Here is a 57671-nt window from a genome sequence, read left to right as displayed (position 1 = left end):
TCCTTTGCCATGCAGCATGGTATTGTGAATCAAAAAGCAATGTTTGAAGATGTATTAAAAGAAACAATTCAATTTTTAAGAGAAAACCCTCAAGAAACAATTTTAATGCGCTTAAAAGAGGAAACTGATCCAGAGAACGGCTCACAGTCATTCGAGGAGATATTTAAAAATTATAAAGCCCGTAATGTGTCCTATTTTTGGGAACCAAATTCTGTGCCATTTTCAGAAAGAAATAACCCTAAGTTAGGAGATATCCGTGGAAAAATTGTAATACTACAAAACTTCGCAGCATCTGAAGAATACGGAATTAATTATGAATCATTAAATATCCAAGATAATTTTGAAGTTAGCGCTGGACCGGATGGAATGTATGAGAAATGGAATGCAGTAAAAAACCAGCTTCTAAAGGCAAATAACGACTCTAACAATAATCATATCTATCTCAACCATTTTAGTGGTACAGGTGGCGCTACAGCATTATGGAATAATTATTATCCTTGGTTTGTTGCAAGTGGAAAGGAAAATCGAGATACTGGTAGTAACCCACAGTTAATTCAAAAAAACACAACAAATGAATGGAAAGACTTCCCTCGTGATACAAATGGTCAAGTATTTTATGGTGGAATGAATATAATGGGGACAGATTTCATACTACAAGGTGGGATCAGACATTCTGGTATTATTGCAGCTGATTTTCCAGGTCCAGGTTTAATAGATAGTATCATTAAATTAAATGGGATTAACGTTAATGAAAAAGAGATATTAATTTCCCAAATTTCTTCTGACTCTAAGCCATTGCTTGGAGAAAAGAACCGATCCAGCCAAAACTTTAGTATAAATAATTTACCCCCAGGGACAATGGGTTTAAAATGGATTATTGAACCTACCCAGGGAGAGACTTCTGACAGTATCTCTTTCAATATTATGGTCGATGTTTCTCTGGGTCTAGATCGTGTTAGTTGGAGCAATATTTCAAATGAGTCCAGGACTGCAGCAGATACAAATTCTAAATACTATATCGCAAATCCAAGTGGTGTGAATCACCCATTTACAGTAAAAATATATGCTATCACTAATTAAATTTTTAAAGGGTTTCTTTATCCCTCCATCGGCTTAAGAAGTTCAATTACCTTATGTATCAAAAGAGCATTCTCTCCAGGTATGCTATATTAAAGGCAACAATAAAAAAGAATCTAGAAATGCCACTAGATTCTTTTTTATTTTTAGAAACAATTCATATTAAGATAAAAATGCTTTTATTCTATATAAAATAGTCGAAATAAAAATTAATAAACCGCTGACTGACCTAAAAGTTAAAGTACTATAACTAAAATTTCATTCCATTTTGGTAATTGATTCATTTCACCTCTATTCGCGGGAACACCTTGTATAGAAAACAACACTTCTTGATCTCGTATCCCGTTATTTTCATATCAGTACATAATCATATCACCTTTCTATATATAATTTATTTATAGCAAAGGCGTTCCTTCTTGATTTTAAATAACTACTTATGACCAATGAACAGTAATTATCGCATCTTAATGATACTTATAGCATAGAAAAACTGACAGTAAAACACATTCTGTTTTCCAGAAATAACGATGTAAAATCAATAAGTAATGGTTAATTCTCCTATCCTTTCTCACAACTAAAAGACTGTTATAATAATCATTACAATAAATACCCATAAACTCCATATATACTACAGATTATGTTTGTATGATACCTATATCAATAGAAAGGGATGATATAGGTTGCTGACACTTTATATAATATATCTGTTTTTATCAATTGCTATCATGCTATTCTTATTTACAAGTACAATCGGTTAATTTTATTGATTATATCAAGCTCGCTTCTTTTCATACAAGAGAACGTCTATTTCTTCACTAAATTAAAGAGAAAATCCTATTACTATCAAGTCGAAATTAGAGAGATTCAGTTTAAGAGAAAGCGTTCTTCTTTTTCTATAAAGCTAAATCATTACCTTAAAGAAGATATAGATATCTTTCGGTTCCCTCCTACATATAAAGCAATTTACCCTGCTTCCTAACACCTACTGATTTGTTACACAAAATTGAATTCCATAAAAATTTAAATTTCAAAACACCCAGGAATACAATGAATATAGTATATACCTTATTTTTAGAAAGAAGGATTGAACATGAAAACCAAAGTAGCTAAATCAATTCAAAATTTGCAATTAAAATCATTTGAAATGATGACAAATTCTGTTTCTTTTAAATCTATTTTGCATGGAACTGGTATGACTTTTGTAATTATTTTTGGATCATCTTTGATTAACGATTCTTCTTTATTTTCATTAAATTCTTTGATGGTGATATTGGGTTTCTTTTTAATCTTTACGCCATATATGTTTAATATTGCTGAGAAGTCTAATATATGACTTAATTTCCGACGTTTAATCATTGACTTAAAAATTTTAAGCACCCAAAACAAGAAATTCACACACTTTTAATTAAAAGGTGTGAATTTTTTTGTTTGGGTCTATTTCCTCTTAAATTTATAGTTAAGTGATACTACTTCAATTAATTAATTTTTATTTCTAGTTTAAAATTATGCAAATGAGTTGCCTATATTTTCTCTACAGTACAATCCCCCCTATTTAACTATTTATATTGTATAGATTACCTAATCCCCCATACAAAACTCTAAGAGTATCTTCAATTTTTTTATTATATTTATATAGAATTGGCTCTTTCTTGAAAACATACTATACTATAAAATAAAATTAACAAATATTATTTAATGGAGGTTCATAATGAATAAAACAGAACTAATTAACCAAGTATCTGAGAAAACATCACTTACTAAAAAAGATGCTACCGCATCTGTACAAGCTATCCTAGATCAAATTACACAATCTCTTCAAAAAGAGGAATCCGTACAGTTAATTGGATTTGGTACATTTGAAGTACGTGAGCGTTCTGCACGTACTGGGCGCAATCCCCAAACGGGCGAAGAAATGCATATTCCAGGAGGAAAAGTACCTGCATTTAAAGCTGGGAAAGCTTTAAAAGAGGCTGTTAAATAAGGATTAAATTATCTATCTAAAAAGGAATGGAGATTTTTATCTCCATTCCTTTTTAAATTAATCATATATTTTTTCGGAAAATAATTAACTAGTTTTTTATCATTTTCACGATTTCCATACCCTGCAAACTCTTCTAATCATAGAATTTGTTTTTTAGATGCTAGATGTATCTTTTACTGCTAATTTTTTCTTACTTAAATAAACAGCTCGATCTGATTTTTTTGCAACTTCTTGTGAATGTGTCACAACAATTACACATTTATTTTCTTGATGAGCGAGCTCCTGGAACAAATTAATGATATCATTTGCTGTTTCTTCATCAAGGTTTCCTGTCGGCTCATCCGCAATTAGTAAATCAACATTACAAGATAGTGCTCGAGCAATTGCTACACGTTGTTGTTGTCCCCCGCTTAGTTGCAAGACATTTCGTTTCGCTTCTATTTCTGTGAGTCCTACCTTCTCTAATAATTCTAATGCCCTTGCTTTTTTATTTTTTACCTTCACACCTGTAATTTCCATTGCCGTTAATACATTCTGAAGAGCAGTCATATAGGTAATCAAATTATAAGATTGGAAAATTACAGATACATTTTGATTACGGTATCGATCCAAACCAATTTTTCGAATATCCTTGCCATTATACAGTACATAACCATTTTTAGGTATATCCAGCCCACAACCTAAGCTAAGAGTTGTAGTTTTACCAGATCCAGATGGCCCTAAAATCGTGTAGAAATGCCCTTTTTGAAAAGAAAAGTTAACATTATCTAGTATCGTTACTTTTTTTCCGTTACTTTCATAATAATAATCTAAGTTTTTAAATTGTAAAATTGTCTCCATATCGATCCTCCTTATTCATCTTTTAAAAGAATTTGTTTTGGATTTAAGCGTAGAATAGATAATGCCGGAAGAAGCGTTGCTAATATAGCAATAGCTAGTCCAATCCCCCCCATTTTCCCTACGTCTTCTCCTGTTACACTTACATTAATTTTATCAATTGGATCCTCTTTTTGATTTTGTACAGTACCACCTGGTCCAGCCACCATTACAGTTCCATTTTGAGAGGTGTCTGTTTCTTCGTCTGCTGTAGCAATTTCACTTGAAAGTAAATTATCCCCTATATATTGAGAAACTTTAGTTCCTGTTGTTATGGATAATCCAAATGCTAAAATAGCGATACATACTACTTCTACTACGAACTGCGCCATCAGCTTCCACTTTTTCTCTCCAATGGACAATAGAATCCCCATTTCCTTACGACGTGTTTTAATCGATAACATAATAATTAAACCTAATATAATCGCACCTGCAATTGATACAATATAAATAATCATTTGAGAAGTAGATGAAATATTTTCGATAGGGCCAATCATTTGTTTGTACAACGAATCATTTGCGTCTAACTTAAAATAATTAAAATCAATATCAAATTTCTTTGCTTCTTTTTTAAACGCATCAATGTTTTGTGGATCGTTCAAGAAATACACGATTTGAATACCACTACCCATACCTTCATCAGTTTCTAATTTTTTCAAGGCAGAATAAGGCATATATAGCTTATTAGCTGGGTCCATCATAGGAGGGGCATGTTCCCCCATTGGCTTCTCATTCGTTTCATAAATACCAATAATTTCAAATTCAAGAGTTTTCTTCTTATCACCTGATTGAATTTTTACCTTATCTCCTACTTTTAAATTGTTTTGTTCCGCTAATCGTTTTTCCATTAAAGTAACATTTTGATCTTTTACCTGTTCTGTAATTGGTTTTCCATCAATGATTTTACTTTTTCTATTTTTAAAACTTTCGTGTAATGCAGTTTTGCGAACTCCTTCCATGATAAGAGAAGAATTCATATCTATTTCTGTACCCGAACCTGATCCACCCGCTACTGCCACCATTCCTGCTTTACCTTTTCCTTCTTCACCTTCTGAAGCACCTACTAGTTTAAATCCATCCGAAATTCCGAAAGTATTGGTTATGTAATTATAGTCTTTTACATACTTGGACTTTGCTAATTGATCTGCTTCTTTTGTGTTGAGCTTTGGTGGTTTAGGCATCTCTCCCGTTTCCCTAGCTTGTTGACCTAATTTATCAAAATCAAGACCTAAAGTGACATCTGCACCTAGTTTTTTTCTTGCTGCATCCGCAGCTTTTTTTGATGCATTTTGAATTGTGAATCCTGCCAATACTAAATTTGTAACAATCAGAAAGACCGCCATCAAAATTAATGATGTTCCTATCCTTTTTTTCATACTGAGAATTGCGCGTTTTATAAAATTCATTTTTCCTAACCTCCTTGATAGTTGTTATTCTAAATACACTATCTGGAGTTTATATGAAGATATTCAGTAGATTATCTAAAGATATTAGGGTTTATCTGGAGTGCATATGTAGTGATTTGTTAATATAGTCAAGAAAAGCTGGAACACAAATTAAAATATGTAATCGATTTTGAACATTGGTAAAGAGTCAGTCCGTTTAATGTGGAATGAGGACAAACGGACTAATAATAATATTAATAGGTATAAAATATTAGTCACCAACCAATTAACTTGAGGAAGGAATACAAACACGGGATAACTCCCTTTATTTATGACCCATACAGCACAAGATGAGATACTATCGCTAGAAAAATTAGCCTCCTACACGGAATAACAATGTGGGCATTCTTTTTGCCTCATGACATCTACCATCTCTGATATATCTAGTACCCACACGAAAAATACATATAAAAAAACCACCGAAAGGTGGCTATAGTTTTAACGAATTTCCGGAAAGAATTCTCCTTCCTCAAGCGTGTGAAGGGCGTAGCCCAACGGTAGGTGGGAGATGAATTTCGGTTTGGCGTAGCCAAAAGGTTTTCCTTTTTATTTTGCCTCTGATATAATCAGTCTTATAAATTATAAAGGCTGGTATATAAATGAAATTAGATAGTAATAACCATTCAGTATTCTTGTTGTATTATCACCTTGTGTTGGTCGTGAAATACAGAAGAAATGTGTTTGATAATGATATGTCAGACTATGCAAAAGATATGTTTGTTCGACTATCTGAAAACTATAACATCACATTAGTTGAATGGAATCATGATGTAGACCACGTTCATATTTTGTTCAAGGCACACCCTAATACAGAAATGACAAAATTCATCAATGCTTATAAAAGTGCAAGTTCTCGACTTATTAAAAGAGACTTTCCACAAGTGAAAAAGAAACTTTGGAAAGAGATGTTTTGGTCAAGAAGTTTTTGCTTGCTAACTACTGGTGGTTCGCCAATAGACGTAGTAAAAACATATATTGAAAATCAAAGTGAAAAGTGAGGTGAAATGATATGACAAAGCAGAATAAAGCATATAAATTCCGTTTGTATCCAACAGAAGACCAAGCACATCTTATGCGTAAAACCTTCGGTTGTGTACGTTTCGTGTATAACAGAATGTTAGCTGAACGGAAAGAAGCGTATCAAAAACATAAAGATGATAAGGATCAACTAAAGAAACAAAAGCTTCCCACTCCCGCAAAATACAAAGCAGAATTTGAGTGGTTAAAAGAAGTTGATTCATTAGCTTTGGCAAATACTCAACTAAACTTGCAAACTGCCTATAAAAATTTCTTTAGTGGTCAAAATGACTTCCCAACATTCAAAAGCAAAAAAGACAGAAAGTCTTATACAACGAATGTAGTGAACGGAAATATTATGTTGCTTAACGGTCATATCAAATTGCCAAAACTGAAAATGGTACGTATCAAACAGCATAGAGAAATACCACAAGGCCATATAATCAAGTCATGTACGATTTCTATGACACCTACTGGTAAATACTATGTGTCCATTTTGACTGAATACGAAAAAGAGATCGTACAAAAAGAAGTAGAAACAGTTGTTGGATTAGACTTTGCGATGGATCAATTATACGTCAGTTCTGAGGATGAGAGAGCCAATTATCCTAAGTTCTATCGTGAAATGTTAGACCGATTAGCAAAGGCGCAACGAGTATTATCAAGACGTACAAAAGGTTCAAGGCGTTGGAATAAACAACGTATCCGTGTAGCTAAGCTGCATGAAAAAGTAGCAAACCAACGTAAGAACTTCCTTCATCATAAGTCTAAAGAGTTAGCTACTCATTTTGATGTTGTAGCTATTGAAAATCTAAATATGAAGGGAATATCGCAAGCACTTCATTTTGGAAAAAGCGTCGCTGATAATGCTTGGGGTATGTTCACTTCTTTCTTAGCTTATAAACTAAATGAACAAGGCAAACAGCTTGTGAAAATAGACAAATGGTTTCCTTCCACAAAAACATGTAACAGTTGTGGAAATGTGAAAAATATGTCATTGTCTGAGCGAGTCTATTCTTGTATATGCGGTGTAAATCTCGATAGAGATTATAACGCAGCTATCAATATCAAAAATGAAGCAATACGCCTATTGGCGTTAGCATAGATAGCAATAAAATAACCCTTGGAACAAGGGAGTTAGCTCGGCTGTCTTAGGACGAATTCGTTAGCTACCAAAAAGTAACGACTAACCGAGAAGCCCCCACTTCAAACAGTCCGTTAGGACGTTAAGTGGCGGGTAGTTCACGCGGCACTTGTTTAATCTGCTAATTTCACGTTTTTTATTAGTTTTTCACCATTTCGATAAACTGTTACTTTAATTGTATCCCCCAACTTTTTCTTTTCATATAAATATTTTCGGAATTGAACGACATTTTCTATTTTTTGTCCATCTAATGCAATCACAACATCATATTGTTGCAATCCACCTTTTTCTGCTGGTGATTGGTATGAGATATTCCGCAATACTGCACCATTTGATATCTCTTTTGGTAATTTTAATTGATTGCGTGCAGAATCTGTCATTTTCTCCACATCTAATAACTGTACACCCATCATCGGACGTTTAACTGTTCCATCTTTCTCAAGAGACTCTAGGATCGTTTTGGCTATATGAATCGGAATTGCAAATCCAATTCCTTCAACAGCTTGTTGTGCAATTTTACTCGAATTAATTCCAATGACTTCACCCTGTTCATTAAACAAAGCTCCTCCACTATTCCCAGGATTAATAGCTGCATCTGTTTGAATTACCTGTGCTTGCCAATCAACTTGTTGATCTCCAAGAGTACTAACAGGTATTTCTCGTTCCTTACTACTAATAATCCCCTTTGTTACACTACCTTCTAACCCCAATGGATTCCCAATAGCTATTACCGTTTCCCCTGTACGAATTTTTTCTGAGTCTCCAAGTGTTGCGACTCTTTTTACATCTGCCCCATCAATTTCTAATACTGCTAAATCTAATAATGGATCTGTCCCTACTACTTTAGCGGGAACTTTTTTACCATTATTCAATTTCACTTCTACTTTATTCGCACCATCTATCACATGATTATTTGTAACAATGAAAGCCTTATTGCCGTTTTTTTTATATATGACCCCTGATCCCGAACCAGCTTCTTCTGATTGAACTTGCGCATTAAATGAATCTGCATTTTGTTTATAGTTAATGACACCTACGACAACTTCTTTTGCAGATTCAATCATATTTTGAGGATTGCTCACATCTTCTGGTTTGTAAGAGATCGGCGTAGCCTGATTTACTTCGTTATGCTTAGGAGATTGACCTGCACTTCCTTTGATTTCATTTATATAAGGAGTGGTCAATCCAATGGTAATTGCACCAATCACTGCACCAATTATTCCTGTGAAAAAATACCCTGTTTTTTTATAGACTTTATTCCTATTGCTTTCTGTTTGATTTGTATCATAGTGTCCCATTGTGAACATCCCTTTCTCCTTTAATTTACAATTGAATGTTTTTATCTTAATATTCGAAATACGATGTATGAATGTAATATTTAAGAATCACCATTTCAAAAACATTTTACCTTTAGGCATGGTTTAAACATAAATCAACTGTTTTTTCGTAAGGGTAACATTATATTTGAAATTTCCTATGAATATATGTATGACTATATTCAAACCCACTTCGAGCTTGTCTCTAAAAAAAGAGCCTATTCGGCTCTCAACAAATAGAGTATTCAATGTACAAAGTAGGATACGTGTTTATACAGGTGTTTTGCAAAAAGTGGAAACAAGGGACAATAAACATCCATTAGCCTATTTATTCTTTTGTTATAAACTTAGATTCTAGCATTCTCGTGAGAATGGATGGTAATAGGTTTGTGTGTAAATAAGAAGGAAGGGATAAAATTTGATAGATTGTGTAAGTCTTCAACATCATGTATCATTCCTTTCTATTTGGTACATGTATCATACAAACTTAATCTGTACTCTATATGGAGTTAATCTAGAGTTATAGTAAAGATTTTCAGTACCTAATTATGGAATACAAAAATAGAGAGAATCAATTTGATCCTCCCTATTTTTGTTCACTAGACTTATATAGCTTTCTTTTATTTACACTTGTGTATTTGTTTAAGCACGGTGCTGGTTTCAATTTTTGTTTTTTCTCTTTTATGCGTCTATTATTCGAATGAAGGGCTATCCACAGTTGTACATCTAATAAAGAAAGAATGATGTTTGCTTCTAGTGACATCTTAATTACCTCCCTCTGTCTTGTTATGTATATAACCTATCTCATGCATCTGGAGCTAATTTGAAATACATGTAGTTTTCTTGTGAAGTTTTTATAGTGTTTCTAATACGTCTCCACATCAACTCCAAATTGGAAGGTTATAATGACTACAAGAGGTGATATTATGAAGAACTATCACATTCTGGTGGTAGAGGATGATCAAGAAATACAAGAATTAATCAAACAATTTTTAATGACACAACAGTATAAAGTTATAGTTGCATCAGATGGATTAGAGGGCATGAAACAGTTTAATAAGCAGTCCTTCGATTTAATTCTTCTAGATGTGATGATGCCAAACCTGAATGGATTTGAAGTTGCCAAAATGATTCGAAGTCAGTCAAATATACCAATTATTATGCTAACTGCGCTAGAAGAAGAACAAGATCAAATGAAAGGATTTGATCTTGGAATCGATGATTATATTACGAAACCTTTTTCTTTTCATGTTTTGATGAGACGAGTCGAAGCAGTACTGAGAAGAAGTAATAATCAAAGTACGGATAATCATTTTGTATTTAGAAAACTACATGTCGATGGCGATGCATATAAAGTATATGTAAATAAAGTTGAAGTTCCCCTAACGACAAAAGAATTTGAAATTTTGCAACTACTACTTCAAAATGAAAAAAAGGTACTCACAAGAGAAAATATCGTAGAAAAAATTTGGGGATATGAGTATGCCGGAGACACACGAATGATTGATACGCATATGAAAAACATACGAAAAAAATTAGATATACCCTATATTAAAACAGTAAAGGGCATTGGTTATAAAATCGATGAATAAGATTGTAAAAATCATGAAGATGAAGAGAATTACCTATAAACTCTTTATGACTACATCCCTCATTTTGTTAGCCTTTGCAACCTTAATTTATGTAACTTTATACTTCTTTCTCCCTAAATTTTATGAGAAATACAAAACAGATCAGCTTCAAACGGGAATCGAAGAAATAATTGATAAATCTAAAGATCTTACGCTTCAAAATGCAACACCACTTGTTGATGAATACGCACAAAAAAATAATGCAATGATATATCTTCAAGATAATGAGGGAAGGCTTATTTATTCTCCTTTTCTTCAAAGTACTATTCAAGAGGGTACCGTTCGGAGGGGTACTGTTCAGGGGAGTACTCCAGCAAAAGGTTTTGTTACTACAGTACCAATAAAGGGTTTGGCTCAATCTCGTAATTCATATGAAGCTACCAAGCCAATACAATTCCAAGATGTTAACTTAACGCTTGTGGTGTTCGCAACATTTCAACCAATCGATGAAGCTTCACAGGTCTTGGTACGTTTTCTACCCTATATTAGTATCATTGTACTGGTTATTGGTTTAGGAAGTGCTTATCTCTATTCAAGGTTTATTACTAAACCACTTATTTATATTAATAAAGGTGCACAAAAGATGGCAAACTTGGATTTCTCCGAAAAAATTGAGGTTCGTTCTATGGATGAATTAGGGGAATTGTCCAATAGCTTGAATGATATGTCCATAAATTTACAACAGGCAATTTTTGATTTACAAAAAGCGAATCAGCAATTAAAAAGTGATATTGAAAAAGAAAGAGAAATAGAAACAAAGCGAAGGGAATTCTTTGCTATTGTAGCACATGAATTAAAAACCCCTCTTACTGTTATGAAAGGATACTTAGAAGGGATGATATATAATATCGGCCCTTATCAAAATCGTGACCAATATTTAAAGAAAAATTATCAAATAATTGAAAGTCTGGAACAACTGGTTCGTGAAATTTTAAGCATGTCAAAATTAGAACAACATACCTTTAAACTTCAAGTGGAAGAAGTAAATCTTTCGAAATCAATAGATACAATCACAAAAAACCTCGAATTTTTTGCTTCTCAAAAAGGCATTCAAATAATAAAAGAAGTCGATTCTGACATTTTTGTTTATACGGATTATGTTCTTTTAGAAAAAGCTTGTAAAAACATCATTCATAATGCGATTATGTATTCACCGTATAACGACAAAGTCTATATAAAGTTAACAAAGGATTCTAAACAAAACAACATCCAAATGCGAGTTATCAATACAGGTGTCAAAATAAAAGAAGAAGATATACAACATATTTTCAAACCATTTTATCGAATCGAAAAGTCAAGAAATCGAAATACGGGAGGGAGTGGCTTAGGGTTATATATTGTAAAACAAATTTTTGAATCCCTTTTTATCACATATTCTATAAATAATACTAAACAAGGCGTAGAATTTTTAGTTACCATTCCATTATCCAGCAAATAAACAACAAAAGAGTCTCAATCTCATTTCATCCTATAAAAATGAGATTGAGATTTTTCATATTATGTTGGGTATGGCAACCCAAACATAATATGGGGTACAGAGATATTAAAGTTGTTTAAATTACATTAAAATTCTTTAAAAAATAATATGAATCCTACAAGCCTAGTCATATCAGTGAAAAAGTAACTAATATGCATTTAATACACAATTTATTTGTATAAAAACATTTCTGTTAATATAGAAATGTTTTTATTCTTTAGGAAGTTGATGTTAAAAAAACAGAATAAATAGTGTATTCTTTATTATAAGAATTATTTTTCCGTTAGAATAAGGTCGCAATTCGATTCACTTATAAATCACTTGAAGAAAGCTTATAAGTAAAGGGGTAAGGGAATGAGCCAGTTAATCAATTCTTTGAACTCCCCCCACTTTCACTTCGTTTAGAAGTGAGGGGTTCCTAAGTAAAGAGTTCTATCGAACTCTAATTGATAAGGCTACCCCCGCAGTCCTTGCGGTTAGAAGCCTTATCGCTTCATTCTTTAGATTGATACTTGCGTTAATATCCCTATCATGGTGTGTACGATAAGAAGAACAGTCCCATTCATGTAGGTTTAGATTTTTAACGTCTTTATTTTGATATCCACAACAAGAACATAATTGGCTGGAAGCAAATGTTTTCGATACGACAATGACTTGTTTGCCATACCATTTTGCTTTGTATTCTAACATGGATCGAAATTGCAACCAAGATACCTCACTAATTGCTTTTGCTAACTTATGATTCTTTAACATATTCGATACTTGCAAATCCTCTATACCGATAACATCGTGGTTTTTGATGATTTCAGTTGAAATTTTGTCCAAGTAATTTTTTCTAGTATTTGATATGTATTCATGAATTCTAGCTACCTTTACTCGTTGTTTATTCCAGCGAGAAGATTCTTTCATTCTTCTAGAAAGAACACGCTGTGCTTTCGCCAACTTATCTTCTAATGATCGGAAAAATTTCGGATTTTCATAGTGTGTTCCATCTGACAAAATAGCGAAATCTTGGCTAAAATGATAAATAAAACATTATATTTTATAAAGGGGCCTATATGATGGGAATTATTGTGATTTGTAATTGCTGTAATAGAAAAAAGGGCACTCACCCTTTTACATTTTTACCCTATGAGGAAACTGATTACTATTGTGAGAACTGTTATAATGATCTGGTTCTTATACAAATGCATGAAGAAAATTCAGATAAAAACATTATGCATTTGACACATAAAGATCAAAAATAATACACTTGCCAGTGTATTAACGGAAGAGAATTTATGAAACAAAAAAGTATTCATAGTGGTTGTAATATAAGTATGATCCCTGAATTGTATATTAATGAACCATTTGTAGACGGAATAGAAATATTTTTTGTTACACAAACTGGCCGACTGTACTTTTTTCACTACAAACTGATAACTTAACAGCTGGGTAGAAAGTGATGAGTATACTGGACCAGATATGACTGATTTCGGATTTCACATTTTTTGTTAGTATTTCCTTTCATCATGTCTAAAACAGATTTATATGCTTAGTGACAAGGTCAATCAAACTATATAAGCAGATGATCCATTCTACTCATTCGCCATATTATGCATAATAATCTATAAAATACGTATCTATAAATTAAAAATCTAAAAAAGAAAAAATCTGAAGATCCTTCTGACGTAAGGAGTTTCAGATTTTTTTATTTTAGTAATACCCTTTGCAACAAGTTGCCATTAGGATAGTGTATCAGCAACTTGTAGCTATTACTATGAATGCTAGATTCCTCAAAATTATTCCATATTTTTTCATTTTATTTATATTATTCTATGCTTTGTTCTAAATTATAATTCCATATTTATGGACAAAAGTTTAAATTTATGGAATTTTGTACAAGCTATTTATACGCTATTTTTAATTAGGAGGGATTCTTTATGTTTGGTCTAGGAAAAAAAAGAACTCCATTTGGGGAGTATTTAGATCACAGAGGAATCAAACAACAATGGCTTGTACAAAGAACTGGATTAAGTAAATCTCTGATAAGTGATTTAGCAAATAAAAAGGATCGTATTCCCACTTTAACATCTGCAACTAAAATCATTAGAATACTAAAAAAATTTGATAAGCATATTGATTATCAAGATTTTTGGAATATTGATATTTAATACCTCTAAAGTGTAATGCACATCTAATTGTCTCTAATCCAATCGTGTAGATTACTAAAAACATAGATTTTTCCCTTTATAACTATTGATTATTTAACACTTATAATACAAAAATTCCTTTTATTAAAAAAGATATAAATTTCATTGTTTTTTTATCCAGAAGCCTAAATATACATTTGATATTATTCTAAAGTTTATAGCGCACTATTCGAACATTTTGTGAAAATCAGCAAAAAACATCACAAACTACTAGTAGTAGGTATTAATTTCCTAGTGTTTGTTCCAAGCACTGTGTTAAACTGAGAGAGTTTAACAGATCTACTCTAATAACATTAATGAAATGGGGTATTTACTTGAACTTTCCACAATTAAAAATCGGTCATATGATGCCAAAGGTCCCAATTATGCAGGGAGGAATGGGCGTAGGCATTTCATTAAGTAAACTTGCATCTGCAGTTGCAAATGCTGGAGGAATTGGGATTATATCAGGAACTGGTATTTCCATAGATGAAATGAGAATGCATATTAGGAAGGCAAAAGAAAAGATCCGGAATACTGGTTATATTGGAGTAAATGTCCTTTTTGCTATGAATGATTTTGCTGAAAAAATGAAAGCAGCCATTGAGGAAAAAGTTGATTTCATCATATCTGGTGCTGGCATTTCACGAGATATGTATACTTGGGGAAAAAATGCCGACATACCAGTTATTTCAATAGTATCCTCAGCCAAACTCGCTAGATTATCTGAACGCTTGGGTGCGGCCGCTGTTGTAGTAGAGGGTCATGAAGCAGGAGGACATCTGGGTACCGATCGACCTTTATTCGATATATTACCGGAAGTAGTTGCAGCAGTCGAAATTCCCGTAATTGCTGCTGGAGGAATTATGACTGGAAAAGATATTGCGCATGCCTTAAAAATGGGTGCATCTGGTGTGCAAATGGGTACAAGATTCGTTGCAAGTAATGAGTGTGACGCACCACTATCCTTTAAGGAAAAATATATAAATGCTCGATTAGAAGATACTATATTAGTCAAAACAACTGTCGGTCTCCAAGGTCGTGCGGTTAAAAATAACTTTACTAAATTAATAGCTGATAATAATAAAAAGATAAAAATAAAAAAGTGTATAAATTGCTTAAAAAACTGTTCTTATCGTTTCTGCACGCTAGATTCTTTGATAACCTCTATGGATGGTGATTGTGAAAATGGTCTTGTTTTCGCAGGTGCACGAGTAAATGAAGTCAAAGAGATTTTGCCCGTCCAAACAATTATTAACAATATTATGATGGAATATAGAGCATGTATTTAAGGTAGAATCCATGTATAGTTCTTAAAAAAATATTTAATGTTGTAAATTCTTATTTTCCTGACGATACATCAACTAATAATTATACTCCGGACATTATTGGTCATAAAAAAGAACACCTACAAATGCTGTAGGTGTTCTTTTTTATTTATAATTGGATAATTTCTCTTATTTCTTCTATAGGTAACTTCGTAAATTTCGCAATATCCTCTACAGACATTCCGTTTTTATACATACCACATACCAATTGTATACGTTCGGCTTTTTTGCCTTCTTCAATACCCTTTTCAATACCTTTTTTGATTCCTTGCTCCTCTGCGTGAGCAAACTTTGCAGCTTCATCCATTAGGTTTTTTTCCCTCGCTTCATAGGCTTGTCGGAATGTCGAATCTTGACTCATTCGCTCCCACTTATTCATTGCTTTTTGTAAAATCGGATCTTGATTCATCGCAATGTCCTCCAATGTTTGAGTTAAGTGTTCATCTTCATTTGCCGGAAGTAATAACAGCCAACGAACAAATGAATCTTCCCACGGATTAACTTTCTCTTCCCGCCATTGTTCCATTAGTTTAGGAAGCTCTATAACATGAATCTCTATATCATCACTAAACTGCTTTTGCTGTTGTACATTCCATAGCTTTCCCGTTGTATGAAATTCCTCATATTCGGGAAAAAGTACGAAGTTTAACAAATTAATAGTAATTGTTTTACTAAGAGAGCTGTAAGGCATCCCTTTTTGTAACTGTGAAGTATATAATTTACCCCAGTAATACAAACTTCGTTTAATCATGTCGTGATTATTATTCAGCTGAATTTCTACGTTTACTTTAGTACCTGTGTCTAATGTGGCTGAGACATCTAAAATTGATAATTTATCATCCTCGTGTTCTCGATGTAAATGTGGATCCTCTAATTGTAGTGACATAATAGGTGATTCTAATGAATTCTTTAGCATGGCATTTAAAAATGTGATAAGAATATCCTCACTACCACTTGTCCCAAATAATTGCTTAAAAGCAAAATCAATTCGTAAATTTACTAATGACTTGGTCATGACTTTCCTCTTCCTGTCTAAGAAACTCTCTTTTCTTTATTGTACATAAAAATTAGGTAATCATGCAAATAGGAACATTTACAAAAGATAGCGCTATCATTCTTTTCAAAAATATATATTCACTAGAAGATAGAGGTAAAATTAATAGTTAATTTGGTGAATTATAACATATATTATCTTTAAATAATACCCATTTGAAAAAACAATGGATTATTTGTGACATAATTGTTAAATTTAGGGATATAAAAAGGCTTTCTATATAAAAAATAGAAAGGTGATGGTGTACGGATAAAATATAAGGGGGATTTATATTATGTTTTCAAAAAAACAAAAATTAGTAACAGTGGTTACCACTCTGACGCTAGGATGTGGATTAGTTTTCGGATTAACTCCTACTTCCGCAGATTCTATAAGTAATCCTACTCCTATTAAGGAAGAACAAGTAAGAATACAAATACCTTTTACTGGATATGTTATTTCAGCAGATGATAATTATTTAGTTGTAGCTGACACTAATACAAAAGAGGAGGCACTTTCTTATCAAAATAATTGGTGGGAATTAGCTTCTCAGAATAAAATTTTACGTGTTCCTATTACTAGCAAGGATAACTATAGCGTAGGTGAAAAACTAAATATATTTTCCGTAGGATGGACTCACTCTATTCCACCAATCGCTGTTATGCCTGTTATCGAAAAAATAATTGAATAAATTATATATTTTTTACAAAAGAAGATAGCCATTACAAATGGCTATCTTCTTTTAAACTCATTTATTCTAAATTGGACTAAAGAATTCTTGTTTGTAACTATCTTTATAAATTTATGCTATAACAACACTTGTGCACTTTTTTATTTACTGAACCATGCCTTGTTCTTCCTTCTTCATAGCTCTAATGGATTGAGCTACTTTAACCATCATAGAACATTCTATTCTCTTGCGGAAGATTTTACAGCTGAACTCATGTGTTCCCTTAAGGGAACCCGTTGCATGTATTGTATTAGCTGGGCAACCGCCGCTACAGTAAAGCTGTGCCCAACATTCCTGACATTCCGTTTTTGAATAGCAATTACTCTTCTTAAATTGAGACTGTATCTCTGTTTTTGTAATGCCATCCCAGATATTCCCCATACTATATTCTTCTTCCCCAACAAACTGATGACAAGGAAATATCTCCCCCCATGGGGTAATAGCAAGGTATTCAGTCCCAGAACCACAACCAGAAATTCTTTTTTGAACGCATGGACCTTCTGAAAGGTCAAGCATGTAATGATAGAAAGTAAAACCGCTTCCTTTTTCCTCACGGTTTAGCATTTCCTTCGAGAGAATTTCATATTGATTGTAAATTTCCAAAAGATCTTCTTCACCGAGCGCATATGGTTCTCTTGGATTACAGATAACTGGTTCCATTGATATCTTATTAAAACCTAGATCAGCGATGTGATAAATATCATTGGTAAAATCGACATTATTTTGGGTATAGGTTCCACGTACATAATATTCTTTATCTCCACGCTTCTCAACAAATTCCTGAAACTTTGGAACAATATGATTGTAGCTACCCTTCCCATTGACAGTTTTACGTAGATAATCATGAACTTTTTTTCTTCCATCAAGGCTTAATACAACATTGTGCATTTCCTGATTCAAGAAGTCAGTAATTTCATCATTAAGCAGCATACCATTTGTAGTAAAGGTAAAACGAAAAGTTTTTTTGTACTCTTTTTCTTTATTTCTTGCATAGGCGACAATCTGTTTGACAGTCTTCCACGCCATGAGTGGCTCCCCACCAAAAAAATCAACATCGAGATTTCGATGATTACCTGAGTTTTCTAATAAAAAATCGATGGCTCTTTTTCCAACTTCATAACTCATGATGGCCCTATTTCCATTGTATTTTCCTTGGCTAGCAAAGCAGTATTCACACGACAGATTACATGTATGCGCAACATTAAGGCAAAGAGCCTTCACATAAGTGGGACGATTTATCAAATCAATTGAAAGGTCCTTATAATCATCATCGGTAAAAAGCTTCCCATCTCTTTTTAGTTCTTCAATATCTGCAATTGTTTCTCGAATTTCCTTCTCGGAAACGTGGAAATCATATTTATACTTTTCCTGCATCATTGACAGGATTTCTACCATAGGAGTATTCTCATATAGCATAATTATTTCATAAGCAAGATCGTCAACAGCATGTACCGAACCGCTATAAGTATCTAATACGATATTGTATCCATTTAATTTATATTGATGAATCATACTGGATAATCAAACTCCTTTTTCATAAAGATTGCCGCCCATATAAAATATAACTGCGTACAATACTACTTGTTTCCTATCTATTTATTGTATTTTCACACTTTTGATTTGCAACTCCACATGAAGTTTTACAAGCGGATTGACAAGATGTCTGACATGCACCACATCCACCATGTTTTATAGTATCTTGCAGTTTACAAGTGCTCAGTGTTATAATTCTTTTCATTCCCCATAACCTCCTTTTGAAATAATTTTGAAGAACTACGGTATATGTTTGTGAAATGAATCACAAACATATACCGTAGTTCTTCAATTTCCCACCAATTATCACTAATATCTTGATATATTAACAAGCTACTTTTATTTTCCTTTCTTTTAACCTTAATTTGAAATATCACGAGAAGGCCAAATATTATCTATTTAACAGTTCCATACCATAAAAGCTACATATAGACTACTGTTTACTGTAATTATTTATACATAAATACGGTACGTGAAATTAAAGTATTTATCCTATAAAAAATATGGACATTTATAACTTGTTGCCACAGTCTATAAAAGGTCAATCCCATTGGAATTGACCTTTTATAGACTGTGGCAACAGAAGGATGTCATAAAACTAGGATTTGATATTGTAGTATTTCACTTGTGAAAAGTATAACATGATTAAACAAGAATAGATGTGTCAATCCTTGGAACATTGGTTATAAGTTAATTTTCCAAGTATATATAATAGTTAATGGGCCGATAGAATTCATCATACATCACTATCAATAATTAACGCTTTTTTATTAATAATCCCGTAGGAGTAACTTGATATGTTTTTTTATTACCCACAAATTCCTGTTTACTATTCTCAAGATTAGTAAGTGTGGCACGTGTCTTTTCCTTTTGTGCTTCTCCCTCTATATGAGTAAACTCAATATAATCTCCTACTTTGACGGGAACGGTTTGGCTTTCAGCAGCTTGTTGTCTATTTCCTACAATTTCTTTATTGTACAAAATATTGCCCGATGAATTTTGAACTTTAATGCTTGCATACGTACTAGTAAAATAGGAATGAGGTATACCCGTTTCTATTTTAATCTGCATTTTTTCTGTTGCTTTGTTATACTCTACTTTTGCGATTTCTCGATCATTATATCCCTTTAATGACCAGTTAAATTGATTTCCATCTAAAACTGTTGTTTCTGGCATTTTTTCTACTTTCTTCAGGCCTTCTTTTGTAACTTGATATCTTGCTGTCTTTCCAATGGTTTCATTTTTGTTATTTTCAAGGTTAATTAAAGTCGCTCGCGTCTTTTCCTTTGTTGCTTCCCCTTCTATATGAGTAAGTTCAATGTAATCACCTATTTTAACGGGCACAGTTTGGCTTTCAGCATTTTGTTGTTTATTTCCCACGATTTCCTTATTGTACAGAACGTTGCCAGAAGCATTCTGGACCTTAATACTCGCATACGTACTAGTAAAGTAGGAATGGGGTACACCTGCTTCTAGTTTTACCTTCATCTCTTCTACTGTTTTATCATAATTTACTTTTGCAATTTCTCTATCACTATATCCTTTTAATGACCATGCAAATTGATTTCCATCTAAAATTGTTGCTTCTGGCATTTTTTCTACTTTCTTTAGACCTTCTTTTGTAACTTCGTATATGGCTTTTTTTCCAAAGCTCTCTTGTTTACTATTATCTACATTTGTGAGAGTAGCTCTATGCACACCTTCTAGATGTGTTAACTCTATATAGTCTCCTACCTTGACCGAAACTTTTTGCGATTCAGCATTTTGTTGTTTGTTTCCATAAATCTCTTTGTTATAGACCACTTTACCTGATGTGTTTTGCACTTTAATACTTGCATATGTACTATCAAAGTAGTTATGTGGTACACCTGCTTTTAGATCAATTTGCATTTCTTCTGTTGATTTATTTAAATTTACTTTTGCGAATTCAAAATCTCCAATCCCTTTCAGCGACCATGCAAACTGGTTTCCTTCTAAAATATTATTTACATTAGGCATATCTGGTTTAATAGGATTAGAATCCGTCCCCTTCCAAATCTCTGCTGTTAAAATTGGATACCCTAATGCAGCTACTTTTTGAATGGTATCGTTATTTGGACGTAATCCCCACTTCTCAAAGAAAGGAATCAAATTTTGTTTGGCTACTTTTGATGTTGAAATCATAAATAATTGTTTTTTATTTTCATCAGTTTGTGGAAGTTCATTTGAAGGCATGTCTCTATACAATTGATGCAATTTAGGATAGAAATCCTCTCCATACGCTAACTGTAGTTGCCAAAGCATAACAAGCTTTACAAAAACATCGCTAATTTCATCATAATTTTTATTCACTTGTTCTAGATATTGAAATGCTTTTGGATAAATTCCACTTTTCTCTAAGTTGGATGGTTGGTTAAATGCTTTTTCTACAGAAAGGCTGTATATATTATTTTGTACTTCTGTCATATTATAAAACTTCCAGGGTGATTGTTGTCTCAAATGTCCTGCCTCATGCCAAGGACCCCATCCATCTTTTACAAATTTATTAATATCTAATACATATTGAATTGCATCTCCTACATATGCAGTTCGATAAGAAGTTGCATACATATAATAATCAGGAGAATGATTTTCTTCTACGTAATGAACATAATGTTTATCTACTTGTTCTTCGGATAATCCAGCTACTTTGTCTTGAATTCGAGTAGCTTCATCCATCTTTTTCAATAGTTGTACAGGATCTGTATTAGAACCCAACAAATATTTCTTAACACGTGCAGGGCTGGCCGTAATTAATACACGTTCTCCTTTTAACTCCACTGCATGTGCATTAGGATATTGGTCCAGCATGTTTATTAAATCTTGTTTCGTATGCTTTCCTAATTCAAAGAAAGGTGTAGTCGTTCCACCTGTTGTGATTGTTGTTCGAATGGTACCACCTTGTTGTTTATTATAAAAATAAATCATCCCCCCATTTGGAGATTGGATTGTGTTTATACCAGGTTTTAATGTGAATGATTTTATCTTAGAATCTTCTCTCCAAGAAGCATCATACGAATACGTCCCAATATATACCTGAATATCTTGATTACCTTCCACATTAATCGTTATTTGTTCATTTGGCTTTGCATATAAACCAGTTGGTTCATATGGACTAAATGCCATACTTTTTCTTTCCTGTTGTTTCAGTACCTCAACATCCCCTTTTCCTGGGACTGTAAATGTTCTATTTTCTGATTTAACTGATTTTTCACTTTGCAGTGATGTCGATAAATTTTTTTGCTGCTGCGTTTCCTCTGCAAAGACATCTGATGAAGAAGCCATTCCAGAAGCAATTATAGTTAATGTTGCAGTAGCTACTAGTATTCTTTTGGTTTTATACTTTGATTTATTCCCCATAGTATCTCCCTCTCATTTCCTTGATCAATTTAATAGTTTTGGTTTCTTTAGCATGTACTTACGTGCAAAAACAGTTCATGACCTTGTATTTATTACTTTTTTACATAGTCCTCCCTTATTCTATTTATAATTATATTTTGATATTATTTTATGACACATATTAATACAACTTTATAAAGTATCAATCAATAATGAGCTTTTATGTTTTGATTTGGTATTCCTAACTACCTTATAAATCAAATAAATTACATAAAGGTATTCGTTTTGTGTGAATAATACCTTAAATCAAATTATTTTCAGATTAATAATTCACAAAAAATTAATATTATGTAAAATTCTATCAAGGAAATAAATACAAACTGATTCGTCATGTATACATTGAAATCACTCAGGCATTTACTATCATCCGAATACTTCATTCATTTTTTCTATTTTAAGTTTAAGTTTTTAAGTTTTTAAGTTATTAGGAGATGAAAAAGCGAATCTATTTTGAAAATAGACTCGCTTTTTTTACGTATAACATAAACTTTCAAGTTTTTTTGATTGAATTTTTTATAAAAAGAAAAGGTACATCCCAAAAGAGAAGAATCCTACTTATTCAAACATGTAGATTGTGATAACCTTTGTCTCTGATATATCTCATTTATAGTTTGTTTAATTGACTATGTCTTTTAGAATACATAAAATATACTATTATCCCTATAAATAACCAAATACCGAAATAAACCCAAGTTTTTAAAGGTAGATTGACCATTAAGAATAAGCAACATGTTATTGAAATAATCGGTAAGATTGGTACCAGTGGTACCATGAAACCACGTTTTAAATTTGGGTGTGTTTTACGAAGAATAATAACTGACACACCAACCATCGCAAATGTTAATAACGCTCCAATATTCGCTAAATTCGATAATTCTTTTAAATCGATAAATCCAGCAATTAAAGCACTACCAATACCTGTTAACCAAGTTGAGAATACTGGTGCTTCTGTCTTCTTATTAATTTTCGCAAACGATTTTGGTAATAAACCGTCACGACTCATCGCAAAGAATACACGTGTTGTTGCATAAATGTAAGCGAAAATTACAGCCATAATACCAATTACAGCTCCAATTGCGATTATACCCGCTACTTTATCCTGTCCTACAACCTCTAATACGTAGGCCATTGCTTCTGGTACATCTAATTCCTTATAAGAAACCATACCAGTCATAACAAGGCAAACTATAACATAAATAATTGTACAAATAACTAACGAAGCAATAATACCAATCGGTAAATCACGTTGTGGATTTTTTACTTCTTCAGCAGACGTTGCTAACGCATCAAATCCTAAAAAAGCAAAAAATACTGCAGCTCCTCCGGCAAAGATTCCGCTTATACCATAAGGTGCAAACGGAATCCAGTTTTCTGGTTTTACGTAAAATATACCAACTGAAATGAATAAAACAACTATACCAATTTTTATTAATACCATTGCGTTATTCACTCGCTTACTTTCTTTCGTGCCTTTTGATAATAACCAAGTTAATAACAAAGTAATGATTACTGCTGGTAAGTTAACGATTCCACCTTGTGTTGGAATTGTTAAAAGTGATCTTGGTATCTCAATCCCAAACCCGCTTAATAAGTTGTGAAAATAGCCTGTCCATCCACCCGCTACTGCGGCAGTTGTAACTATATATACAGACAATAAAGTCCATCCCATTAAGTGGGCTACAAACTCACCAATCGTAGCATATGAATAGGTGTATACACTACCCGAAACTGGAAGAGCAGATGCGATTTCCGCATAACATAGGGCTGCAAATCCACAAACAATTGCGGCAATCATAAATGAAAAAATAACTGCAGGACCCGCATCTCTTGCGGCTACTAATCCAGTTAATACAAGTACTCCTGTACCAATTATTGCACCTATCCCTAGCATGGTAAGGTCAAATGCGCCCAACGTTTTTGTCAAAGTCTTACTTTTACTATCTTCCAACAATTTACTTACTGATTTTTTCCTAAATAAGTTGGCCATAACACACGCCTCCTTTTATTTAAAAAGGAGCTAAGATATCGTCTCCTAGCTCCCCTTAAGTAAAATAATTTTATTTTATAAGATTATTGAATCGTTATTTTACCTCATTGGCAACAAAGAAATGCTCACATACAGTTGAAATACGTTTTAAATCCACATTGCCACCTGAAATAACTGCTACTACTTTTTTACCCTTTACATATTTATCAACTTTGCCTGCAAGAAGAGCGGCTGTGGCTAATGCTCCCGCACCTTCTACGACAGCTTTTCCGCGTTGCAATAAGTCTTTCATCGCTACTTCTAATTCTTCTTCTGATACAGTTACAATTTCATCTACTAGGTCTTTTACAATTTCAAAGGTTAAATTTCCAGGTATTTTAACTGCACAGCCATCCGCTATTGTTGGTGCTTTATAATGTGATACAATTTCTCCAGCATCATAAGAAGCTTTCATTCCATGAACATTATCTGCTTGAACCCCAATAATATTAATGGAAGGATTAAATGATTTCAGTGCTACAGCAATTCCTGAAATAATTCCTCCTCCACCAATAGGTACAATAACAGTATCAACATCCCACATATCATCCAGAATATCTAACCCAATTGTCCCTTGGCCAGCCATTACTTCTACATCATCATATGGATGTAGGTATGTTTCGCCGGTTTCTTTTATAATCTCTTCACACTTCGCTTTTGCATCATCAAATGTATCACCGTATAAAATAACTTCAGAACCATATCCTCTCGTCGCATCCACTTTAGCTTGCGGTGCAGAGGTTGGCATCACAATTTTACTTTTGATTCCTAGTAAATGGGAAGATAATGCAACACCTTGTGCATGATTTCCAGCTGAACAAGCGATTACACCACGTTCTTTTTCTTCATTTGTTAGTTGGGAAATTTTATTAAATGCACCACGAAATTTGAATGAACCCGTTAACTGCATGTTTTCCAGCTTTAAATAAATTTCTCCACCCGTTTTACTAGTTAAATAGAAAGATTTAACCAAAGGTGTTTTTCGTGCATTTACATCAAGAATTTCTTTGGCTTTTTTAATGTCAGTGATATCTAACAATACGTTTTTGGTAATCATACTAACACTTCTTTCAATTCTTTAAAGTCCAAACCTAGCGTCATACCTAAATTTTCGTAGGTAATAATACCTTTATATACATTTACCCCAGATGCTAATGATGATTTATTTTGAATTGCAATTTCTAATCCATCTTTAGAAATTGCTAATAAATACTCAATATTTCCATTTGCCAACGCCATAGTTGAAGTACGTGGGGTGGCACCAGGCATATTTGGTACTGCATAATGAATTACGTCATGTTTAATAAATACAGGATTATCATGAGTTGTATAATGATCAATAGTTTCTACTGTACCACCTTGATCTATTGCGATATCCACAATGACACTTCCTGGCTTCATAGATTGAACCATATACTCTTTAACAATTTTAGGAGGGCGAGATCCTGGTATTAAAATTGTTGAAATAAATAAATCTGCTTCTTTAATCGTTCGCTCTAGATTTTCAGTATTAGATTCAATTATATTTACTTCTTCTGTTGCGTATTGCTTTCTTAAATATGCAATTCTTTCTTGATTAACCTCTAGGATTGTAACACTACATCCAATTCCAATTGCCATATCACAGGCATTAGTTGCAGCATTCCCTCCACCTAGGATTACAACTTTTCCGGCTGGGATTCCCTCAATACCTGATAATAAAATCCCCTCTCCTTGATGTTGTTTTTCTAAATAATAAGCTCCCATAAATACCGCACGTCTTCCAGCAATTGCACTCATAGGTTTTAATAATGCTAAATTTCCATCCTCACTAATAGTTTCACCAGCAATCGCAGTAGTACCAGCATTTCTCATTGCTTCTACACACTCTTTCGACGCAGCCAGATGTAAAAAGCCCCAAACAATTAGATCCTTTTTAAAGTAATGGTATTCTGCAGGTAGTGGTTCTTTTACCTTTACTACAATATCAACATCCCATGCCTGGCCTTGATTTACTATGCTTGCTCCTGCATTTATATATTCATCATTTGTATAACCAGAACCTAATCCAGCATCTTTTTGTACTAAAACTTCATTTCCAGCTGAAACTAATTTTTGAACATTTTCTGGAGTCATCCCTACACGAGCTTCCCCTTTTTTTATCTCTTTCACTACACCAATTTTCATATCTACACATCCTTTTTTAGAGTGAGTTATAAATTAAATTAATTATTGTCAGATAAATATAAGATTCTAAATATTCATCCTTACAATATTTTTCAAATATAATTTAATTTATAACATTGGATTGCACCTACAAGATACCATTAGTAAAAATAAGAGGTCAACAATTTTGTGAAACATTTCACAAAATGTTTTATTTAGTTGATTTTCTATATTTTATATCAAAAATATGATTGAATCCCTCAATACTTTGTGATATTCTTCACAAGAATATATCTTCTCTTTTGAATTTTGATTTATCATTTACTATATTACGATATTAAAATACCTCATTTATTCTTATTATTCATATAAAAGAAATCTTGTTTTTAACTTCATGTTTCGGGTTAAATTAAAGAATTTCTTTTAATGTATAATTCATGGAATTTTACTCGCCTCAAATCATGTGAAAATTTTCACATGATTTGAGGCGAAATTAAACTTTCTTTACTTATACGTTTAATTTCTTTTTTATTTAGTATCTGAAATGTATTCAAATTCTCTAGCTGGTAAGGATGAGGGGCGGCTATTTGTATGGATACAGGATATACTATCAAATAATTTAACAAACAGGATAAAGAATTCATAAGAGAATTTATATATTTTTCTAATTGGGAGTGATTATTTTGTCACAACAACAACTAAAAAAGGATATTGGTTTCTTTGCAGCATTAACCACAGTTATTGGTACCGTTATCGGCGCCGGAGTATTTTTCAAGCCCACTGCATTATATGGAGTAACAGGAACAGCTAGCCTAGGATTACTTGCATGGGTAATTGGTGGTATCTTGACCGTTTGCGCAGGACTAACTGCTGCTGAACTATCTGCCGCTATTCCTGAAACGGGGGGAATGATGGCATATTTAAAGAGGACTTATGGAAACTTAACTGCTTTCTTGCTTGGCTGGGCACAAACTGTCATATACTTCCCTGCAAATATTGCAGCTCTTGCTATTATTTTCGGGACACAAACGGTTAGTTTATTTGGCCTAAATGTTAATGAACACAAAATGCTAATTATCGCAATTGCAATTATCACAGCAACATTTGTAACTCTTATGAACTTTTTAGGAGCTAAAGCAGCTGGTGGAATCCAAATGGCTTCGACTATATGCAAATTGGTTCCATTAGCATTGATTATTATTTTTGGATTACTACACAAAAGTGACGTTACTTTTCAGCTTTTTCCAATTGAGGCAGGGCCGAACAAATCTATGATATCTGCCCTTGGATCTGGTTTACTCGCAACAATGTTCGCCTATGATGGATGGATTCATGTAGGGAATATTGCTGGAGAAATGAAAAACCCTAAAAAAGACTTGCCTAAAGCAATCGTATTAGGATTATCAACAGTAATGGTTGTTTATTTATTAATTAATGTCGCGTTTCTAATGGTCATGTCTGCAACATCCCTCGCAGGTACTGATACACCCGCTTCTCAAGTAGCTACAATTCTTTTTGGAGCTATGGGAGGAAAACTAGTTACCATTGGCATTTTAATTTCCGTATTTGGAACGATTAATGGTTATATTATGACAGGAATGCGAATTCCTTATGCCATGGCTATTGAGAACAAACTACCATTTAGTAAATGGTTTGCTACATTATCTAAAAATAGTCGGGTCCCTTATAATTCTGGTCTATTTATGCTATTTATTTCAATTATTATGATGGCCGTCGGCGGATTCAATACTCTTACTGATATGTTGGTATTTGTAATATGGATATTCTACACAATGACATTCCTTGCTGTATTCATCTTACGAAAAAGGGAACCCGAACTTGTGCGACCTTATAAAGTTCCATTGTATCCTTTTATACCATTAGTTGCTATTATTGGCGGATTGTTCATTGTTATTAATACCTTATTCACTCAACCTCTGCTAGCTTTATGTGGAATAGGTCTAACTGCACTCGGCCTCCCTATTTATTACACTATGCGTAAAAAGGGACAATTTGGTTTAGAAAATCATAACGAGTAGACCAGTCTTTCTTAAAGATGTGATACAAAATTTTATGATTAGATTGCAATTAATAAATAGTCTATTTTACTTCTTTATCCTTCTAAAGGATACATTAGTCTAACAAATAATAAACAAGGAGAACCCTTTTTGGGTTCTCCTTGTTTATTATTTGCCAGTGTTCTGGTTCTTTACCCTAAGTTAATTTACGCTTTATCCATGTTGCATTTCTACCTTTAGAAACTAATTTAATGTATCCCTGTGAATTTAAAGCGTGTAATGTTTTATTTATAGTACTTTCACTTATGTCTGGATACATGTTTCGAACATTTTCTTTAGTAAAAGGATTATCTTGTCTGTCTATATATTTTTCAATTCTTTTTCTTTTAGTATGAGTGCTAATACAATTTTTTATTACACAATTTAATTCTTTATATGCAGCTAAAACAATATCTAAAAAAATTTTCATCCAGAAAACTACATTATGATCGCCTTGATACCAGTGAGCTGCAGATTTATACAGAGCATCATAATAATCTGATTCATATTCTTTGAAATATTTATCTATACATGTATATTTTACAAATGTAAATCCACTTTCAATTAATAACCATTGAATTAATATTTTTGCTAACTTGCCATTCCCTTTATTAAATGGATAAATACATAGGAAATTTAAGATAAATTGAGGAATTAGTAGGAGCGGATGAAAATTCCCTTTAGCCCTTAATGCATTATATTGTTCGCATAGATCATACAAATATTGCGGAACCATATCATATAAAACAACTGTACGTAATTTAAATTGATCTTTTAACTTTGGAATAGAAGATAATACAAGTTCGCTTTTTCTCCAATTACCACTTTCAGAAGTTGAATAATTCATTAATTGGAAGTGTAATTCTTGAATTGTTTGCGGTTTAATAGGTAATTTGTGGTTTTCTTTTTGCACAAGTTCTAATGTTTTGCAATAACAAAATAAAGCGTCCTCTTCCAATGTCTGAGGGCTAGCATGATGATCAACTAATTTTTTTAACTGTTTATTTGAGAATGTAAACTTTTCATATATATTAGGAAAAGTTTTAATATATTGCAGTGATATACTCTTTTCCAAAAGATTAAATATCTCTGGTTTTTGAGTTTGATATGCTGATATTGCTCCTTTATATTCACTGATTTTACTTATAATATTTATTAGTTCTCTTTTAAATTCTAAATTTGTATATTTTTCTTCAAAGAAATTTCTCATCTCGTTCCCTCCTTTCCCTAAGGTTTATTACCAACTTTGTATGCTCCATTATCTCCCAAATTTTCACATTTCCTACTGTATGCTCGTTGTTTTATAAACGTCCAATAAGAATGTAATTAAACGATAGCCAGATGCACATAGAAATCACTCTCTTCCATAAATGTATGTAATTTAATAGATTTCTAATGTTTATTAACAAATAAAAAGGCACTTCCTTAAACTTCTAAAAAAGTGCTTTTTATTTAATCAAATATATCTGTCTTTAGTGACTTAAAGGAAACTATGCACAAAAGGTATCAACCTTTTGTGCAAATCATAACATATTTAGCTATAAATAATTATGTCGCTTCTAAAAACGTTCATTCTTGATATGTTATGAACTAATGTCGTACAGAATCTTAATTTCTTAATAATGTTTATAAAATGATTCTTTACAAGATGAAAGTACTTTATTTCTATTTAAACAAACATTTTTTCTATACTATTTGCTTTCAGAGTATATTAGATTAGGTACCTTTAAACTGTTGCTAAGAATTTATATATTCGACATAACGTTATACGATAAATTCATCTTATAGTATTGGTGACATGGTATCTTTTAATGTATGTACAGAATGATTAAAGTTAAACTTTTCTTCCGCATTTAACTCAATTTCTATAATTTCTCGAATACCTTCGCGATTAATAACAGCAGGAACTCCTATATATACATCATTATGACCATATTCATTTTCAAGGTATGCAGATACTGTTAACACACTATTTTCATTATGTAGAATTGCCTTTGTTATACGTAATAGAGACATTCCAATTCCATAACAGGTCGCTCCCTTACGTTCAATAATATGATAGGCCGCATCACGTGAACGAACAAAAATTTCGTCTAAGTCACTTTGATTATACTGACTTTTATTTTCTAAAATGGTTTGTAGCTTTTGAACGCCAACTGACACATGACTCCAAACCGGAAGCTCCGTATCACCATGTTCACCAATTATATAAGCATGAACATTATGAGGATCGATTTCAAAATATTCTCCTAACATGTAACGGAAACGTGCAGAATCAAGTGTTGTACCTGAACCAATTACGCGTTCTTTCGGCAACCCAGATTCTTTCCAAGTTACATATGTTAAAATGTCCACTGGATTTGTTGCAATTAAGAAAATACCATCGAATCCGCTTGACATGACATTACGTATAATTTCTTTAAAAATCTTAGTATTTTTTTCAACTAAGTCTAAACGTGTTTCACCTGGTCTCTGTGGCAATCCGGCTGTTATTACAACAATTTGCGCATCTTTACATTCCTCACAGCTACCCTTCCATACTTTTGTTGGTGATGGTGAAAAAGGAATTGCGTGACTTAAATCCATTGCTTCTCCTTCTGCTCTTGCTTCATTTACATCCACAAGAACGAATTCTTCTGCCAGGCCCTGATTAATCATACAATATGCATAACTACATCCTACGGACCCTGTACCAATTAAAACTACACGATTAATATTTTTATTCATTTATAGATCCCTCACTATTTATGTTATGTTTTTGTGCATTGTTGTTATCCTAATAAAAAGAGATTTAATTGATTTTGAATAAACAAATAATGAACTCGAAATACATTAATGTTCAATACCAAATAGTTAAACTTAAATTCCTTTTCATATGTATTTCCAGCAAATATTGCTCCAACTTTATTTTTTATTTAACTCAAAAAATATTATGTATAGCTCCACTAGATAAGATAATTTTTCTTTATCTACATTTCAAAGATTCATTGATATTCTGTGAAAAATCTAGTTTATACATCTAGTTAAATAAAATTGTTAACGCTTACATTTTGTTGAGATTCACTAACTGATTATTACTTTTCATAATGACATTCATGCTTAGATTATCTTCATGCAAATCTAATTACTGCAAATTTTAATTTTGTATATCGAAGGTTATTTCACCTATTTTAGCAATAACCCCCTCAAAGCACTTCTATACCAAACAAACTTTTTCAAAATTCATTTTCTAGTAAACCTCCCACTAATTTTTTAGAGTTTTCTGTAATAAATTCGACATGTGATCTTGCATTTTATATTAACAAATTTAGGTCACATAAGTTGTGAATGTTTTTTGTATATTTCCCTTCCCTTATATGTCTAACAAAAACAAATAATATATTTTATAAAAGAAAAAAATATATTTAAAAGAATTATTAAAACGGTATTTTCGGCTAATTAGGTCAACTGCTATAAAAATAACATTCAAAATAATTATGTTATTTTTATACGAAAATGATTATATTAGTAGCTTAAATTTTTATTTGTGTTTGTAATGGGATGTTTTCCTCACATTGAGATTCAACTAAATCGCCCTTCTCTTCAGCGGTAGGGTTATTTTGGGTTATATAATGATATACCATGCCAACAAATACAGATCCACCAATAATATTTCCAATTGTAACCGGAATTAAATTATAAATAGCCCCACTAAAAGAAATTGTATTGGGATGTGGCGATACCAGGGAGATTGCAAATAGCGATAAATTTGCAATGCTATGTTCATATCCAGATAAAAAAAATGTAAAAACCAATAACATCATAACAATTATTTTTGCTGTATCCCCTTTTACTTGAGAAGGAAGGAAGCATGCTAGACAAACAAGCCAATTACATAAAATAGCTTTGAAAAATAGCTGTATTGTCGGAGTATTCATTTTTACTTCAACAACATTACTTATCAAATGTTCATATTCAATTTGATTAAAAATACCAGTACCATAAAATAATAACGCAAAAAATATTGCACCTACCAGATTACCTAAAAAACAAGCACCCCAGTTACGACAAGTATCTAAGACCGTTGTTTTTTTTCGTAAGGTCGAAATTGTAAAATACATTGTATTCCCAGTAAATAATTCCGCTCCACCATATATTATTAATATAAGTGCAATTCCAAAAAATAAAGAAGCACTTAAATATGTTGCAGGTGAATTTACAACATGAAAAAAATCCCCTAATTTAAAACATAATACGATAATAAATCCAATATAGATGCCGGCTAGTACCGCTCGTACAAAATATTGTATTGGGTTTATATCTAATATTTGTTTCTTCTTTTGTGCAAGTTTTATAGCATCAGCTATCCCTTTTTCTAACATAAAATTATACACTCCTTTAGTTCCTATTTATTATAAATTATCCTAAGAATAAACTACATGTTTCAATATTCACTTTCAAGATTTTGTTCAACTTTTCACAAAATAAACACACTCACTTTACGAAATAATTCAAATGATGTGCAATCTGCTATATTTACTAAATCCTAGAAGGTGCATAATCCACGAATATACCCATTCAATATAGATTAAAAAATAATTAATCTGGTATAACAAGTTTTAATTTATCATGTTTAAGAAAAGCACTTCATCTTAATTTTTACTTACTTGTATAGTGACGCATCAGGAAATTCATTATATTTATACAAAAAACTTTAATTTTAGGTACAGTGTGTTTATATGCTTTACTCTTTAAAAATTGAAGAAATACTACTATCAGCAAACATATTCAATATTTTCTATCTGAAATATCTTAGTAAAATGTTAAAAATTCGGCTCTAACCTATGAATTTAATGGGATCCAATTTGTATCTCATTACCCGAATAAAGATAATTTGTGACATATTTTAAAATAAACTACATATCAAGCACTCTGTTTTTAAAATTGATATAATATGAACAGACATCATTGCTCAACACTTCACAATCAAAAGGAGAAATTGATATGAGGAAACGAAAACGCTTAGTAATCATCGGTAATAGTATATCTAGTTTACGCTGTATTGAACAAATTTTAATACAAAACCCTAATATGTATAACATTTCTATTTTCAGTGATGAACTCTATCCTCTCTACAATCAGATAAACACTATTTCATTAAAATTAAATATAAAAAATAGAATGCTAAAGAAATATAATTGGTACAAACAACATAATATTAAGCTTTTCACAAACGAAAAGGTAATAGAAATTGATCGTGAGGACGAGGTCATTGTTACAGATAAACGACGTATTGTTTTCTACGATAAACTCATCATTGCAACAGGCTCTACTGCTTTTATTTTTCCCGTTAAAGGACTGCAATTATTTGGAGTAAATAAACTTAAAACAACTGAAGAAATCCAATTTCTATTAAATACTAAGAAGCATTCAAAAAAAGCTATTATTATTGGCAATGGTATGCTCGGTCTAAAAATTGCACAAAAATTATTTAATTTAGGAATAGACGTCCACGTTGTTCATTTCATTTCACACTTAATGGCAAAACAAGATATCCTGGATTGTTCATTACTACGTAACAAGCTAAAAGCAAAAGGGATTCAATTTTTCATGGAAAAAAACACGGTTAAAATCCTAGGTACAGAATACGCAGAGGGAATTCAATTCGAAGATGGCACTATTATAAAATACGATTTAATTGTAATACCTATTGGTAGGCGACCTAATACACATTTAGCAGAAAAGGCTGGTTTACATGTTAACCGTGGCATAGTTGTTAATAAGTATATGCAAACAAATGATAAATTAATTTATGCAGTTGGTGAATGCACTGAACACAATGGTATTACATTAGGATTTCGAGCCCCCCTCCATACACAAGCTACTGTATTAGCCGAGCATATAACAAATGCACAGACAAATACTCTTTTTGCGTAATTTCTTAGTTAATTAAAACAAATTCATTATAACTTTTATCTATAAAAAAACTCTTCTTAATAATTGTTTAAGAAGAGTTTTAATCCCTTGAAAACGTATTAAAGGGAAAACTTCAATATTGACATGTTTGCAATCCTATTGCGTACTAAATTAAAATATCAATTTAAATAAGGAGACATACTAAAATGCAACGACACAAAAATATATATTTTTTAATCATTTTCTGCATCGTATTATGTATAATAACTCTAGTCCATAAAGATGAAAATAATAGCGCTAAAAATAAAACATATGGGATGGATAAACTTGTTAAACTCGATAAAAAAAATTCATATTCTAAAGAGAATAATCCTTTAGAAGTCCCTTTAATTCTACAAAATCCAGAATTAGAACGTGGATGCGAAGTTACAAGTTTAGCAATGCTTTTAAATTTTAATGGTCTATCCGTTGATAAATTAGAATTAGCTAAAAATATTAAATATGTCCCTTTTCAAAACAATGGATTAATGGGAAATATGGACGAAGGATTTGTTGGAGATATGTATGACATAGATATGCCTGGTTTAGGTGTGCATATTAAGCCGATTTTAGAGTTAGCTAAATTATACATACCAGAGAATTGTATTATAGATTTAACTGGAAGTAATCCCCAAAATTTATATAAAGCAATTGATAAAGGACACCCTGTTTGGATTTTAACAAACGCAAGCTTCCGCAAACTACCTGATTATGAGTTTCGTACTTGGAAAACAAATTCGGGTGAGGGGCGGGTTACATACCGTCAACATAGTGTTTTATTAACTGGATATACCGGTCAATATGTATACATTAATGACCCATTAGATATGGAAAAAAACAAAAGAATTGATAAGAAAGATTTTGAGGAAGCATGGGTTCAATTAGGCAGCCAAGCCCTAACTATCATTCCTTAAAAACACAAAGCTATAAGTTGAGATAAATTTAAAATCACTAATTTTCTATTATATAATTATTATATAATAATACTTGGTTTACACGAGAATTAATAACATTATAATTGTAATATTAAAGGACACACCTATACCATTGGAGTGGTACGTAAGGTGTGTCCTTCCCATAAATCAAAAATATAAGATAAAATAATTTAAAATTTATTATTTAAGTTTGATTATAAGGTATGTAGTATTTTGCGGCTCAAAAAATCCATATCTTATCAATTAAACCGGTTGGTAACACATATTCCTTTTTTTGTGATTTCCTCATATATAATGATTTTAAGAATTTACACAATTAAAATACTTACTATTTTGTAATAACTCCTCTTTTATATTCTTAGAAAGGAGTCTTTTGTCAGAAACTGATAAGTCTTCTAATAGCTAACTGATTTTTTATTATTATTTTCTTATTTCCAACAGAGGCCATGAGTCCTAAACTTTCAAACTTATTCAATTTACGACTAATAGTCTCTCTTGTTACCCCCGCATAATTTGCCAATTCCTCTCGTGTCAATGGCAAGTTAATAAGTATTCCATCCTCAGTACTTTTGCCATATTTATCACAAAACTCCAATAGTATGTGAGCAATTCTAACTTCAGGATTGTTTGTCGCTAAATTTTGCACTAAATTCTCTATCTTAGCTAAACGTTTTGTGACAACTTTTAACAGCTTTAATGCAATACTTGGATTTCGTTCCATTATATAATCCATATTTTCTTTTTTTAGCATACAGATATGAGTATCTTCTATAGCATACGCACTAAAATTACTTTTTTCATCATAATTAAATATATTTAATTCACAAAAGGATTCACCACTTGTTAGTATATGCAATATTTGCTCTTTCCCTTGAAGAGTTAATGTACATAGCTTTACTTGTCCACTATTAATAATAAATAATGTATCTGATTTATCTCCCTCAAGAATTAATGGCTGACCCTTTTTAAACTTCCTATGTTTTGTCATTGAAGCTATATTACTAATTTCCTCTTCGGAAAGGGTCTTAAAAATTAGTACTTTTCTTGGGCAAAGCTCTCTTGATTTTTTATGATTATCGTCCATACTTTCTCACCTTACTTTAACTATAGAATTAAAAATATACTGATATCCAAGGTTATTATAGACATTTTTATCAAATATTGCAGTGACCCAAATCACAACTATATGTTTATGAAGACAGTGATATACACTATCTTCATAAACATATTTTGATATGGCATAGAAAAATATGGCCCTGAGGAGAAAGGGTGGCGCCAGGGCCATATAGAGTGTACCGAGAATGGCTGAATCGGTATAAGTATCTGCTACATAATTATTATAGAATTTTTTAAAGAATATTTCTGTGACCAGAATCACATTCAAAAATATAAAAAACAATGAGAATACTGTGCAGTATTCTCATTGTTTTTTCCTTCTTATTCATCTAGTGGTGCAAAATGATTTTTATCTTCTCCGCACACAGGACAAACCCAGTCCTCTGGTAAATCTTCGAAACTTGTTCCTGGTTCTATATCCTCATCTGGATCCCCTACCTCTGGGTTATATATATATCCACATGGTAAACAAATGTATTTTTTCATGATTTCCTCTCCTTTTTGTACAGATTTATATTTTTTCTTTTAACTTGTTCATTATTTCACTTATGTTTGTATTTAATAAATCTATTCCTTCTAACGACACATGCTTTTCAATCACAGATTTGTAAGAAATAGATGCAGCAACTCCTTCTAATGAAATCACACCGACTATTTTATTATCCTTAATAAATAACCTTGTATACTTCTCCTTACCGTCTTCTTCAACAATTGTTGTATCACATTGCTCTTCATTAACAACTCCAATTGAAAATAAAGATACATTGAATGCGTTAAAAATAGTGGTTGGAATTTCTTTTTTATAAATGGCAGTTTTAGAGACCATATTACTACCTGCTACTCTTCCTTGTTCCAAGGCAGTCCCCCATAAGCCTTCAATTTCATTATTTACTTCTGCAACATCTCCCGCAGCGTATACGGAGTCTATATTTGTTCTCATCTTCTCATCCACAACAATACCTCTATTTAATTTAATAGCAGTATCATGTACAAGTTTAGTGTTCGGAGTAACGCCAATTGAGTAAACAATACTATCACAATTAATTTGAGAATTGTCGTTCATCTTTATGCCAGTTACGGATTCTTTCCCGAGAATAGAATCAATAGAAGTATTTAAATACACCTTTACTCCTTCCTTTTCAATTTTTCGTTTTAAGAGCAGCGAAGATTTTATATCTAATTGTCTTCTCATTAATAAAGGAGCTACTTCTACAATAGATACCTTTTTACCATCTTTCAGAATAGACCATGCTGTTTCTAAACCTTGTACACCCCCACCAATGGTCACAACACTTTCTTTGTCCTCTAAATGTCCTTTAAGCTCATCTGCTTCTTTCATGTCCCTAATAGTAAAAATATTTTTTTTATTAATTCCATTTATCTCTAATCTTCTATTATTCGCTCCTGTACAAATTAATAGTTTATGATAAGAAAATACCGCTTCATTGGATGTAACAATAAATTGCTCATCTGTATTAATTTTTACCACCTTTGTATTTATAAAAACTGATATGTGATTATCTTGATACCACTTTTTCTTTTTAATTAACACTTTTTCACTGTGTAAATCTGAATACAGATCCTTTGATAATTTAATTCTTTTATAAGGTAGTGATGGCTCTTCACCAAAAATAAATATATTTGATCCTTTATCATACTCTCTAATAGTTTTAGCGGCATTTACAGCGGCTACACCACTCCCAATAATAACAAAATTCTTTTCCATGTTTTCACCTCCATTTTTCGATTAAATAGAACTCAATAATAAATCTGTAACAAATGTTGTTGCATGTTGGATTTTCTTTACTTTCCCCTCATCTTTTGGAGAGAATCTAATCCGAATAGGAAATTCAACATGAGTCATACCTGTAGATTTGATAACTTTTGATGTACTTTGTACATTCATATTTGTTTCATTGAGGTAATCTTGTATCACTTCAATTGCCTCTCCACTCCAACCATATGAACCGAATGAAGCTGCAATTTTCCCTTCTAGATTCATTTCTGTCATTTCTTTTAAAATTTCTTCTAAATTACCAATCATATCTGCATATCTAGTTGAAGATCCTATGAAGACTGCATCTGCTTCTTGGATACTCTTTAAAACCTCTAATTTTTTTGATTTATCAGCGTTAAATACTGTTACATGAATATTATCTGCTTCTAAAGTTTCTTTAATAATATTTGCTACTTTTTTTGTATTATGTTTAATTGTTGTATATACAATTGTTACTTTCTTATCTTGATTCGTATCTCTACTCATATCCGCATATAATTTAATATACTTCTGTATATCCTGACGTAAAATGTAGCCATGAGATGGTGCAATCATTTGTACATCCAATTCTTTTAGAGCTTCTATTAATGTTCTTACATATCTTCTATGTGGATGGATAATGGCATTATAATAGCCGATAAAATCTTCCGTAATATCTACATTCGCTTTATCACTGAAAATCTCGTCATTTGCTATATGAGTACTAAAAATATCACAAGGAAATAAAATTTTATCCTCTACACAGTAGGTAATCATTGTTTCTTCAGTATGAAGATATGGCGTTTCTTTAAATTTCAATGTTTTTCCACCAATATCTAATGTATCACCGTCTTTTACTACTAAAAACTTTCGATTATGCAGTTTATACATCTCTTGTATTTCTGGTACTGCAATTTCTGTACATACAATCGTTGCATTAGTAGCTCTTGATGCTAATGCTGCCAATCCCCCTGAATGGTCGGGTTCTGTATGATTCACTACAATATACTGAATTTCTTGTGGATCAATTAATTTACTTAATGATTCTACAAATTCTCTTCCAAACTCTATATCAACTGTATCAATCACTGTTGGTTTTTCCGTTTTTAGCAAGTACGCGTTATAAGTTGTTCCTTTTGCTAAGATTAAACGATGAAATGGAACTTCTCTATTATCAACTTTTCCTACCCAATATATATCTTTAGTTAACTGAATTTCTTTGCCCATATAACTCAATTCCTCCTCAATCAGATTCGATTTACCACTGAATTATATAAACTTTTTTATAATTAAAAGAGGACTAGAATCACATTTTAAAAAAATTAATAAAAAAACACCTGAGTAACAGCTTTCTACTCAGGTGTTTTTAAAATTTATTTTGTTGCTACAATTACTAATGCCGGACCATCAAGTGAATATATTTTTTTATCAAAATTAGCGTAAGTTTCTACTGACTCAAATCCACAATCTATTAATATGGGAAGTAATTGTTTTTTTGTAATTGGATATAACTCTATACTATTTGAGAATTCTTCACCACTTGTATTTAATGTTACAGTAAATAGCACCTTTGTTCTCTCTATTGCATAATCTCGTTTGAATGAGAAATGTTCTTTCTTAATTACTGGAAATATGAAATTTTTTTGATTTAATACTTTTTCATAGTTTACAATTTGAACTATGAACTTTCCATTTTTCTTAAGTTTTTTAAAAGAGCTTTGAATAAAATCAGTAATTTCCTGTACATTGTCTAAATGAACCAACGTATTTCCAATACAATAAATACCATCAAATATCCCAGGTACATCGTCTATTTGCTGCATTCTAAGTGTATTTACAAAAAGTCTTCCCCTATGGGTTATAGCCTTCTCAGAAATTTTATCAGCCATTTTCTTCTCTGGTTCCATCGCAGTTACAATCATTCCTTTTTCAACTAATGCATTAGCCACATTCCCTGTTGCCGCACCTACATCAATTACGGAGTCCCCCTCTTGTAAATAAGAAGCAATAAAATTCACTTGTTTTTCATTTTCCGGAAAAATTTCATCATAATACGGCATTAATTTTTGGTAAAAAGTCATTATTTATACACTCCTTTCTACATACAGTATTGAAGAAAACATTAATACAATATTAAATATAAATATAATATAAACAATATGAATCATTATTAGTCTTTACGAGATAAAATATTTAAATACTATTATTGTTGTAATAAAAACGTAAATAGCATTTATACTCTCTAAAATCCCCACCTTTAAGATTGAAATATTCCTTCCATACAGTACTATAGACCGTATCAAACTTGGGATAAAAATAATGGTAATCGTTGGTGATAAAATAAGCGTAACAATCACAAGTAATAAATGGTACCACCATGATAGAATGCGATACGTTGGATTCTTTTTTTCACGTATCATTGTTTTTACATAAAACGTACTTCCTATAAAATATAAAAATGTTATAGTCGCTATTATCAATATATTTTTATCGACTGTTTTCATTGTGAAGTAATAACTTATAATGCCCCCTATACAAAACAAAAGAATTGCACATACATCATTTAATAAGGCTCGTTCATTTTTTTTGCTAGAAAAATAAATGTTTATACAAAAAAACGGGAGCATAATAATAGAAAAGTAAACTATACGCCATTCATAACTAAGAGCAATAGCTGTACATATACAAGCCTCACCAAAGTAAAGAAAAAAATAATACAAATAATACTTCTTTCGCGGCTGTTTTACATACATTAATAAGGGATATGTAGCTAAATACACAAAAAACCACGCTAAAAAAAGAGGTATATGATACCATGTCCATTTACCAGTTAAAATACCTAAAACAAATGGAATAAGCAGCATTCCCCAGGCTCCATGCTGCTTTGGAATAATTAACTTCATTCTTCCACACCTCACATTTAATTTTTTATCAAAATGTTACGTAAGAATGATAATAAGTAGCATATATATCATTAAATTTATAGATAAAAAACTTTACCAGTGAGAGAATCCCCCACTGGTAATCATACTCCACCAATTTAGGGAATACCCATCCCAAATAGTAAAATATAATGAATTTCTCATACTCACTCTTCCCTTATAAGATAAACTATGTTTTTAAAAAATACTGTGAGTGAAATCACTGCATTCTATTTTTATACCTTTTATTTTATAAAATTAAACACTCTTCATTGTGTTTTTACTCTCTATTGATAACCTCACTCTTTGAACCTAAAACAAAAGAATTTTTATCTATAAATAATTGAATCATTCTATATCTTTTCATTTTTTATGAGCAAGATAATACGATAAACTTCTAGATTTAATCTCTTCTAAATAGAAAAAATCACATACTTCATATATTAGTACCATTGCAGAAACAAACTATATATAGTATCATTTACCGATATTGAGTACCACATATTGAAAAGGAGTGAATTTCATGAACACCTCAGACAATTTAAAACAGCAAAAAAATACTTTATGGACAACTTTTCATAAAATTATAAAAAGTAACGATCAAGACTTAATGCAAGAAAATGCAAATGTTGATGGTCGATCTCCAATGGGAATGATGGGAACATTTGCATCAGAGAGCGCAAAACTTTATGTAAGGGAACATTTGCTTTCTAAACAAGTAAAAGAAGCTATCAATCAAAACATTTTATATCCACACGATTTAGATTTTTATGCAACAGGAACAACCACGTGTTCACAAATCCCTTTAGCACAATTGCTGAAAAAAGGGTTCCACACTGGACATGGCCATATGAGACAACCACAAGATATTAAAAGTGCATTAGCACTCTCGTCTATTATTCTTCAAGCTAATCAAAATATGCAGCATGGTGGGCAATCTCTTGCCATGTTTGATATAGATTTAGCACCATATGTGAGGAAAACATTTGAAAAAAATAAGAAAAAGTTAATAGACTATCCGCTAACAAAGGAACAAATCGAAGTGTTTGCATGGAAAGAAACAGAAAACGATACATATCAAGCATGTGAAGCATTCATTCATAATTCCAATAGTATGCATAGCCGTGGTGGTGGACAAGTTCCGTTTATTTCAATTAATTATGGAACGGACACATCAAGGGAAGGAAGGCTATTAATTAAACAATTACTACAGGCAACACAAGCGGGTTTAGGAAAAAGCGAAACGCCTATTTTCCCCATTCAAATTTTCAAGTTAAAAAAAGGTGTGAATTTTGAAGAAAAAGATCCAAATTATGATTTATTTGAACTTGCATTAGAAACAACAGCAAAGCGATTGTTCCCTAACTTTTCATTTTTAGATGCGCCATTTAATGCAGCGTATTATAATGGGCACCCAGAAAGTGAAGTATGTTATATGGGTTGTCGTACTCGTGTGATGTCTAATATTCATGGTGAGGAGACAGCAATTGGCAGGGGAAATCTATCATTTACCTCTATTAATCTAGTAAAATTGGCTTTAATAAATGATTCAAAAGAGGGATTTTTCAAATCGTTAAATCATTATATCAAACTTGGCATTCGTCAATTGCTAGAAAGATATTCATATCAATGTACAAAAAAGGCAAGAGATTTTCAATTCCTATATTCACAAGGGATTTGGCGCAATGGAGAAAAACTACAACCAGAAGATTCAGTTTCTGAGATTTTACAGCAAGGAACATTGAGCCTTGGTTTTATTGGACTTGCGGAATGCTTGGTTGCCTTAACAGGAAAACACCATGGGGAAGATAAAGATTCATGGCAACTTGGAAAAGAAATTGTTACCTTTATGAGAAAAAAGATGGACCAAGCAACAAAAGAACATTGCTTGAATTTCACTTTAATTGCAACTCCTGCCGAGGGACTATCAGGGAAGTTTATCAAAAAGGATCGTGCTGAATTTGGAACTATTACAGGTGTAACCAATCATGATTACTATACAAATTCATTTCATATTCCAGTTTATTACCCTATTCAAGCAATTAATAAAATACGTTTAGAAGGACCGTTTCATGCTCTTTGCAACGGTGGTCATATTACGTATATTGAACTAGATGGGGCGGCAGCACATAATCTAATGGCTTTAAAACAGATTGTTCAAGCAATGGCACAGTATGAAGTAGGATATGGTTCAATTAATCATCCGGTGGATCGTTGTAAATGTTGTGACTATAATGGAGTTATTGAAAATGAATGCCCCAGCTGTGGAAATATAGAAGACCATCATATTGAAAGAATTCGCCGTATTACTGGATATCTTGTCGGGGACATGTCAAAATGGAACAATGCAAAGCGTAGTGAAGAAGCAGATCGTGTGAAACATAAATGAAGGTAATGAATATTATTCATGATAGTGTAGTAGATGGTGAAGGGTTACGGACAGTTGTATTTTTTGCCGGTTGTCCGCATCATTGTTTAGGTTGCCATAATCCCAAATCATGGAATCTTCATAATGGTACCGAGATGAGTGTGAAAGAAATTATAAAAGAAATTTCCACAAATCCTCTAACTGATGTAACATTTTCAGGTGGTGACCCATTTTTTCAAGCTATCGAGGTCAAAGAAGTTGCAAAGGCTGTAAAAAGTTTAAACAAAAATCTTTGGATTTACACTGGTTATACACTAGAAGAGATACAAAACTCACAAAACAAAGATATGATTGAGCTGTTACATTATGGAGATGTTTTAGTTGATGGAAGATTTGAAATCGAAAAAAGAGATTTGACACTTCCATTTCGCGGAAGCTCAAATCAACGTATTATACGCCTAAAATAAATATAATTTCCTTGCTCTTTTTCGATTATTAGTCATCACTAATCCAATATTTATGAGCAGAAAGCATCTGCTCATAAATATTGGAAATATACAATAAAAAATTTATAAAAACGGGTTATAAAAAGGGACATGCTCAATTCTTACACTTTTTTTTGCAATGCTTTTGGAACATATACACAAAAAGGTTCGCTTTCCATGTAATCCCCCGTCATCGCAAATGCCCTAGAACGAGATCCCCCACAAACATATCGAAACTCACAAACACCGCATTTTCCTTTATAATTGTCTGGATTACGAAGACTTTGAAAAACAGGAGAGTTTCGATAAATTTCAGCTATCGGTGTTGATTTAATATTTCCGGTTTTAATCGGCAATAGCCCACTTGGGTATACATCTCCAATATGAGAAATAAATACAACTCCATTTCCATCATTTACTCCTTTTGGAGCGCGTCCAAATTCATTAACTCCGTCCGTCATCCCTTCCATCAGTACATCTCTATATTGAATAATTTGATCTATCTTTTTAATTCCCTTCATTTTTTCTTGAAGAACAACGCGTCTATAGTGCTGAGCAGCTGTGGTTTTTATATCAAAAGAAACAGTTTTACTAAGCTGATATAGCCAGCGGAACACTCTTTCATGTTGAATTGGTGAAATCATATCTTTCTCTTTACCACGTCCTGTTGGGACTAAGAAAAATACACTCCACAACACACAACCTAATGCTTCTACTAAATTTGCCATATCTTTAAGTACACTCAAATTATAATTAGAAACAACTGTATTAATTTGAATAGGGATTTTTAATTCATTTAAATGATGAATTGCATCCATTGTTAATTTAAATGACCCCTCTGTTCCTCTAAAATGATCGTGTACTTCAGCTGTTGGTCCATCTATACTAAATGCCCATCTAGCAATCCCAACATCTTTTGCTTTTTTAATCGCTTCTTTAGTAACCTTTGGAGTAGCACTGGGTGTCATGGAAACCCGAATACCTTTCTTCACCGCGTATTCAGCAATATCATATATATCCGAACGCATTAATGGATCCCCACCAGTAAAAACCAGCATCGGATTATCCATTTCATATATATCATCAATTAGTTTTTTTCCTTCTTCTAATGTTAACTCAAAAGGATCGCGATAATGCTGAGCTTCAGCACGACAATGTAGACATTTTAATTCGCATGCTCTTGTTAACTCCCATATTACAATAAACGGGTTTTTAATATAATCACGATTTGTCAAAAAGAAAGCCTCCCATCAACTTACATACTATATTGTAAAATTATATGTTCATTTATGTTGTGAGATTTATCACGCATAAGTTTTTAGCAATTAAAACCCCCTCACCAAAATAGATGAAATTAAGATAAAAAAGCACTCACCTATAAGTAGGAGAGCGCTTTTTATTTTAAAAATATCTTTAAAATTTATATTTTATATTTTTTTTATATAAATTTTATTTATTTATTATTTCTATTAGATTTCATCAAATCATCTAGTAATAAATCTAATTCTCTACTATAACAAATTACCTTTTCATGAGTGAATCCATACTGCTTAACAAGCGATATTAATTCCTCTTTTTTTTCAATTACTTGATTTAACTTCTTATAATTAGACATAGCTTTTGTACACTCCCATCTTACCTACATACAGGTCATCTAGGTAGCATTTTTATTAGATGTTCCATTTAAAGCACAGCTGTTTATAATATATATTTCCCCTTAACACCCATATACAATACATTTACAAATATCAAATACAAAATCTATGAACTTAAAAAGTTATACCTACTTAACTTATTACACACCTTTATATGCTTGCTTATATACTTCTTTTAATTCTGAAATCAATGGAAGTTTCGGATTTGCTGGTGTACATTGATCTTCAAATGCTCTTTCCGATAAGACATCCACAACATTTTCAAATGCTTCTTGTTTTACTCCTTGTCCTGCAATACTCATATTAATATTCAATTCTTTTCCAAGGCTGATAATTGCTTGCACAAGAGATTCTACCCCTTCTTCCACTGTACTTGCTGGCAGCCCCAATGTTCTTGCAATATATGCATAACGTTCATCTGCCACAAAATGCTCATATTTTGGGAACAATGCATGTTTTCTCGGCTTAATAGCATTATAGCGGATTACATGCGGCATTAAGATTGCGTTAGCGCGTCCATGTGGAATGTGAAATTCTGGTCCAAGCTTATGCGCCAAACTATGATTAATACCAAGAAATGCATTTGCAAAAGCCATACCTGCAATTGCAGAAGCATTATGCATTTTCTCACGTGCTTCTTCATCATTTCCATTTTTATATGCTCTCGGTAAATATTTAAATACTAGATCAATGGCTTTTAAGGCCAATCCATCTGTATAGTCATTTGCCATAATAGACACGTATGCTTCAATTGCATGTGTTAACACATCCATTCCAGTGTCTGCTGTTACATGAGGTGGCACTGTCATTACAAACTGTGGATCAATAATCGCTACATCTGGTGTTAATTCATAATCAGCAAGTGGATATTTTATATTATTTTTTTTATCTGTAATAACCGCGAATGGTGTCACTTCTGAACCTGTTCCTGATGTTGTTGGAATCGCAACAAATTGTGCTTTTTGCCCTAGTGTTGGAAATTTACATGTGCGTTTTCTAATATCTAAAAACTTTTGTTTGATTCCAAAGAATTTCGTTTCTGGATATTCATAAAATAGCCACATTCCTTTTGCTGCATCCATTGCTGAACCTCCGCCCAATGCAATAATTACATCAGGTTTGAAGCTTCTCATCATCTCAGCACCCTTGAATACTGTTTCATCTGATGGATCTGGTTCTACCTCTGAGAAAACACCTACTTTTACATCATTTAAATGCTGTTGTAAGTAATGTGTAACTGTGTCCACATATCCCAGGTCTACCATTCCTGGATCCGTTACAATGAATGCTCGTGAAATGTTTGGCATCTTAGCTAAATATTGTGTCGCATGTTTTTCAAAAAAAACCTTAGGTGGTAATTTGAACCATTGCATATTATTTTTTCTATTCGCCAAACGCTTTACATTTATTAAATGTGTAGCTGTTACGTTTTGAGAAACAGAATTTTTACCGTATGAACCACAACCTAATGTTAAAGATGGAATAAATGCGTTATATATATCACCAATCCCACCTTGTGCTGATGGTGAATTTACAATAAGGCGACAAGCTTTCATTCTTAAACCAAATTGTTTTTGTACTTCTTTATTTGTAGAATGAATAACCGCTGAATGCCCTAAGCCACCTAAATTTAACATTTCTTCACAATATTTAAATCCTTCTTCTTGTGAATTTGCTTTGATACAAGCTAATACTGGGCTCAATTTTTCACGTGATAGTGGATATTCTGCACCCACTCCCTTAATTTCAGCTACAAGTATTTTTGTATCTTCTGGTACCTTAATGCCTACTAATGATGCAATATAATGTGCTGATTTCCCAACGATATCACTATTTACTGCACATGTATTTTCATTAATAACAAGCTTCTCTAGTTTTATTCTCTCTTCTTCGGTAACAAAATAACAATTGTTGTCTTGCATTTCTTTTTTTACACTATTATAGATTTCTTTATCTACAATGATTGCTTGTTCAGAAGCACAAATCATACCATTATCAAATGTTTTTGATAAAATTAAATCATTTACAGCTCGTTTTACATGTGCTGATTTCTCTAAATAACAAGGTACATTCCCAGGTCCTACCCCTAAGGCCGGTTTCCCTGTAGAATATGCTGATTTCACCATTCCAGCACCCCCGGTTGCAAGAACAAGTGCAACCCCCTCATGGTTCATTAATCTTTTTGTTGCCTCAACAGAAGGTTTTTCAATCCATTGAATGCAATTCTCCGGTGCCCCTGCCTTAATTGCAGCATCTCTTAAAATTTTAGCCGCTGCAACAGAGCATTGCTGAGCAGATGGATGAAAAGCGAAAATAATTGGATTTCGTGTTTTCATTGCAATAATTGCTTTAAACATAGTTGTTGAAGTAGGATTCGTTACTGGTGTCACACCAGCAACTACACCTACTGGTTCGGCAATTTCGATGACTTCTTCATGTGAATCTTCATGAATAATTCCTACAGTCTTATCTTTTTTTATGCTATGCCAAATATATTCAGTCGCAAATATGTTCTTTGTACATTTATCCTCATACACACCTCGACCAGTTTCCTCAACCGCCATTTTTGCTAATGGCATATGTTGATCTAATCCAGATAGTGCCATTTCATGAACAATATGATCTACTTGCTCTTGCGTATAAGATTCCATTGCTTTTAGTGCTTCTTTTCCATTTTCAACTAAAGTATTAACAACTTCTTGTACATCATTTTCATCTTTAATTACTACGTTGACCATTGCTTGTACTTCTTTTTCATCTGTCTTGTTTGTCATATTAAAGCCTCCAGATCACTATAAAAATAGATTTAAAATGTTGGAACTTATTGTTTTCATCTTGCCTATTAAGTAAAGTCTTAAAACATGTGAAGTATTTCACAAATAATAATATGAAATTTTCAACTACTCCCACTATACATGAAATGACTATTTTTTATTGTGTATTTTTTGTGAAGTATTTCACAAATATTTATAATAATTCTAATCAATAATTACTTATTTACACCATCAATATATACAATTACATTCTCAGTTGTATTATTTCTCAATTCAATGTACACCTCAGCATTAAAATACAATATTTGTTGATGCCTTAATATCTCAATTTCATTATCAATTATAACCATTGTTTCACCGAAAACTGCATACATACAAATATCCTTGTTCAAATATTTTGGTATGACAACATTACCTGACGGATTAATGAAAAAAAATGATGGAAATGTATTTTCAGTTTTATTAATAATTGTTTTGAATACCTCATCATTTAATCCCATAGGTGTTACATTTTTTAGTTGCATAAATATCACTCCTATTCATGTATAAAAAATTTAATAAAGTATAATAAATTTATACTCTATTTTTACAAACTTATAGCGAGGATCTCGACTTTGCCTATAAGTTTATAACTATTAATTTCCTAAAGCAACAGTAATTCATCTTCTTGTAAAGGACTATTAATTTGTTATAGTATGTAAATCTCTTTGTTGTGATAACTCTACTAAAGAAGACACTTAACACTTATATGTAATTTATCTAGTAGTATTTTATGTGTATAGTAGTTAGAACTTTTTATTAATAAATTTTGAAAACATTAGTATATATAATATAAATTATTTTTTTATTTAAAAATATTTTGTTTGTCCCCATCCTCTCTAAAATATTCCCCCTTTTCTTAAAATCTTATATAAATATATATCTTATATATATTAAAAATATAAAGATAAAACTTTTATAGGTTCATAAAATATAGAATAAAGCCTGCTATGACAATGTTTTTAACATGCCCTACTGTAAAAAATCATAAATGGTATGTAATGGGAGTGTGAAAATAGACTTTGTTGTATCATCCTTTCTACATAAAATCATAAAATAGTACCACTATACCTACATAAAAAATGAAGAAAAATAATTCAGTAATGAGTATATTTATTCATTCGTAAATAAGAAGACATTCTCGATATTTGTCCCCAATTTGTAGTCATTTGTACACAATCTATACACAATGATCATTATTTAATCCACTTAATTCAGTTATTCATATTTAATCACATAAAACTTGATGAATTTTAGTAGATTTACTTATAGAACCCTTATATAGCAACAATAGTATGATATTTTTATTCACAAATGATACTTTTTATAAACATATCCACTAAAAATTTAATTTTTCTTATGATTTTATGTAGAGTAAAATCTCTATTCATATAGGTATTGGATGCCTTTTCAAGTTACTATTGTGGAAATTAACAATGATGAATAACTTTTATTGTATAGAAGTGCATAAAAAAAGATTCTATTTTCAATAGAATCTTTTAGAAAAGTATATAAATGGATCTAATAGAAAGACTTTGAATGATAGAGCCAACACGAATAGCCCTCTACTTTGATTTTTTTCAAATATAGAGAGCTGAAAATGATTACATTTCTTCCATTACTTTTAATACCTGTTCAGTTGATGTTACTTGAATTCCAGCACGTATCAGCTGTTCCAAGGCACGTATAAAGGTAATTAAATTTATGCTACCAGGTACTTCAATTACCCTTAGCTTTTCTTTTGGTAATTTATCTATCTTTTCAATGAACAATTCACGTACATCACTAGGAATAAAGCGTTCTTTATGTCCTTTTATTTTTAGAAGTTCACGCATTTCTATTTCTAAAGCCATATAAGCATTTAGATTTGCACCTTGTTCATAAGCGTATTTTCTAAATAATGTTTCTTCTTGATATCTTAGATAATTACGATGGTAAGATTCCTCTGTAACAGGTACGGCAAATTTGTTCTTTAATAACTCAAATGTTTTACGGAACAGCTTCTTGATGCTTCGGCGAGAGTACATAGAGAAATGCAATCCGAAATCAAATATAGCTTGTTCTTTTTGTTTTGCTGGTACGTGCTGTGTAATAAGAGGATAAACCCCTTCTTTAGCTGCGGTATCAAGAATATGATACTGTGATGTTTGATTCAATAATTTTTTCAGTGTATATACTAACTTACTTGGATATTTTTCAGTGCGATCAATCATGTCACGCAAACTATGTATTACACTACGGATTTGTCGATGACAGGTATTTTTAAGTACATGAATAAATTTATTCATGTCTCGTGTAAATTCCCCAATATGCATTTCTTGTAGTGTAGATTCAATAAATCGGGCTTTACGGGCATACGTAACCTTTGGAGTAAAAGGATCACGATACTGTAGTTCGCCTGATTCTTTTCCACATAAGAAGTCTGAATGAATAGATAAAAATAAAGTCGTGTATTTTTTCTTGTTTTGAACCCCTTTTTGTAGTTTACAGATTTTGAATAGTGGAGTTCCTGTACAAGGCAATACAGTCGTTAGTTCTTTCATAACTGCACGAATTTGATGTGGATACTTCTTATGTAGAAAGCGGTACATCCCACCAAAGTGAGTCTTATTACCTCTTTCATCCTGTTTGTCTAAAGAACGTTTTAATGTAGTCTCTCTATGCTGTTGCATAGCAATATCTAAGAATAGCTTCTTAGATGCTACTGAAAGTTCAAAGAAAGCTTTTGTAAAGACTACAGGACTAATGTAAACATAAGGATTTGCTTTTTCTGTTTCTTCATTCATAAAATGAGTTATTTTAATTGTGTATCGACTATCTAATTCATTTTCAATCGTAATAATGTTATGTAGGCTTAATTTTTTTAATGCAATATAGAATTGAGAATGCTGTATACATGCCAATTCTTCTTTGTATTGCTTATAGTCTTCCCAAAGCATATGTACTGTTACGTTTGGAATAATACCATTCGTATAGCATTTTTTATGTAGGTAAAGAAATACTTCAAGATCTGCATTTGTAATACCGTACAATTTATGTTTTCTTCCCATTGTCTTTGAAATAGTATGACGTGAAAAAGATGGCTTTGCTTGTGCAACAAATCCATCGATATCCGCAATACGTTCTTCATACGACATTTGATTAATAATATCTTCAAGGTATGTATCTTTATAGCTATAGTATTTTCCTTCCAATGCATCAACAAGTGCTTGCCAAGATTTTAATGTAACTATAACCGCATTAGTAGATTGTCCATCTAGACTACGTTGATTACGAATAACAAATGATTTGCTCATCTTTTTCACCTCCTATACAAATTAAAATATACATATCCGTACAATATAAAATATACCGATTTTAATTATAGCAAATCAAAAGTTGATGAAATGGGCCCTTTAAGAGCCAACATGAAAAAATGAAATGTACGTTAATCCCTTTCATACCAAGGGGTTTCGGGTTTTGTTCTATTTTTTTTATGGACATGATATCACTATGGATTTTCATGTTCCGAATAAATAAGAAAATGAGTTGTAAAATGCTAATAAACGTTGTTCTAATGGGGATGGAAGCTTATTTTCACAAAAATATAAGGGACATGATAGAGCTGTAGATTTTCATATTTCTATTTATTATAATTTACATGAAAACCGTCAATAAACATTGATGTTAAAGGGATTTATATGAAATTTGGTATTTATAAAAGGAACATGATACCGCTAGGGGTGATTCATCTTTTCAGATAGAAAGGGACATGATAACGCTATGAATTTTCATGTTTTATAATTCCCTGAAATTTGAGGAGATGTTGTATAAATGTATGGTATATAAGGGGTTTAGGAGGATTTATGAAACAAGAAAGGGACATGATACCGCTATAAATTTTCTTGTTTCATACCTTGAATATAGAAGAAACCCTTTTGTATCAAGGGTAAAAAAGATTATGAAAAAAATATATAGTTTAATTTCATGAAACATTTAAGACTGGATTTTTTCATGTTTTAGTCAAAAGGGACATGATACCGCTATGAATTTTCACTTTGTATGCAAACTTTAATGAGTATTACCATATATACAAGGGAAATTTTAAAACATGAATAACCTAGCTTTTTCATGTTTAATCAAAAGGGACATGATATCGCAAAAGAATTTCATGTTTCAGCTAATTCCTTGAAAAATATTAGGTTTCTTATAACGTCTTACCTTTTCCAAATGGATACAGTCTTGTATAATCAGTAAAAGAAGTGGTTAGAAGCATACGTGCTAGATTATCACTAAAGGATGGTTGGATAGAACTTACTGTATTCTTTTTTATTTTCATGAATAGGAACATCATAAGGCTATATAGATTTAAGTTTAAATCATTCTCAATTGTAAATTAAATAAGGAGAAGAATGTATATGGATAATGTTCTACAATTGTTTAAAGATGCATTAGTAATATCAGCACCTATCTATAAACATAATGAACAATTGTGGTATAAATGGAATGCTTATTACTTAGAAGTTAAAGAAGATACTAGTAGGATCGTAACTTCGGACTATTTTTCCCCATCATTTTCAATGCTTGTACAGTGGCTTGAACAGCAACAAAAAAAGGGAATCTCCTCTTTGGAAATATTCACCAACATAGAAGCTTACCAAATTGAAATTGATGTGGCGATAGGATTATTTGTGGAGCAAGAGTTTTCAAGAGCTAACAATGAAACCGTGCGGGAACCAAAGGAATCTAATACAAGTTTAGAGCACGAGAATTACTATGAAGTGAATAATTCTGCGGTTTATTATAAATTAAGAGATGGCATAGCAAAGAATCAATTTGAAGAAGATGAAAATACAAAGTTGAAATCTTATCCAATTGAAACGAAAGATAGTAGTGGAGTTGCACAACTTTCTTCACATAAAGATGAAGATTTAAGATTAATAAATATTGAAGAAGCTGCTCGTTGGAATACATTGGTTGATGGTGTAATGAGTAATATGGATGATTTAACTGCTGACTGTTTAGATGCAATTACTATCCAATGGTTAAATGAGGCAAAGTCCCCTGATGAATTCATAGACTTTTCATATAATCAGGTATTAGAAATGTGTAGCATACCTAAAGCAAAGGCTAATAACACAGAATATTATCGAGCAGAAGATAAAATAAAGGTTGCCAAACGAATTGCTGCCTTAGCAAGTATTTTTATCTATTTAAATGATGATAATGAGGTAGTTGTATTAAATGATCGAGCTGAAGCAGGTAAACATTATGAAGTAAAGCGAGAAGTTATTAAGAGGCTTTTTGTATTAGATTCTGTGGTACTCTGGAGAGATACTAACACTAACGAATATATGGGGATAGAATCTTGCAGGATTAAGCCAGGGAGCTTCTTATCAAGTTATTTATATGGTTCTAGTAGTACAACGGCACTATTATCAAAAAAAGCGTTAGAATATAATAGTTATAGACATAAATATCATAAGAGATTGATTCGTTATTTAACTTGGCAATGGAGAATTCGTCAAATGTTCTCTAGTTTAAAAAGGCCTTACTCTATAGGAGGAGATAAGGGATTACTGGCTGTCATGGGTATAAATCAAAATCAAAAGCCAAATCGTATTCGTGAACAGTTAGAAAATGTTCTTATTGATTTAGAGAAGGAAAAGGTAATATCACATTGGGAGTACAGTGAAGATTTAAAAGAGGAAATGTTAACAAAGAAGAATTGGTTTAAGAACTATTATGCTCAGTTAGGTATAATAATTTTACCGCCGAAAGAATTAATGAATTCAATAGAAAAAATAGTGAAGAAAAAAACAGTAGAGATCATACAAGAAGAGTCTCCTGTGAAAATAGAAAATAACACTTTAGATGTTGATGAGTATGAAAATTCAATTAGAGAAAAAATATCATACTTCCATATGAATAAAAATATTACAATGCGAGAACTTTCAAAAGAAATAGGTATATCACAACCTACCCTTTCTAGGTTTTATAATAAGAAAACAAAACGCCTTTCAGGCACGGCTAAAGATAAATTAAATCAGTGGTATAAAAGACAAATTATTATCGATAAGATGTAGAAAAAGTTTAACTCCATGATAAAAAAGAGTCCCTATTTTAGGGACTCTTTTTTATCATGGAGTTATAACGCTAGTTACCAAATAAATTGGCCGTATCCAGATCTTCATATTCATCTTTTAGTACTGCTTTTTCAGTTGTTGATTCATTTTCTATATGTGTATCTTTAGAAGTAGAATTCTTTTCATTAGATGAGATTATTCTATTTGAATCGGCTACCTCTTCTTCATTTGCTTGGCTTTCTTTTTGAATAGTAAGGTTTGAATTATTTAAAAGTATACGCTTAACATCATTTAAAAAGTCTTTATCTTGAAGTAAAATTTCTTTTTGCATTTGTTGCTGTATCTTATAATCAGCCACGTCTTGTAATCCGTGTTTATCAATAAAATAGCAAACAAGTTTATACAAAGAATCGGCTATATTGCTTTGTGACTCGAACCATTTAAAGAATTCTTCATTCTCAATCTTCTTGAGGTTCCAGAAGAAGGATTCTCTTTTTTTGTCGGACATACTATTTCACCTTTTTTCGAGAAAGAATTTTCTTGATAATTTGCATCCCCTTAGCATTCATATCTACAGCGTATTTCTCTGGAATCCACAATAAGTACATTCCAACTCGCTCACAATACTCTAATAATTGATTATATAATTCATCTTTAAAAGTAATACTTCCCCCACCATACACACATAAAACTTCAGCTTCACTGGCTGTATTGTTTACATATTTTTCATCTGTATCTTCTAGGATTAGTTCAGCTTGTTCCACTTTTGTAATATTAAAGTGGGTTGTTGCCTCTTCATGGTATTTATGATCTATATCTTGAAGAATCTGAGAGAATTGTTGGCGTTTAATGTTTGTGCCACGTTCTTGATTTAATAATTTTACAGCTTCTTCTGTAGCATGACCGACACCACGTCTTTCACCGCTACAAGCATCAATTACAGGGTTCACGCCAACTGTATAGATATACTCAGTTGTTCCATCCCCAATATCAGAATGTAAAATCTTTTTGTTTTTAAAGAAGGAGCCGTCAATTTTTTTGATTTCAAGTTTTTTTGCATATAGTTTAGTGAAATCAGTAAACATCTCCTCTTCCCCTTCAAGAATTGCAAATAACGGAGGAACACCCTCTTGTGTAATGTTTGCACTATTAAATGTTAAGCTAACCGTTACCTGCTCTTCTCCTACATAAACCACTACAACATGATTTGAATTAGTAAAACGTTGTTCTAAATGTTTAGCGTTTACGGGTGTCCATTGGCTTGCTGGGATAGCTGAAATAAGGTCAACAGTCACGCTGATTGATTGTGGTAGTTGTTCTGTGCGTTCCCATTCAAGTTGAACTGATTTGTTTGCAATTAATCCTAGCATATTAATTAGTGGTAAATCATCATTGTATTTTTGACCTACTTTAATGTTCATGTTTTTAGGGTTTTTCCCTGTTAACATCGCACGATTACCAATGAAATACATTCCAGATCTTCGAATTGATTTACTAGCAATATTCACGAACATATTATCTACTAAATTAACTACGTTTTTTTGGATGTTTGTCTCAGTAACATTAGGCATTGAGTAAACACTTTGATATACATTTTTCATTTTTATGTATTCACCATTGATGTAACCTTTAAACGAATCGTTCCCAATATCACCTTCTATGTCTATATGAAGAGTTTTGCCTTTTAAACTTGCCATTATACATCACCTCTAGTAATTTTATTTCTAATTTATATCTAATAAATATATTATAACCTATAAAACCTCTAGCGACAAGGATTTTATAAGGTTTGTGAAGAAAAAATATAAATAAAATATAAAATGAATATAAGTTAGATATAAATTAGATATTAAATTAAAATATTCAAGTTATTTTTTAGTGGTTATGATATTTTATATATTCTAGATATATTTTGAATATATCTAGAATATATAAAATGTGTTATTGGCGGGAGGAATACGTTTGTCGAAGATGTCTTTTGAAATATCAGGTTATTTCTGTGATTTATGGATAGATTACTGATGATATATTTCGGGAATCTAAGGGATATCTAGTGGAATGAGGTATACATTTTAATCGAGAGAATGCAAATAAGATTAATTGCGAATATGACTTATACATACTTGAATAGTAAAAATGGTTAGCCAAATAAACGTTATAAAAGTGTTATTTCGGTGTTTGATATTGTGTGAACGTTAGGCGTTTTTAATGCGTTAACCCCCTTTAAATCAACAATTTTAATGTTTTTTATAAACAAATAGCTAATAAAGGTAATGAGATTGAGAGAGTAGATGTTTTTTGGTGTAATAACGCATTGAAAGACGGTTTAAAATTGAGATCTTTATTATATAAGTTTGTTTTTGGCTATTTTGATGATATCTATAACAAAAAGACTGAAAAAGTAGTATGCAAATTAACCCTCTACATATCAAGTGTAATATGTAGAACATAAAATACCTTGAGTATGTATTTTTGTTGTATATGTTCTATTTGTATCTGTAGCACTCCTTTAAAAGAATATAGAATCTATGAAATTTGATTTGAATATAAAAATTGAACAGGATTAATTACAGATTTATATATATTTGCTAAACAAACGTTATTATGGTGTTTATCTGGCGATTTTAGCAGATGAACACTAGGCGTTTTTTAAGCGTTAAACATTGTAATAGCAATATTTAAAGTTGATTTTAAAGAGAAACTAGTTTAAGAAATGATAAAACCTATAAATTTAATTTTCGAGTTCGATATTAAAAAAGTAGTTTGGTATATGTTGTAAAGAATTTCAATTGAAATATTTCTATATAAATAATGACATAGATATCAAAGTAGTTTCTACATACTTACTTAGATCATAGTGGCAATATAAAGCTATGTTGAAAAGGTGTTTTTAGGAAATCCATTAGTAACATACTTTTAAAAGTAAAACTTCTTTCTGAAGCAACTAATATAATAAGATTTTGGATTGGGTATATATCTAGGGTGTTGTTCGGTTTGCATACTTTTACTGTTTTTTAGTAGGAATGTAGTAATTGATTCTCCGTGAACGCATAGCGTTCACGGAGAATCAATTATACTAATCGCAGGAATGCTGCTTTAAAGTTTAAAAGTAAGAAGTTTAAATAGACAATGAATGACCATTACTGCTCTTGTTTTATTTTTGAAATTAACTCTAAATTTGTATGGTAAGATACCAAATTCTTTAACAAAAATTTTATA

Annotated in this window: 43 protein-coding genes and 2 pseudogenes (1 of these 45 only partly in view); 16 read left to right on the top strand and 29 right to left on the bottom strand. The window is 31.8% G+C overall.

Annotated elements, in window-relative coordinates:
* The 3 genes and pseudogenes from ILT06_RS28530 to ILT06_RS28520 all read left to right on the top strand — a co-directional run.
* Positions 1–1080, top strand: a pseudogene (locus ILT06_RS28530) (phosphatidylinositol-specific phospholipase C); it begins 335 nt to the left of the window's first position.
* 1087 nt (positions 1081–2167) lie between these two features.
* Positions 2168–2410 carry a hypothetical protein gene (locus ILT06_RS28525; protein WP_098082635.1) on the top strand — a complete coding sequence of 81 codons (243 nt, stop codon included), beginning with the start codon at positions 2168–2170 and terminating at the stop codon, positions 2408–2410.
* A gap of 375 nt (positions 2411–2785) precedes the next feature.
* The gene (locus ILT06_RS28520) at positions 2786–3058 is read left to right on the top strand and encodes an HU family DNA-binding protein (RefSeq protein ID WP_016083288.1); all 273 of its coding nucleotides are present in this window, start codon (positions 2786–2788) and stop codon (positions 3056–3058) included.
* A gap of 153 nt (positions 3059–3211) precedes the next feature.
* Here ILT06_RS28520 and ILT06_RS28515 read toward each other — a convergent pair whose 3' ends face one another.
* Together ILT06_RS28515 and ILT06_RS28510 are read right to left on the bottom strand one after the other, a co-directional pair.
* Complete coding sequence (locus ILT06_RS28515) at positions 3212–3898, bottom strand: ABC transporter ATP-binding protein (protein WP_098082636.1); 687 nt, start codon at positions 3896–3898, stop codon at positions 3212–3214.
* An 11-nt stretch (positions 3899–3909) separates the two neighbouring features.
* Positions 3910–5340, bottom strand: a complete 1431-nt coding sequence (locus ILT06_RS28510) for an ABC transporter permease (RefSeq protein ID WP_098103656.1) — start codon at positions 5338–5340, stop codon at positions 3910–3912.
* A gap of 638 nt (positions 5341–5978) precedes the next feature.
* On the opposite strand from ILT06_RS28510, the gene tnpA reads away from it, so the two are divergent.
* On the top strand, positions 5979–6377 hold the full coding sequence (tnpA, locus tag ILT06_RS28505; protein ID WP_078403881.1) for an IS200/IS605 family transposase: 399 nt from the start codon (positions 5979–5981) through the stop codon (positions 6375–6377).
* A gap of 11 nt (positions 6378–6388) precedes the next feature.
* Complete coding sequence (locus tag ILT06_RS28500; RefSeq protein ID WP_098103655.1) at positions 6389–7501, top strand: RNA-guided endonuclease TnpB family protein; 1113 nt, start codon at positions 6389–6391, stop codon at positions 7499–7501.
* A 152-nt stretch (positions 7502–7653) separates the two neighbouring features.
* On the opposite strand, the gene ILT06_RS28495 is transcribed toward ILT06_RS28500, so the two are convergent.
* Together ILT06_RS28495 and ILT06_RS28490 are read right to left on the bottom strand one after the other, a co-directional pair.
* The gene (locus ILT06_RS28495; RefSeq protein ID WP_098103654.1) at positions 7654–8847 is read right to left on the bottom strand and encodes a S1C family serine protease; all 1194 of its coding nucleotides are present in this window, start codon (positions 8845–8847) and stop codon (positions 7654–7656) included.
* Between the two features lie 595 nt (positions 8848–9442).
* On the bottom strand, positions 9443–9619 hold the full coding sequence (locus ILT06_RS28490) for a hypothetical protein (RefSeq protein WP_000050954.1): 177 nt from the start codon (positions 9617–9619) through the stop codon (positions 9443–9445).
* A gap of 163 nt (positions 9620–9782) precedes the next feature.
* Between ILT06_RS28490 and ILT06_RS28485 the strand changes: the two genes are divergently transcribed.
* Positions 9783–10448, top strand: coding sequence for a response regulator transcription factor (locus ILT06_RS28485; protein WP_098103653.1), 666 nt, complete (start codon positions 9783–9785; stop codon positions 10446–10448).
* Positions 10449–10461: 13 nt separating this feature from the next.
* Positions 10462–11925 (top strand): sensor histidine kinase, encoded by a 1464-nt coding sequence (locus ILT06_RS28480; protein WP_222655734.1) that lies wholly within the window; start codon positions 10462–10464, stop codon positions 11923–11925.
* A gap of 471 nt (positions 11926–12396) precedes the next feature.
* Here the strand turns inward: ILT06_RS28480 and ILT06_RS28475 are convergent.
* Positions 12397–12978, bottom strand: a pseudogene (locus tag ILT06_RS28475) (RNA-guided endonuclease TnpB family protein); the annotation flags it as partial.
* Positions 12979–13886: 908 nt separating this feature from the next.
* Here ILT06_RS28475 and ILT06_RS28470 point away from each other — a divergent pair.
* Together ILT06_RS28470 and ILT06_RS28465 are read left to right on the top strand one after the other, a co-directional pair.
* Positions 13887–14117, top strand: coding sequence for a helix-turn-helix domain-containing protein (locus ILT06_RS28470; protein ID WP_000467334.1), 231 nt, complete (start codon positions 13887–13889; stop codon positions 14115–14117).
* Between the two features lie 335 nt (positions 14118–14452).
* A complete protein-coding gene (locus ILT06_RS28465) occupies positions 14453–15427 on the top strand; it encodes an NAD(P)H-dependent flavin oxidoreductase (RefSeq protein ID WP_098103704.1) in 975 nt (324 codons plus the stop codon).
* 145 nt (positions 15428–15572) lie between these two features.
* On the opposite strand, the gene ILT06_RS28460 is transcribed toward ILT06_RS28465, so the two are convergent.
* A complete protein-coding gene (locus ILT06_RS28460; protein WP_098103705.1) occupies positions 15573–16478 on the bottom strand; it encodes an Rpn family recombination-promoting nuclease/putative transposase in 906 nt (301 codons plus the stop codon).
* Positions 16479–16791: 313 nt separating this feature from the next.
* Here ILT06_RS28460 and ILT06_RS28455 point away from each other — a divergent pair, with 313 nt between their 5' ends.
* Positions 16792–17187 carry a DUF3221 domain-containing protein gene (locus ILT06_RS28455; protein ID WP_000491774.1) on the top strand — a complete coding sequence of 132 codons (396 nt, stop codon included), beginning with the start codon at positions 16792–16794 and terminating at the stop codon, positions 17185–17187.
* A 144-nt stretch (positions 17188–17331) separates the two neighbouring features.
* Here the strand turns inward: ILT06_RS28455 and scfB are convergent, their stop codons facing one another.
* The 6 genes from scfB to ald form a co-directional block, all read right to left on the bottom strand.
* Complete coding sequence (gene scfB, locus ILT06_RS28450; RefSeq protein ID WP_098103489.1) at positions 17332–18738, bottom strand: thioether cross-link-forming SCIFF peptide maturase; 1407 nt, start codon at positions 18736–18738, stop codon at positions 17332–17334.
* A gap of 76 nt (positions 18739–18814) precedes the next feature.
* Entirely contained in the window at positions 18815–18964 is a 150-nt protein-coding gene (scfA, locus tag ILT06_RS28445; RefSeq protein WP_000821352.1) for a six-cysteine ranthipeptide SCIFF, read from the bottom strand.
* Between the two features lie 551 nt (positions 18965–19515).
* Positions 19516–22137, bottom strand: coding sequence for a putative mucin/carbohydrate-binding domain-containing protein (locus ILT06_RS28440; protein ID WP_222655723.1), 2622 nt, complete (start codon positions 22135–22137; stop codon positions 19516–19518).
* Between the two features lie 643 nt (positions 22138–22780).
* Complete coding sequence (locus ILT06_RS28435) at positions 22781–24163, bottom strand: amino acid permease (protein WP_098103651.1); 1383 nt, start codon at positions 24161–24163, stop codon at positions 22781–22783.
* Positions 24164–24257: 94 nt separating this feature from the next.
* The gene (gene tdcB, locus ILT06_RS28430; RefSeq protein ID WP_222655722.1) at positions 24258–25259 is read right to left on the bottom strand and encodes a bifunctional threonine ammonia-lyase/L-serine ammonia-lyase TdcB; all 1002 of its coding nucleotides are present in this window, start codon (positions 25257–25259) and stop codon (positions 24258–24260) included.
* Positions 25256–26368 carry an alanine dehydrogenase gene (ald, locus tag ILT06_RS28425; RefSeq protein WP_222655721.1) on the bottom strand — a complete coding sequence of 371 codons (1113 nt, stop codon included), beginning with the start codon at positions 26366–26368 and terminating at the stop codon, positions 25256–25258. Before ald ends, tdcB begins: the two co-directional genes overlap by 4 nt.
* Before the next feature lie 662 nt (positions 26369–27030).
* On the opposite strand from ald, the gene ILT06_RS28420 reads away from it, so the two are divergent.
* Complete coding sequence (locus ILT06_RS28420; protein ID WP_000082761.1) at positions 27031–28386, top strand: APC family permease; 1356 nt, start codon at positions 27031–27033, stop codon at positions 28384–28386.
* A gap of 175 nt (positions 28387–28561) precedes the next feature.
* Here the strand turns inward: ILT06_RS28420 and ILT06_RS28415 are convergent, their stop codons facing one another.
* The 3 genes from ILT06_RS28415 to ILT06_RS28405 form a co-directional block, all read right to left on the bottom strand.
* Positions 28562–29614 (bottom strand): Fic family protein, encoded by a 1053-nt coding sequence (locus ILT06_RS28415; RefSeq protein ID WP_001243458.1) that lies wholly within the window; start codon positions 29612–29614, stop codon positions 28562–28564.
* Between the two features lie 572 nt (positions 29615–30186).
* Positions 30187–31131: an L-lactate dehydrogenase gene (locus ILT06_RS28410; protein WP_097815474.1), complete on the bottom strand. Its 945-nt coding sequence runs from the start codon at positions 31129–31131 to the stop codon at positions 30187–30189.
* Between the two features lie 785 nt (positions 31132–31916).
* The gene (locus ILT06_RS28405) at positions 31917–32765 is read right to left on the bottom strand and encodes a formate/nitrite transporter family protein (RefSeq protein ID WP_097815473.1); all 849 of its coding nucleotides are present in this window, start codon (positions 32763–32765) and stop codon (positions 31917–31919) included.
* A 622-nt stretch (positions 32766–33387) separates the two neighbouring features.
* Here ILT06_RS28405 and ILT06_RS28400 point away from each other — a divergent pair.
* Positions 33388–34320, top strand: coding sequence for an FAD-dependent oxidoreductase (locus ILT06_RS28400; RefSeq protein ID WP_222655720.1), 933 nt, complete (start codon positions 33388–33390; stop codon positions 34318–34320).
* A gap of 185 nt (positions 34321–34505) precedes the next feature.
* Positions 34506–35252 carry a C39 family peptidase gene (locus ILT06_RS28395; protein WP_097815471.1) on the top strand — a complete coding sequence of 249 codons (747 nt, stop codon included), beginning with the start codon at positions 34506–34508 and terminating at the stop codon, positions 35250–35252.
* Positions 35253–35649: 397 nt separating this feature from the next.
* On the opposite strand, the gene ILT06_RS28390 is transcribed toward ILT06_RS28395, so the two are convergent.
* The 6 genes from ILT06_RS28390 to ILT06_RS28365 all read right to left on the bottom strand — a co-directional run bounded on the left by ILT06_RS28390 (position 35650) and on the right by ILT06_RS28365 (position 41048).
* Positions 35650–36357 (bottom strand): Crp/Fnr family transcriptional regulator, encoded by a 708-nt coding sequence (locus tag ILT06_RS28390; RefSeq protein ID WP_000342564.1) that lies wholly within the window; start codon positions 36355–36357, stop codon positions 35650–35652.
* A gap of 353 nt (positions 36358–36710) precedes the next feature.
* On the bottom strand, positions 36711–36875 hold the full coding sequence (rd, locus tag ILT06_RS28385) for a rubredoxin (protein ID WP_000759867.1): 165 nt from the start codon (positions 36873–36875) through the stop codon (positions 36711–36713).
* A 25-nt stretch (positions 36876–36900) separates the two neighbouring features.
* Positions 36901–38115 (bottom strand): NAD(P)/FAD-dependent oxidoreductase, encoded by a 1215-nt coding sequence (locus tag ILT06_RS28380; RefSeq protein ID WP_222655719.1) that lies wholly within the window; start codon positions 38113–38115, stop codon positions 36901–36903.
* A 21-nt stretch (positions 38116–38136) separates the two neighbouring features.
* A complete protein-coding gene (locus ILT06_RS28375) occupies positions 38137–39372 on the bottom strand; it encodes an FprA family A-type flavoprotein (protein ID WP_097815469.1) in 1236 nt (411 codons plus the stop codon).
* A gap of 146 nt (positions 39373–39518) precedes the next feature.
* Positions 39519–40226, bottom strand: coding sequence for a class I SAM-dependent methyltransferase (locus tag ILT06_RS28370; RefSeq protein ID WP_097815468.1), 708 nt, complete (start codon positions 40224–40226; stop codon positions 39519–39521).
* A 96-nt stretch (positions 40227–40322) separates the two neighbouring features.
* Positions 40323–41048 carry a YwiC-like family protein gene (locus ILT06_RS28365; RefSeq protein WP_016083467.1) on the bottom strand — a complete coding sequence of 242 codons (726 nt, stop codon included), beginning with the start codon at positions 41046–41048 and terminating at the stop codon, positions 40323–40325.
* A 541-nt stretch (positions 41049–41589) separates the two neighbouring features.
* On the opposite strand from ILT06_RS28365, the gene ILT06_RS28360 reads away from it, so the two are divergent.
* Complete coding sequence (locus ILT06_RS28360) at positions 41590–43455, top strand: anaerobic ribonucleoside triphosphate reductase (protein ID WP_097816069.1); 1866 nt, start codon at positions 41590–41592, stop codon at positions 43453–43455.
* Complete coding sequence (gene nrdG, locus ILT06_RS28355; RefSeq protein ID WP_222655718.1) at positions 43452–43901, top strand: anaerobic ribonucleoside-triphosphate reductase activating protein; 450 nt, start codon at positions 43452–43454, stop codon at positions 43899–43901. The genes ILT06_RS28360 and nrdG overlap by 4 nt, the downstream gene beginning before the upstream one ends.
* Before the next feature lie 140 nt (positions 43902–44041).
* Here the strand turns inward: nrdG and ILT06_RS28350 are convergent, their stop codons facing one another.
* The 6 genes from ILT06_RS28350 to ILT06_RS32735 form a co-directional block, all read right to left on the bottom strand.
* Positions 44042–45154, bottom strand: coding sequence for a TIGR04053 family radical SAM/SPASM domain-containing protein (locus ILT06_RS28350; RefSeq protein WP_222655717.1), 1113 nt, complete (start codon positions 45152–45154; stop codon positions 44042–44044).
* A gap of 218 nt (positions 45155–45372) precedes the next feature.
* Positions 45373–45534 carry a Spo0E family sporulation regulatory protein-aspartic acid phosphatase gene (locus tag ILT06_RS28345; protein ID WP_002099070.1) on the bottom strand — a complete coding sequence of 54 codons (162 nt, stop codon included), beginning with the start codon at positions 45532–45534 and terminating at the stop codon, positions 45373–45375.
* 180 nt (positions 45535–45714) lie between these two features.
* A complete protein-coding gene (gene adhE, locus ILT06_RS28340; RefSeq protein ID WP_222655733.1) occupies positions 45715–48312 on the bottom strand; it encodes a bifunctional acetaldehyde-CoA/alcohol dehydrogenase in 2598 nt (865 codons plus the stop codon).
* 251 nt (positions 48313–48563) lie between these two features.
* On the bottom strand, positions 48564–48872 hold the full coding sequence (locus tag ILT06_RS28335; RefSeq protein WP_001176240.1) for a hypothetical protein: 309 nt from the start codon (positions 48870–48872) through the stop codon (positions 48564–48566).
* 1119 nt (positions 48873–49991) lie between these two features.
* Positions 49992–51683, bottom strand: a complete 1692-nt coding sequence (locus ILT06_RS28330) for a hypothetical protein (protein ID WP_061664424.1) — start codon at positions 51681–51683, stop codon at positions 49992–49994.
* An 890-nt stretch (positions 51684–52573) separates the two neighbouring features.
* Complete coding sequence (locus tag ILT06_RS32735; protein ID WP_254914694.1) at positions 52574–52705, bottom strand: hypothetical protein; 132 nt, start codon at positions 52703–52705, stop codon at positions 52574–52576.
* Between the two features lie 79 nt (positions 52706–52784).
* Here ILT06_RS32735 and ILT06_RS28325 point away from each other — a divergent pair, with 79 nt between their 5' ends.
* On the top strand, positions 52785–54452 hold the full coding sequence (locus tag ILT06_RS28325) for a helix-turn-helix domain-containing protein (RefSeq protein ID WP_097815618.1): 1668 nt from the start codon (positions 52785–52787) through the stop codon (positions 54450–54452).
* A 70-nt stretch (positions 54453–54522) separates the two neighbouring features.
* On the opposite strand, the gene ILT06_RS28320 is transcribed toward ILT06_RS28325, so the two are convergent.
* Both ILT06_RS28320 and ILT06_RS28315 read right to left on the bottom strand, forming a co-directional pair.
* Positions 54523–54960, bottom strand: coding sequence for a hypothetical protein (locus ILT06_RS28320; protein ID WP_001280894.1), 438 nt, complete (start codon positions 54958–54960; stop codon positions 54523–54525).
* A 1-nt stretch (position 54961) separates the two neighbouring features.
* Complete coding sequence (locus tag ILT06_RS28315) at positions 54962–56149, bottom strand: ParM/StbA family protein (RefSeq protein WP_098103680.1); 1188 nt, start codon at positions 56147–56149, stop codon at positions 54962–54964.
* Positions 56150–57671 lie beyond the last annotated feature (1522 nt).

It is taken from the genome of Bacillus sp. 17RED48 (assembly GCF_019837545.1).
Classification (GTDB): Bacteria; Bacillota; Bacilli; order Bacillales; family Bacillaceae_G; genus Bacillus_A; species Bacillus_A wiedmannii.
Note: the sequence above shows the minus strand (reverse complement) of the source record. Positions and strands in the feature narration are given on the sequence as shown.

What these genes read in the sequence shown, in the direction of transcription:
- ILT06_RS28440 (WP_222655723.1), bottom strand. Translation starts at nt 22,137, where the DNA reads ATGGGGAATAAATCAAAGTATAAAACCAAAAGAATACTAGTAGCTACT.
- rd (WP_000759867.1), bottom strand. Translation starts at nt 36,875, where the DNA reads ATGAAAAAATACATTTGTTTACCATGTGGATATATATATAACCCAGAG.
- ILT06_RS28335 (WP_001176240.1), bottom strand. Translation starts at nt 48,872, where the DNA reads ATGCAACTAAAAAATGTAACACCTATGGGATTAAATGATGAGGTATTC.
- ILT06_RS28410 (WP_097815474.1), bottom strand. Translation starts at nt 31,131, where the DNA reads ATGAATAAAAATATTAATCGTGTAGTTTTAATTGGTACAGGGTCCGTA.
- adhE (WP_222655733.1), bottom strand. Translation starts at nt 48,312, where the DNA reads ATGGTCAACGTAGTAATTAAAGATGAAAATGATGTACAAGAAGTTGTT.
- ILT06_RS28435 (WP_098103651.1), bottom strand. Translation starts at nt 24,163, where the DNA reads ATGGCCAACTTATTTAGGAAAAAATCAGTAAGTAAATTGTTGGAAGAT.
- ILT06_RS28370 (WP_097815468.1), bottom strand. Translation starts at nt 40,226, where the DNA reads ATGACTTTTTACCAAAAATTAATGCCGTATTATGATGAAATTTTTCCG.
- ILT06_RS28360 (WP_097816069.1), top strand. Translation starts at nt 41,590, where the DNA reads ATGAACACCTCAGACAATTTAAAACAGCAAAAAAATACTTTATGGACA.
- ILT06_RS28490 (WP_000050954.1), bottom strand. Translation starts at nt 9,619, where the DNA reads ATGTCACTAGAAGCAAACATCATTCTTTCTTTATTAGATGTACAACTG.
- ILT06_RS28515 (WP_098082636.1), bottom strand. Translation starts at nt 3,898, where the DNA reads ATGGAGACAATTTTACAATTTAAAAACTTAGATTATTATTATGAAAGT.
- ILT06_RS28365 (WP_016083467.1), bottom strand. Translation starts at nt 41,048, where the DNA reads ATGAAGTTAATTATTCCAAAGCAGCATGGAGCCTGGGGAATGCTGCTT.
- ILT06_RS28455 (WP_000491774.1), top strand. Translation starts at nt 16,792, where the DNA reads ATGTTTTCAAAAAAACAAAAATTAGTAACAGTGGTTACCACTCTGACG.
- ILT06_RS28315 (WP_098103680.1), bottom strand. Translation starts at nt 56,149, where the DNA reads ATGGCAAGTTTAAAAGGCAAAACTCTTCATATAGACATAGAAGGTGAT.
- ILT06_RS28510 (WP_098103656.1), bottom strand. Translation starts at nt 5,340, where the DNA reads ATGAATTTTATAAAACGCGCAATTCTCAGTATGAAAAAAAGGATAGGA.
- ILT06_RS28480 (WP_222655734.1), top strand. Translation starts at nt 10,462, where the DNA reads ATGAAGATGAAGAGAATTACCTATAAACTCTTTATGACTACATCCCTC.
- ald (WP_222655721.1), bottom strand. Translation starts at nt 26,368, where the DNA reads ATGAAAATTGGTGTAGTGAAAGAGATAAAAAAAGGGGAAGCTCGTGTA.
- ILT06_RS28320 (WP_001280894.1), bottom strand. Translation starts at nt 54,960, where the DNA reads ATGTCCGACAAAAAAAGAGAATCCTTCTTCTGGAACCTCAAGAAGATT.
- ILT06_RS28460 (WP_098103705.1), bottom strand. Translation starts at nt 16,478, where the DNA reads ATGACCAAGTCATTAGTAAATTTACGAATTGATTTTGCTTTTAAGCAA.
- ILT06_RS28400 (WP_222655720.1), top strand. Translation starts at nt 33,388, where the DNA reads ATGAGGAAACGAAAACGCTTAGTAATCATCGGTAATAGTATATCTAGT.
- ILT06_RS28390 (WP_000342564.1), bottom strand. Translation starts at nt 36,357, where the DNA reads ATGGACGATAATCATAAAAAATCAAGAGAGCTTTGCCCAAGAAAAGTA.
- ILT06_RS28465 (WP_098103704.1), top strand. Translation starts at nt 14,453, where the DNA reads ATGAAATGGGGTATTTACTTGAACTTTCCACAATTAAAAATCGGTCAT.
- ILT06_RS28520 (WP_016083288.1), top strand. Translation starts at nt 2,786, where the DNA reads ATGAATAAAACAGAACTAATTAACCAAGTATCTGAGAAAACATCACTT.
- scfB (WP_098103489.1), bottom strand. Translation starts at nt 18,738, where the DNA reads ATGATTCATCAATATAAATTAAATGGATACAATATCGTATTAGATACT.
- ILT06_RS28525 (WP_098082635.1), top strand. Translation starts at nt 2,168, where the DNA reads ATGAAAACCAAAGTAGCTAAATCAATTCAAAATTTGCAATTAAAATCA.
- nrdG (WP_222655718.1), top strand. Translation starts at nt 43,452, where the DNA reads ATGAAGGTAATGAATATTATTCATGATAGTGTAGTAGATGGTGAAGGG.
- ILT06_RS28330 (WP_061664424.1), bottom strand. Translation starts at nt 51,683, where the DNA reads ATGAGCAAATCATTTGTTATTCGTAATCAACGTAGTCTAGATGGACAA.
- ILT06_RS28380 (WP_222655719.1), bottom strand. Translation starts at nt 38,115, where the DNA reads ATGGAAAAGAATTTTGTTATTATTGGGAGTGGTGTAGCCGCTGTAAAT.
- ILT06_RS28500 (WP_098103655.1), top strand. Translation starts at nt 6,389, where the DNA reads ATGACAAAGCAGAATAAAGCATATAAATTCCGTTTGTATCCAACAGAA.
- scfA (WP_000821352.1), bottom strand. Translation starts at nt 18,964, where the DNA reads ATGAAAAGAATTATAACACTGAGCACTTGTAAACTGCAAGATACTATA.
- ILT06_RS28495 (WP_098103654.1), bottom strand. Translation starts at nt 8,847, where the DNA reads ATGTTCACAATGGGACACTATGATACAAATCAAACAGAAAGCAATAGG.
- ILT06_RS28415 (WP_001243458.1), bottom strand. Translation starts at nt 29,614, where the DNA reads ATGAGAAATTTCTTTGAAGAAAAATATACAAATTTAGAATTTAAAAGA.
- tnpA (WP_078403881.1), top strand. Translation starts at nt 5,979, where the DNA reads ATGAAATTAGATAGTAATAACCATTCAGTATTCTTGTTGTATTATCAC.
- tdcB (WP_222655722.1), bottom strand. Translation starts at nt 25,259, where the DNA reads ATGATTACCAAAAACGTATTGTTAGATATCACTGACATTAAAAAAGCC.
- ILT06_RS28470 (WP_000467334.1), top strand. Translation starts at nt 13,887, where the DNA reads ATGTTTGGTCTAGGAAAAAAAAGAACTCCATTTGGGGAGTATTTAGAT.
- ILT06_RS28405 (WP_097815473.1), bottom strand. Translation starts at nt 32,765, where the DNA reads ATGTTAGAAAAAGGGATAGCTGATGCTATAAAACTTGCACAAAAGAAG.
- ILT06_RS28345 (WP_002099070.1), bottom strand. Translation starts at nt 45,534, where the DNA reads ATGTCTAATTATAAGAAGTTAAATCAAGTAATTGAAAAAAAAGAGGAA.
- ILT06_RS28375 (WP_097815469.1), bottom strand. Translation starts at nt 39,372, where the DNA reads ATGGGCAAAGAAATTCAGTTAACTAAAGATATATATTGGGTAGGAAAA.
- ILT06_RS28325 (WP_097815618.1), top strand. Translation starts at nt 52,785, where the DNA reads ATGGATAATGTTCTACAATTGTTTAAAGATGCATTAGTAATATCAGCA.
- ILT06_RS32735 (WP_254914694.1), bottom strand. Translation starts at nt 52,705, where the DNA reads ATGAAAATAAAAAAGAATACAGTAAGTTCTATCCAACCATCCTTTAGT.
- ILT06_RS28485 (WP_098103653.1), top strand. Translation starts at nt 9,783, where the DNA reads ATGAAGAACTATCACATTCTGGTGGTAGAGGATGATCAAGAAATACAA.
- ILT06_RS28395 (WP_097815471.1), top strand. Translation starts at nt 34,506, where the DNA reads ATGCAACGACACAAAAATATATATTTTTTAATCATTTTCTGCATCGTA.